Below are 46,618 nucleotides of genomic sequence, written 5' to 3'. Positions count from 1 at the left end.
CTCGTCGGGGCGATCGCGTCCCCGCTGGTCGGGATCGCGGGCGAGGCCACCGCCGTACCGATGGCCGTGGTCCAGCTAGTCTGCGCACTCGGCGCGATGGGGTGCTTCCTGGGCCTCTGCCGACCCTGGCGCACCAGGCAGGCGGCAGCCGGCTCGGCGGCCTAGGCCGGATCCAGGCCACCGCCGTGGCGGTGGCCGAGTGTCTCGGCAAGCGCCCTCCGTGAGGTGAAGCCCACCTTGTTGTAGATGCGGTACAGGTGGTTGTCGACGGTGCGTGGTGACAGATGCAGTTGGAGTGCGATGTCCTTGGTGGCCAGACCGCTCGCCGCCATGGTCGCGATCTCCATCTCCCGGCCGGTGAGCGGGTCGTGGAGCTGAAGCGCGCTGAGTCCGGGCGTGATCGCGCCTTGGCAGGACCTGGCCAGTCTCTCGGCGAGACCTGCGGCCTTCGTTGCCTGGCGTGACAGTCCTTCCCCACGCAGGCACTGCGCCGCGGTCGCCGCGGCTTCGGCTGCGATGAGCAGCGCGCCGGCTTCCTCCAGGCGCCGTGATGCCTCCAGCAGGTCATCGGCGTTCCCTGCCGCCATCGCCCGGGCGAAACCGACGCGTGGAACAGCCAGGAGACTGTCACACACCTCGGCCAGCTCGGTGAGTCTGCCCACTACGCGTGCGGCGGCGCCCAGCCGGACCACTTCGGTGAGCAGCGTCATTTCACTGGACGCGGCACCTGCGTCCCGGGCCGCGCCGGCTCCCTCCAGAAGTGCCTGGATCGCCGCGGTCATACGTCCGTTGGCGGCATGTACCCATGCCTCGCCCACGGTGCTGTCGCCGGGGAGGAAGAAGAGGTCCGGATACTGCTTGAGGTCGGCGAGCGCGTGCTCGGCGCGTCCGATGTCGCCGAGGACGGCGGCGGATGCGGCCAGGCCTGCGGCCGCGGGGCGAAGAGCGATATGGACGTCGTCGTCCAGACTCACCGCCAGCGCTTCCGTGTACCAGCGACAGTGACCTCGTCACACCGGGCCCGCGGACGGCATGCCACGGCCCCCCGGCGTGTGCCGAGGGGCCGTCGTGCGCCGGGAGCGTCAGTCCTTGTCGATCGACGCCCAGAACTCGTCGAAGGTCAGCAGGCCGTCGCCGTTGCCGTCCTTCGACTTGATGACGGCCTCGGCGACGGTCTCCGTGACATGGAAGTCGCCCAGCTGCGCCATCACGCTCTTGTACTCGGCGGCCGAGATCAGCCCGTCGCCGTTCAGGTCATAACGATCGAAGGCCTTGCGCGCCGACTCGATATCCGCCACTGGTCCACCCCTTCTTGGTGCCTTACTGATGGATGCAGGGTATCCGCGAGGCCGTGGACCGTCGCCAGGGGGACGCCAAGGACCACCCGTGCGGGTTCTGGGAGGGAATATGGGGTTATGAGCGATGCGCTGACCTGGATCCTGGCGGCGGCGGAGCGGGGCGAGTTCCCGCCGCCGGACGGCATGACCACAGTGGTGCCGCAGCCCAGTGAGCGGGACGCGGGTGTGCTGGCCTTCACGGCACACTCGGTGGTGTTCACGGACGAGGACCCCGAGTGGGTGCGCGACACACTCGCGGCGACCTCGGGTGATCCGCTCGCGGCGAGCATGAATCCCGGCTTCCTGAGTGCTCTGATGGCGCGGACAGGGCGGTCCATGAACACCATCGACCTGCTCTCGGTCGCACCGTCACGGTCGGGGCCGCCCGAGCTGCCGCTGCGCGAGATCGAGGACCCGGATCATCCACGGGTGGCCAGGGCCCTCCAGCACCGCGACGACGTCCGGGTGTGGACCGCCGACGGAGGTGTACTGGTGCTGGGCCGCGGGGTGGCCGGGCGCTGGGAGGCGGCGGTCGAAGTGGATCTGGAGGCTCGCGGCGCCGGGCTCGGGCCACGCCTCGCGGACGCGGCGCGGCATCTGATTCCGGACGGCGGGCACGTCTGGGCCCAGAAGTCTCCGGGGAACGCCCGCAGCGTGCGGACGTTCCAGCTGGCGGGGTTCCGGCCGGTGGGCTCGGAGGCACTGCTGCTTCCGGCGGACAGAGATTTTCCACACCGGTCGCCACATCGTTGAATCACCCGGGATTACCCATAGTCATTCACCGTTTGCAAGGGAAGTGGTCTAGTTCACCTTAGATTCACTTTCTATTTGACGGAATTGTTCGATTTTGGCCGGGTGGGGACTTTTGGCAGTGAGGCCGCCCGTCTGTCATAGTCGGTCGCACGACCCCCATTGACCCGGGCCAGGTCGTCTCAGCGGTCGTGGATCACACCCCTCCTGTCCACGACCGCACGCATGAAGCCCCCGAGGCGCCACACGATGGCAGCAGGGGGCTTTCGTGCGTCCAGGGGCTCAGCGGTCGGACACCCGCATCTCGAACCAGGTCGTCTTGCCGCGCGGCAGCAGATCGACCCCCCAGCGAGCGGACAGCTTGTCGACGAGGAACAGCCCGCGGCCGCTGGTGTCCAGCTCACGCACCGGGAGCAGACACGGCAGCCCCCGCGAGGGATCACGCACCTCCACCTTGATCCTGCCGGGCCGGCGCAGCATGCGCAGTCCGAAGACACGGGCGCCGGTGTGCTGCACCGCGTTTCCGACGAGCTCGGAGACGAGCAGGATCGTGTCCTCGGCGGTCTGCGGGGACAGGGCCCACTGGCGCAGCAGCACATACTGGGTCAGCCGGCGCGCGATCGCGGCCGACTCGGGCAGCGACGGCAGTTCCACCTCGCCGTCAGCCGGACTGCCGAACGACTCGAGGGCCCTGAAGACCCGCTCGTCATCGGCCAACGGCCTCCAGCGCTCGGCGGTCGCACCGCCGCGCTGCCGTGGTTGCTCCATGCCCTCCAGCCCCGCCATGGCGTCCATGATGGCTGTTCGGACGCCGTTCCGCGGCCGTTCCGGAGTAATCCACACCCCGGGGCGGAGAGCCCCGGGGGCATGGATTCCGCATATGCCAGGGGCAGAAATGGCCCATGATGTCCCCTGACCAGCCCTGACGCACCGCATGCGGATGATCGCGAAGCGCTTCGGCCGCTGACGTCGGAAGACTCCCTTAAGGTTCCCTTAAGCCGGGAAACCCGGTTGCAACCCGCTGCAACCCCGCCGCTGACAGAGAAGCCGTAGAAGAACCCGGACGAACCCACGAGGAAGCAGTACAACTTCGCGGGACCAGGGGGATTCAGATGGACCGTGAGGGACTCAGACGAACTTCGCCTTGCCCGGCCCCTCTTCCACGAAGCTGCGCATCCCGCGCTCCCGGTCCTCGGTCGCGAACAGCCCCGCGAACCAGTTCCGTTCGATCGCGAGGCCCGTGTCGATGTCCGCCTCCAGGCCCGCGTCGACGCACTCCTTGGCCGCGCGCAGCGCCAGCGCCGGTCCCTGGGCGAGCTTCGCCGCCCAGGCGTGCGCCTGCTCGTAGACCTCGGCCGCGGGTACGACACGGTCCACCAGGCCGATCGTCAGCGCCTCGTCGGCCCTCACATGGCGGCCGGTGAAAATAAGGTCCTTCGCCTTGGAGGGCCCCACCAGCCGGGCCAGCCGCTGGGTGCCGCCCGCACCCGGGATCAGCCCGAGCAGGATCTCCGGCTGGCCGAGCTTGGCGTTGTCTGCGGCGATCCGGTAGTCAGCGCAGAGCGCCAGCTCACAGCCTCCACCCAGGGCGTAGCCGGTGACGGCAGCGACCACGGGCTTGGGAATGCGGGCGACGGCGGTGAAAGCGTCCTGGAGGCCCTTGGACCGCTTCACCATCGCGGTGTGGTCCATCCGCTGCATCTCCTTGATGTCCGCGCCGGCCGCGAACACCTTCTCGCCGCCGTACAGGATCACGGCCCGGACGTCGTCGCGGTCGCTCGCCTCGGCGGCGAGCTCGCGCAGCCGGTCCTGGGTGGCGATGTCCAGGGCGTTCATCGGGGGGCGGTCCAGACGGATGGTGCCAACGCCTTCGGAGACTTCGAGATTGACTGTCATACGGGGAGGTTAGCCCCCGTTAACGCGGCCGGACCCGGTGCCGTCCATCACAGCACCGGGTCCGTCCGCTCAGCCGTCGTCCCCTACCTGGTCACTTGGTCCACTCGGCCCAGGACATGTTCCAGCCGTTGAGCCCGTTGCTCGGGGCGATCTGCTTGTCCTTGGAGTTCTTCACGATCACCACGTCACCGATGATCGAGTTCTCGTACATCCAGGCCGCGGGGGCCTTCTTGTCCCAGCCGCCTCGCACATCGCGCAGTCCCACACAGCCGTGGCTGACGTTCGCCGAGCCGAAGGTGCCGGATGAGGCCCAGTAGTTGCCGTGCATGAAGGTGCCCGAGTCGGACAGGCGCATGGCGTGCGGCACGTCCTTGATGTCGTACTCGCCGCCGAAGCCGACGGTGGCACCGTTCATCCGGGTCACCTCGTACTTCTCGCTGATGACCATCTGCCCGTTGTACGTCGTCGTCGACGGCGCGCCCGCGGTGATCGGGACGCTCTTGAGGAGCTTGCCGTCCCGGACGACCTCCATGGTGTGCTCGCTCGCGTCCACGGTGGAGACCTGGCTGCGGCCGATGGTGAACGTCACGGTCTTGGACTGCTTGCCGTAGACCCCCGGACGGCCCTCGACGCCGTTCAGGTTGAGCTTGACCGTCACCTTGGTGCCCGGCGTCCAGTACTTCTCGGGGCGGAAGTCCAGCCGGTCGTTGCCGAACCAGTGGCCCTCGATCGGGACCGACGGCTCGGCGGTCACCTTGATGGCCTTCTCGACGGCCTCGGGGTCGGTGATGCCCCGGGTGAAATTGATCTTGACGGGCATCCCGACACCGACGGTGGAGCCGTCCTCGGGGGCGTACTGGCCGATGAAGGTGTTCTTGGGCACCAGCGTGGTGAAGCTGGTGTCCTTCGCGGACTCCCGGCCCTCGGAGTCCTTGGCGACCGCGTGCACCTTGTACTTGGTGGCCGCGGCGAGATGGGCGAGCGGCTCCCAGGCGGCGCCGTCCGCGCTGAGCTTGCCCTCGACGGCGTTGCCCCTGTCGTCGTTGACACTGACGGCGGTCAGCTTGCCCTGGTCGGCGGTCACCTTGAGAGCGCCGCTGGTGGCGACCGAGTCCTCGCCGTCCTTGGGCGCGATGGTCACCACCGCCTGCGAGGCGGTGGTGCCCGCCTTGCCGGCACCCTCCTTGTCGCCCTTGCCAGGACTGCTCTTGCCGGTTGCCCCGCCTCCGCATGCCGTCACCAACAGCAGCAACGCGCCGAGCACCAGGGCGAGCAAGCCCGTGCCCGTACGTGTCCGCCTGCCGTATGCCCCGGCCGATGCCCCCGATATCGGCTGCCCGTTCACGATCGGTCTTCTCCCCTCGCACGGCCTGGCCCCGCCACGGCCCGTGGAGCCCGGCCCCGAGCCGAACTACTACCCCCGCGCACGCTTCCTGCGCGCGTCTGGCGATAGATAATCACACCGCGAGCCGTGGCAACTCCCCACGGATGTCACCGTTCAGTCCCAAGATGTCCAGGACTGGTGCGGGCCATGCGAGTCGACGGAGATCTCCGGAGTCCGGCGGGGCAGCCGGGGTGGCAGCGGGAGGTCACCGCACCGCTGAACCAGCCCGCCATTCCGCCCAGCCCATGTTCCAGCCACTCAGCCCGTTCCAGGGATCGACCTCCCGGTCGGGAGAGTTGATCACCTCGATGATGTCCCCGATGAGCGTCCGGTCGAAGAACCAGCCCGCCGGGCTGCTCTGGCTGCCGCCCTTCTCGTCCCGCAGCCCCACGCAGCCGTGACTGGTGTTGGACGAGCCGAACACCGAGGGATGCGCCCAGTAGTTCCCGTGCAGGAACGTGCCCGACGTGGTGAGCCGCATCGCGTGCGGTACGTCCTTGATGTCGTATTCGCTCTTGCCGGTCTCGCTACGGAAGCCGACTGTCGCACCGTCCATGCGGGTGACATCGAACATCTCGCTGACGACCATCTTGCCGTTGTACGTCGTGTTCTCCCTGGCCCCTGCCGTCACCGGCAGGGTCGCCAGCAGCCGCTCACCTCGGCGTACCTCCATCGTGTGGTTTCGCACGTCGACGGTCGAGATCTGTGAACGGCCCACGGTGAAACTGGTGGTCTTGTGCTGGATCCCGTACACGTCCGGGGCCCCCTCGACATCGCGCAGCCGCAGATCGACGCGGACCTTGGTGCCCGGCCGCCAGTGGGCACGCGGCCGGAAGTCGAGGCGCTGCCCGTCGAACCAGTGGCCGACGACCTCCACCGGCGGATGCGCCGTGATGCGGATGGCACGCTGAACCGCCGCCCGCTCCTTGATCTTCCGGTTGAAGACGAACGAGACGATCATTCCGGTCCCCACGGTGGAGCGGTTCTCGGGGTTGAAGTAGCCGATGAAGCGGTGCTCGGGAACGAGGGTGGTGAAGGTGGCGTTCCGGGCGGCGCGCCGGCCGTGGGCATCGAGCGCCACCGCGTCGACCCGGTATTCGGCGGCGAGGGCGAGCCTGGTGCCGGCGCTGGGCCGCCAGCGCAGTCCGTCCTCGGAGATCGACCCGGGCACGTCGATGGGCTGGGCGTCCTCGATCCGGGTCACCGTGACCCGTTCCAGCCGTCCGCTGGACAGCTTCACTTCGAGTTTGCCGTCGGCCGCCACGCCCTTCGCGCCGTCATCGGGGGTGATCCTGATGATGTCGGCAGGGGGGCCGGGTTTGCTGCCGACGTCGGCCGGCGGCCTTGCGGTGCAGCCGGTCAGGGCGGCCAGCAGTGACGTCCAGACGACAGCGGCGGCCAGCGTGGCCCTCGCCCGCCTCACCGAGTTGCCCACCGTGTCGCCCATCGTGTTGCCCACAGGGTTCACCTCGCCGTTCAGCTGCTCGTTCACCTGCTCGTTCACTTGGTCGTCCACCTCGTCGGGTCGCAGAGACACAGCACGTCCCGCCCAACGACCGGCCACCGCGTGTGGGTACGTGAGCGCCCTGATGTTGGGAGGGGGCGAGGGCGGGCAGAACAGGTGGGAGGACCACGCGTGGGCCTGTCCGGCCGGTCCGGCACGGCGTGGCCCGATGAGCCGCGGGAGGCCGACAGGTGTCGAGCGCAGCCGGGCAGGAGGCAGTGCGGGAGGGTGGGGCGCCGTCCCCTGGAGTTCAGCGTGGCCCGGCGCTGAACGGGCGGCGCCACCGGCCCGGGATTCCAGGGGAGCCAGGGCAGTCCGGGAATTCAGGGGAATCGGGGGAATCAGGGGAAGGGGACGTCCGGAGTGCGGTGGCGGCGGTCTGGCCCGGCTCGCCGACCCCGCTCGGAGCGAGGTTCCGCACCGGTCCCGACGGTGTCGCGGGCACGAACTTCGCGCTGTGGGCGGGCGGCGCCGAGGCCGTGGAGCTGTGCCTGTTCGATGAGGCGGGCACCGAGACCCGGCTTCCGCTGACCGAGCTGACCCATGAGATCTGGCACGGCTTCGTGCCCGGGGTACTGCCCGGCCGTCGCTACGGCTTTCGCGTGCACGGCCGCTGGGACCCGTGGACCGGCGCCCGCTGGAACCCGGCGAAGCTGCTGCTCGACCCGTACGCCCGGGCCGTGGACGGCGACTTCGGGGTGTCGGGGCGCGCTCCGCAGATCTACGGTCATGTGCGCGACTGGCCCGAGCAGCATGTCGCCGACACCGTGCGCGATGACCGCGATTCGGCTCCGTACGTGCCCAAAGGGGTCGTCGTCCACGACGACGCGCCCGGCGACGAATGGGCCGACGACCGCCGCCCCAAGACCCCGTGGGCGGACTCGGTCATCTACGAGCTGCATGTCCGCGGCTTCACCAGGCTGCACCCCGACATCCCCGAAGAGCTGCGCGGCACCTACGCGGGCCTCGCGCACCCTGCCGCGATCGACCACCTCGTACGGCTCGGGGTGACGGCCGTGGAGCTGCTGCCGGTGCACCAGTTCGCGCACGAGGACCATCTGCTGCGGCGCGGGCTGCGGAACTACTGGGGCTACAACTCGATCGGCTACTTCGCCCCGCACGCCGCCTACAGCGCATCGGGGACCGCCGGGCAGCAGGTCGGCGAGTTCAAGCGGATGGTGCGGGCACTGCACGCGGCGGGCATCGAGGTCATTCTCGACGTGGTCTACAACCACACGGCGGAGGCGGGCGAGCTGGGTCCGACCCTCAGCCTCAAGGGCATCGACAACCGCGGCTACTACCGCCTCCAGCCCGATGCCCGCCGCTACGCCGACTACACCGGCTGCGGCAACACCCTGCATGTGGTCCAGCCCCAGGTGCTGCGGCTGATCACCGACTCACTGCGCTACTGGGTCACCGAGATGGGCGTCGACGGCTTCCGCTTCGACCTAGCTGCGGCGCTCGCCCGGTCAATGCACGATGTCGACATGCTCTCGCCGTTTCTCGCGGTGATCGCCCAGGACCCGGTGCTGCGCCGGGTGAAGCTGATCGCCGAACCCTGGGACGTGGGCAGCGGCGGCTACCAGGTGGGCGCTTTCCCTCCGCTGTGGACGGAGTGGAACGACCGCTACCGCGACGCGGTACGGGACTTCTGGCGCGGCGCGCTGCCCGATGTGCGGGACCTCGGCTACCGGCTCTCCGGATCCAGCGACCTGTACGCCTGGGGCGGGCGCCGCCCGTATGCCTCGGTGAACTTCCTCACCGCCCACGACGGCTTCACCCTGCGCGATCTGGTCAGCTACGAGCACAAGCACAACGGGGCCAACGGGGAGGGCAACCGGGACGGCACGCACGACAACCGCGCCTGGAACTGCGGGGCGGAGGGAGAGACGGACGATCCCGCGATCAACGCCCTGCGGCGCCGCCAGTTGCGGGGGCTGCTCAGCACGCTGCTGCTGTCCACCGGGGTGCCGATGCTGGTCGCGGGAGACGAGATGGGCCGTACGCAGGGCGGCAACAACAACGCGTACTGCCAGGACAACGAGGTCAGCTGGTTGGACTGGTCGCTGCGGGACGAGCCGGGTCCGGCCGGGCTGCTGGCCTTGGCCTCCCGGCTGCTGGCACTGCGCGCGGCACATCCGGTGCTGCGCCGCAAGGCGTTCTTCTCCGGCCGCTCGCAGACCCCGGACGGACTGCGGGACCTCGCCTGGTTCACGCCGCACGGCACCGAGATGACCGAAGGGGACTGGTATGCGCCCGCGTCGACCGTGGCCTTCTACCTCTCGGGCCGCGACATCCCGGGCCGCGACGCCCGCGGGGCGCCGGTGGCCGACGACAGCTTCCTGGTGGTCCTGCACGCCGGCGCCGGCCCGCTGGACTTCCGGCTGCCGGGCCCGCCGTGGGGCGGCGCGTACGAGGTGGTCGTGGACACTTCGCTGGAGGACCAGACCTCGGCGCCGGGGACGGTGTACCGGGGCGGAGGACGGGTGACGGTGCCGGAGCGGTCCGTACTGCTGCTGAAGGTGCTGGCAGCGGACGCGGACGCGGCGGACGGCGGGAAAAACTCGGTGGGCAGTGTCAGTGGTGAACCGTAGGCTCGCAGCTGATGTCCACCACACAAGCCACCCCCGATGACCGGTCCGTTGTGCGTTCCCTGCTGCGGCTGTGGCCCTACGTCCGGCCCGTGCGGGCCCGGCTGTTCAGCGCCGCCGTCGTCGCGATCGTCGCGTCGTGCCTCAGCCTGGTGATCCCGCTCGTCCTCAAGTGGCTGGTGGACGGTCCGGTCGCCGAGCGCGACGTGGGCGGGGTGTGGCTGGGGGCGCTGTACGTACTGCTGCTGGGTATCGCGGAAGCGGTGCTCTTCGGGTTCCGGCGCTGGCTTGTGGCGCGTCCGCTGGCGGGGGTGGAGGCGTCGATGCGGGCCGACCTCTTCCGGCATCTGCAGCGGCTGCCGGTGGCCTTCCATGACCGCTGGCCCTCGGGCCAGCTGCTGTCGCGCGGGACCACGGATCTGATGCTGCTGCGGATGTTCCTGGCGTTCCCGCTGACGTTCCTGCTGGTCAACGGAGTGACGATTCTGGCCGGTGCCGCGATCCTGCTGGTGCAGGACTGGACGCTGGGCCTGATCCTTCTGGTGCCCGCGGCACCGCTGGTGGTGCTCCTCTTCCTGTTCGAGAAGCGGTTCTCTGTCACGGCACGCGCGGCGCAGGATCAGGTCGGCGATCTGACGACGGTGGTCGAGGAGAGCGTGCTCGGCATCCGCATCGTCAAGGGCTTCGGGCGGCACCGCAGCCAGGCCGCCGCCTTCCGCGCCCTGGCAGCGCGGCTGCGGGGCACCGAGCTGGTCAAGGCCCGGATGCTGGCGGGCATCTGGGCCGTCATCATGGCGGCGCCCGAGCTGGCGATCGGTGCGGCTTTGGTGCTCGGCACCCTTCAGGTCTCCGAAGGCGAGCTCTCCGCGGGCACGCTGGTCGCCTTCCTCTCGACGGCGCTCGCGCTGCGCTGGCCGGTGGAGTCGATCGGCTTCCTGCTGGCGATGAGCCAGGAGGCGGCGACGGCGACTGACCGCTTCTTCGAGGTACTGGACGCACCGGAGGAGACGGGCGCGGAGCCGGCGAAGCCCTCCGCACGCGCCGGGATGCCCGCGCACACCGTCGAGGGACTGGTCTTCGACGCGGTCGAGTTCCGCTACCCGGACGCCGGCCCCGCGTCACCGCCGGTGCTGCAGCGGATCGACCTTCACGTACGCCCGGGCGAGACGATGGCACTGGTCGGCGCCACCGGGTCGGGCAAGACCACCCTCACGGCCCTGGTGCCGCGGCTGTACGAGGTGACCGGTGGACGCATCACGCTCGACGGGCGGGACATCGCCGCCATGCCGCGCGATGAGCTGCGCCGGCTGGTGTCCATGGCCTTCGAGGAGCCCACGCTGTTCTCGGCGAGTGTCGCCGAGAACGTGCTGATGGGCGCCGACGGCAAGGCCGGGGACGAGCAGTTGCGGCGCGCCCTGGACGTGGCGCAGGCCGGCTTCGTGGACGCGCTTCCTCAGGGCGTCCGCACCCAGGTCGGCGAGCAGGGGCTGAGTCTGTCCGGCGGTCAGCGACAGCGGCTCGCACTCGCCCGGGCGGTCGTGGGCGGGCCCCGGTTCCTGGTGCTCGACGACCCGCTGTCGGCGCTGGACGTGCACACGGAGGCCCTGGTGGAGGCCGCGCTCAGACGTGTGCTCCAGGACACGACCGCGCTCGTCGTGGCACACCGGCCTTCGACGGTGCTGCTCGCCGACCGGGTGGCACTGCTGTCGGACGGCCGGATCACGGCCGTGGGCACCCACCATGAACTCCTGCGGGACAACGCCGAGTACGCCTGGCTGATGTCGGGCAGCCATGCCGAGGAGCACGTCCGATGAGCTCATCGACGACCACGCCGTCCGCCCCCCGCTCGGGTACGGACCCGGTTGCGGACGGGACCGCCGAAGACCGCGGTGCCGAGACCCACGCGGACGCGGCCGATGCCGTACCCGCTGAGGCCGGCGGCGATCCGTTCGACCGCGATGCCCTTCCCGCACCCAGGGACGCCACCGGCTCCCTGCTGAGGTCGCTGCTGGCGCCGCGCCGCGCCGCGGTGGTTCTCGCGGCCCTGCTGTTGCTGCTGCAACAGGCCGCCGCTCAGGCCGGTCCCCTGCTCGTCGCCTACGCCATCGACAGCGCGGTGCCCGCCATCGGGCGCGGTGACCACGGGCCGCTGGTGGCCGTGGCCGTGGCGTACACGGTGTGCGCGGTCGCGTCCGGGCTGTTCCAGTACGGCTTCATCCGGGCGTCCGCCCGCGTCAACCAGGATGTGCTGCTCGACCTGCGCGGCAGGATCTTCCGCCACGCGCAGGCGCTCAGCGTGGACTTCCACGAGCGGTACACGTCGGGCCGGCTGATCTCCCGCTCCACGACCGATGTCGAATCCCTCAGGGAGTTGCTCAGCGAGGGCCTCCAGGAGCTGATCGGCGTCACCCTCGCCTTCGCCTACATCTCGGCCCTGCTGCTCTGGCTGGACATCGGTATCGGCTCGGTGGCCGTGCTGAGCTTCGTGCCCCTCTGTCTTCTGATCCGGATCTACCAGCGCCGCGCGGCCGCGGTGTACGCCGATCGGTCCACGGCGATCGCCGCCGTCATCGTGAAGTTCGCCGAGACGATGAACGGCATCAGGCCGGTGCGTGTGTTCCGCAGGGAACGCGCCAACGACGAACGCTTCCGGGTGCTGAACCAGCAGCACGCCCACAGCAACGGGGACGCGCTGCTGGAGATGGCCCGCTATGTGGTCGGCTCCCGACTGGTCGCCAACACGGCCGTGGCGGGCATGGTGCTGTGGGGCGCGTACCGGGTGACCGAAGGCACCCTGGCGCTGGGGGTGCTCGCCGCCGCGGTGCTGTACGTGCGCAGGCTGTACGACCCGATCGACCGGCTGGGCATGTTCCTCAACTCGTACCAGTCGGCGGCGGCCTCGCTGGCGAAGATCGCCGGTCTGCTGGCCCAGACCCCGAGCGTCCCGGAGCCCGAGCGCCCAGCCGCGCTGCCCACCCGCTCCGCCGGAGCCGGCGACCCAGGTGATCCCGGTGACGCCGGTCCCGGCCGGGAGGTGGTCTTCGACGACGTGCGCTTCACGTACCGCACCGGAGGCGAGGTGCTCCCCCACTTCGCTCTGACCATCCCGGCCGGGCAGACGGTGGCGGTCGTCGGCTCGACCGGCGCCGGCAAGTCCACGCTGGCCAAGCTGCTGGCCCGGTTCTACGACCCGACCGACGGACGCGTCCTGCTCGACGGGGTCGACCTGCGCGACCTGTCCCTTCCCGAACTGCGGCGCGGGGTGGTGATGGTGACCCAGGAGGCGTTCCTGTTCTCCGGCACGGTCGCGGAGAACATCGCGATCGGCCGCCCGGACGCGACCCGCGAGGAGATCGAGCGGGCGGCGAAGGCGATCGGCGCGCATGACTTCATCACCGCTCTGCCCGACGGCTACGACACGGACGTACGCAAGCGGGGCGGCCGGATCTCGGCCGGTCAGCGCCAGCTCGTCGCGTTCGCGCGTGCCCTGCTGGCCGATCCCGCCGTACTGATCCTGGACGAGGCGACCAGCTCGCTCGACATCCCCGGCGAGCGCGCGGTGCAGCGGGCCATGGACACGGTGCTGCGCGGCCGCACGGCCGTGGTGATCGCCCACCGGCTGTCGACGGTGGAGATCGCGGACCGGGTGCTGGTGATGGAGCACGGCCGGATCGTGGAGGACGGCAGCCCGGCCGAACTGATCGGTGAGGCGGGCCGGTTCGCCGATCTGCACCAGGCGTGGCAGGACAGCCTGGTCTGAGCAGGGGGCGCGCCGGCGGCGTACTCGCCGGCCCGCCCTGCCCCGACGGCGCCGGGCTCGACCGTGGTCAGCCCGGCTGCCGGCCGTCGTGCGAGCACGCACCATACCCGACCACAGTGTCATCACTGCCCCTCACACTTCTGAGGTCCGCGTCCGACAGCGACCCGCACGTCGCGGGACGAACAACACGGGTATGACGGCTCGGGCTCCCTGTCCCTGTCCGGCGTGTCCCGGGCACACAGCGGATCACGGCCGGATCGCGCCGGTACCCCATGGCGCGAAAGCACCGCCCCGGACCGCCGCGTCCTGCCACCGCGCCCGCCACGGCACTTCGGGGATCATCCCGCGGGCGCCCGCACCACGGTGTGGTGGAGTGTGCGCCATGACGACTGATGTGATCGTGGTGCCACCGCTGTACAGCGGCTATCCCGGGGTGGCCTTCGGCGGCTATGTCGCGGGGGTGCTGGCACAGCGCTCCGGAGCGAAGGCCGTGCGGGTGGACTTCCGGGGCCCGGTGCCCTTGGGGTCCGGGGTGCGGATCGCCGTGACGGGAGGCGGGGGCGCCGAGTTGGGGGAATCGGTGAAGCCGCTGGCGACGGCGGTTCCGGTCGACGGGGTCTCGCTCGATGTGCCGGAGGCGCCCTCCTGGGACGAGGCGCTCGCCGCGGCCGAGGCGTACCGCGCCGACCCGCCGCCGGGGAGCGTGGACTGCTTCGGCTGCGGCCCGGACCGTACGCCGGAACGTGGACTGCGCCAGCACTGCGCTCCGGTCCCCGGACGGGATCTGGTGGCGACCGCGTGGGTGCCGTCCCCGGCCCTCGCGGGGGATGACGGCACGCTTCCCGCCGAGCTTGTGTGGGGCGCCCTCGACTGCCCGGGGAATGCGGCGGGCCGGGCACTGGGTACACAACAGGCAGGCTCGGTCACGGCGGCGCTCACGGGCACACTTCTGCGGCCGGTGACGGCCGGCGAGCGGTACATCTCGTACGCCTGGCTGCTCTCGGAGTCGGGCCGCAAGCACACCATGGCCGTCGCCGTGAGCACGGCGAACGGGGAGCTGTGCGCGGTGTCCCAGGCGCTCTGGTTGGATCCCCGGGGCGCGGCCACCGGGGCCTGACGCCGCCCTCGCGCCGGCGTACCACCCGTCACCCGGCAGGAATTGAGCCACTCGAAGAGGCTCCTGTGCCGGGTGGCGCGTACCCTCTGCTCGCCATTCGGACCGGACCGTGCAACACACCGTGCCGTTGCGGGCCTTGGAGCCCGTCGACCTGCCTCGATGACCTGACGGTGATCACTGCTGAAACGTCCGCTTAACGAACATGACATTTCGGGGAACGGACGGTTTCCGGCCAATCTTTTGACGCGCTCCTGACAGGAGAGCCTGATACCTGCCACGCTTCCCCCGATCCACTCACCACATGCTCCGAACGCTCTGCACGCACCGCAGCTCCACAGCTTTCACAGCTTTTGTGCTCTTGCTGCTCTGCCCGAACGGCCTACCCAGCCGTCCGGTACCCCCCTCGCAGAAGGAGTCTCGCGTGAGACCCATGCCCAGACGCCGCCGCGCCACGGCCACCGGCGCGCTGCTCGCCACCGCAGCCCTGCTCACCGTCGGAGTCCAGGCCGGTTCCGCCACCGCCGCCGGCGACCAGGCCGCAGCCGCGAACCAGACCTCCCTGGCCCGTGACACCGGCGCGCTGCCGGCTCAGCTCACCCCCGCCCAGCGGGCCGAGCTGATCAGCAAGGCCACCGCGACCACCGCGGCCACCGCCAAGGAACTGGGCCTCAGCGCCCAGGAGAAGCTCGTCGTCCGCGATGTCGTCCAGGACCGCGACGGCACCACCCACACACGGTACGAGCGCACCTACGCCGGGCTGCCCGTGCTCGGTGGCGACCTCGTGGTCGCCGAGACGAAGGCCGGGAAGACCGAGTCGGTCATCAAGGCCTCCCCGTCGGCGCTCAAGAACGTCGGCACCACCGCCGCTGTCGCCCCGGCCACCGCCGCGAAGCAGGCCGTCTCCGCAGCCCGCGCCGAGGGCTCGAAGAACACCACCGCCGACCGCGCCCCGCGCAAGGTGGTCTGGATGGGCCAGGGCAAGCCGGTGCTCGCGTACGAGACGGTCGTCGGCGGGCTCCAGCACGACGGCACACCGAACGAGCTGCACGTCGTCACCGACGCCGCCACCGGCAAGAAGCTCTTCGAGTGGCAGGCGATCAACACCGGTACCGGCAACACCCAGTACAGCGGCCAGGTGACACTGGGCACCGCGCCCTCGTACACCCTGACCGACACCACCCGCGGCAACCACAAGACGTACAACCTCAACCGCGGTACGTCCGGCACCGGCACGCTGTTCTCCGGCGCCGACGACATCTGGGGCGACGGCACCGCGTCGAACATGGAGACCGCGGGTGCGGACGCCCATTACGGTGCGGCGCTCACCTGGGACTACTACAAGAACGTGCACGGTCGCAACGGCATCAAGGGCGACGGCGTCGGCGCGTACTCCCGGGTCCACTACGGCAGCAGCTACGTCAACGCCTTCTGGTCCGACAGCTGCTTCTGCATGACCTACGGCGACGGCTCCGGCAACGCCAAGCCGCTGACGTCGATCGACGTGGCCGCCCACGAGATGACGCACGGCGTCACCGCCAACACCGCGAAGCTGGTCTACAGCGGTGAGTCCGGCGGCCTCAACGAGGCGACGTCCGACATCTTCGCCGCCGCGGTCGAGTTCTACGCCAACAACGCCCAGGACAAGGGCGACTACCTCGTCGGCGAGAAGATCGACATCAACGGCGACGGCACCCCGCTGCGCTACATGGACAAGCCGAGCAAGGACGGCGCGTCCAAGGACGCCTGGTACTCGGGCCTCGGCGGCATCGACGTGCACTACTCCTCGGGCCCGGCGAACCACTGGTACTACCTGCTCTCCGAGGGCAGCGGCGCCAAGACCATCAACGGCGTGAACTACGACTCGCCGACCTCCGACGGCCTCCCGGTCACCGGTATCGGCCGTGACAAGGCGTCCCTGATCTGGTTCAAGGCGCTCACCACGAAGTTCAACTCGACGACCAACTACGCGGCCGCGCGCACCGGCACCATCGCCGTCGCCACCGAGCTGTACGGCGCCACAAGCGCCGAGACGCAGGCCGTGACCAACGCCTGGGCCGGCATCAACGTCGGCGCCCGCTACGGCGGCGGGGACCCGGGCACCGGCAAGACCTTCGAGAACTCCGCCAACGTGAACATTCCGGACCTGAGCACCGCCACGTCCCCGGTCACCGTCTCCGGTATCACCGGCAACGCGCCGTCGGCCCTCAAGGTCGACGTCGACATCGTCCACACCTGGCGCGGTGACCTGGTCATCGACCTGGTGGCCCCGGACGGCAGCACGTACCGGCTGAAGAACTCCAGCGGCAGCGACTCGGCGGACAACGTGGTCGCCACCTACACGGTGAACGCTTCCAGCGAGGTCGCGAATGGCACCTGGGGCCTGAAGGTCCAGGACGTCGCCCGCTACGACACCGGGTACATCAACAACTTCAAGCTGACCTTCCCGTAGGTCCGCAGGTCGGCTGACAGCACCTCAGCGACAACCATCCGGCGCACCGCCCGGGGCTTCCGCCCCGGGCGGTGCGTCGTGTTTTCCGGGCACGGCCGGAGTCCGGCCCACCCGTATCCCAGGGCTTGCGGGCCGGTCGGGGTTCTTGTCCCCTCCGCTGACTCCTAGTAGTTAAGCAACCACAGGACGGGGAAGGCTCCCCCGGTACGCACCGGCGCGCGCTTCCCCACACAGCGACCACGCAGCTATTCGAGTGAACGCGGACAGGAGCGGCCATGCCCGCAGCCCGCCAGTCGTCGACCGAGCGGTTACAAAGAACAGCACCCGCACGAACACCACCCGCGCAAAGAAGGCCCACCCGAAGACCTCCGCACCTCGTGCAGCGGACCCCACCCCCCGACCAGCCACGCCCGCTCAGCCCCCAGGTGATGCCGTGAACCCGCTGATTGGCCGCATTCCCGTCCTGGACGTACGCCCCCTCGTCGACCGAGGCAGAAGGCCCGCCAAGGCGGTGGCCGGGGAGTCCTTCCAGGTCTCCGCCACCGTCTTCCGGGAAGGCCACGACGCGGTGGCCGCCAACGTGGTCCTGGTCGACCCGCACGGGCGCCCAGGCCCCTGGACCCCCATGCGGGAGCTGGCCCCCGGCACCGACCGCTGGGGCGCCGACGTGACCCCCCGCTGCGAGGGCCGCTGGACGTACGGGGTCGAGGCGTGGAGCGACCCGCTGACCACCTGGCGCCGGCACGCGGGCATCAAGATCCCCGCCGGGATCGACACCGCGCTGGTCCTCTCCGAGGGCGCCGAGCTGCATGAACGTGCCGCCGCCGGCGTGCCGAAGACGGACGGACGGGAGGCGGTGCTCGCCGCCGCCGACACACTGAGGGACGACAGCAGGGCCCCCGGGGAGCGGCTGGCCGCCGCGCTCGCCCCGGAGGTCACCGAGGTGCTCGCACGCCATCCACTGCGCGAACTGGTCACCTCCAGCGACCCGTTGCCGCTCCAGGTCGAGCGCCACCGCGCACTGTTCGGCTCGTGGTACGAGTTCTTCCCGCGTTCCGAGGGCGCGCGGCTGGAGCAGGTAACCGGGGGAGAACAGGGGAGACGAGGGGAACGGGGAAAGCTGGTTTCCGGCACTTTCCGGACAGCGTCCCAGCGCCTTCCGGCCATTGCTGCGATGGGTTTCGACGTGGTCTATCTGCCACCCATCCACCCCATCGGCACCACCTTCCGCAAGGGCCCCAACAACTCCCTGGAGGCAGGATCCGGGGATGTCGGGGTGCCATGGGCGATCGGCTCCCCCGAAGGCGGCCATGACGCGGTCCACCCGGACCTCGGCACGATCGAGGACTTCGACGCCTTCGTACGCTGCGCCCGGGAGCTGCGGCTCGAGGTCGCCCTGGACTTCGCGCTCCAGTGCTCCCCCGACCATCCCTGGGTGGAGAAGCACCCCGAGTGGTTCCACCACCGCCCGGACGGCACCATCGCCTACGCCGAGAACCCGCCGAAGAAGTACCAGGACATCTATCCGATCGCCTTCGACCAGGACATGGAGGGCCTGGTCAGGGAGACCGTCCGGGTGCTCCGGCACTGGATGTCCCACGGTGTGCGGATCTTCCGTGTCGACAATCCGCACACCAAGCCGGTGGTCTTCTGGGAGTCGGTGATCGGGCAGATCAACCGAAGGGATCCCGATGTCGTGTTCCTGGCGGAGGCCTTCACTCGGCCGGCGATGATGCACACCCTGGCCGCGGTGGGCTTCCAGCAGTCGTACACGTACTTCACCTGGCGGAACACCAAGCACGAGCTCACCGAGTATCTGACGGAGCTCACCGGCGAGGCCGCCGCCTGCATGCGCCCCAACTTCTTCGTGAACACCCCGGACATCCTGCACGCCTACCTCCAGGAGGGCGGCCGCCCGGCCTTCGAGGCACGCGCGGTGCTCGCCGCGACCCTCTCCCCCACCTGGGGTGTCTACGCGGGGTACGAGCTGTGCGAGAACACCCCGCTGAAGCCGGGCAGCGAGGAGTACCTGGACTCGGAGAAGTACCAACTGCGGCCCAGGGACTGGGACTCGGCGGCACGCGACGGCCGCACCATCGCGCCCCTGATCACCGAGCTCAACCGGCTCAGGCGCCGCCACCCCGCGCTCCAGCAGCTGCGGAACCTGCACTTCCATCACGCCGACAACGACGCCGTGATCGCCTACAGCAAGCGATCCGGTTCGAACACCGTTCTGGTGGTCGTCAATCTCGACCCCCACCACACCCAGGAGGCAACGGTCTCGTTTGACATGCCGGAGCTCGGCCTCGACTGGCACGAGACCGTACCGGTGCGCGACGAGCTCACCGGCGAGACCTATCACTGGGGCAGGGCCGCCTATGTGCGCCTCGAGCCGGGCGTCACGCCTGCGCACATCGTGGTCCTGCGACCGTCCCCGCCGACCGGAGGGTCACCCACATCATGATCGTCAACGAGCCCGTCCACGACCTCTTCGAGGACACCCCCGCCAAGGACCGGGACCCCGACTGGTTCAAACGCGCGGTGTTCTACGAGGTGCTCGTACGGTCCTTCCACGACAGCAACGGCGACGGCATCGGCGACCTCAGGGGCATCACATCCAAGCTGGACTACCTCCAGTGGCTCGGCGTGGACTGCCTTTGGCTGCCGCCGTTCTTCAAGTCCCCGCTCCGTGACGGAGGTTACGACGTCGCGGACTACACGTCCGTGCTCCCCGACTTCGGTGACCTCGCCGACTTCGTGGAGTTCGTCGACGCCGCGCACCAGCGCGGCATGCGGGTCATCATCGACTTCGTCATGAACCACACCAGCGACCAGCACCCGTGGTTCCTGGAGTCCCGCAAGCATCCGGAAGGGCCGTACGGCGACTACTACGTCTGGGCGGACAACGACAAGCAGTTCCAGGACGCCCGGATCATCTTCGTCGACACGGAGACCTCCAACTGGACCTTCGACCCGGTCCGCAAGCAGTACTACTGGCACCGCTTCTTCTCCCACCAGCCGGACCTCAACTACGAGAACCCGGTGGTCCAGGACGAGATCCTCGCGGCCCTGCGCTTCTGGCTCGACCTCGGCATCGACGGCTTCCGCCTCGACGCCGTGCCGTACCTCTACCAGGAGGAGGGCACGAACTGCGAAAACCTCCCGGCGACCCACGAGTTCCTGAAGCGGGTACGCAAGGAGATCGACGCCCACTACCCGGACACGGTGCTGCTGGCAGAGGCGAACCAGTGGCCCGAGGACGTGGTCGACTACTTCGGGGACTACTCGGCGGGCGGCGACGAGTGCCATATGGCGTTCCATTTCCCGGTGATGCCGCGGATCTTCATGGCGGTACGGCGGGAGTCGCGCTATCCGGTCTCCGAGATCCTGGCCAAGACCCCCCAGATCCCGGACAACTGCCAGTGGGGCATCTTCCTGCGCAACCACGACGAGCTGACCCTCGAAATGGTCACCGACGAAGAGCGCGACTACATGTACGCGGAGTACGCCAAGGACCCGCGGATGCGCGCCAACATCGGCATCAGGCGCCGCCTCGCCCCGCTGCTGGACAACGACCGCAACCAGATCGAGTTGTTCACGGCCCTGCTGCTGTCACTGCCCGGCTCTCCGATCCTCTACTACGGCGACGAGATCGGGATGGGCGACAACATCTGGCTCGGCGACCGGGACGCGGTGCGCACACCGATGCAGTGGACCCCGGACCGCAACGCCGGATTCTCATCCTGCGACCCCGGGCGTCTCTACCTGCCGACCATCATGGACCCGGTCTACGGCTACCAGGTGGCCAACGTCGAGGCGTCGATGGCCTCGCCGTCGTCGCTGCTGCACTGGACACGGCGCATGATCGAGATCCGCAAGCAGAACCCGGCCTTCGGGCTCGGCTCCTACACCGAGCTCCCTTCGTCGAACCCCGCGGTGCTGGCCTTCCTGCGGGAGATGCCGGCCACCGACGGGGGCGGCGACGACCTGGTGCTGTGCGTCAACAACTTCTCGCGGTTCGCCCAGCCCACGGAACTCGATCTGCGCCGCTACAACGGCCGCCATCCGGTTGAGCTGATCGGCGGTGTGCGCTTCCCCGCCATCGGCGAGTGGCCGTATCTGCTGACCCTGGCAGGGCACGGCTTCTACTGGTTCCGGCTGCGCAAGGAGCCGGCGAAGGACACGGCGACGCAGGTCAAGGACCGTGAGGCGCCGGCCGAGGGGACCATGCCGAAGCAGGTGTGACCGAGGCACATGCCATCTCGGGTGCGGGGCGGTTGCATCGCCCCGCACGGGGCACGCTCCCCTTCATATCCAGGTCCGTACCGACGCACCGAGTCCGTACGGACCATCCTCGCTCGACATTCCCCCCTCCCTTCGGCGGGGGGACCCCCACGCACAGCCCGGACAGCCTATATTTACCGCAATCCGGGACACTCTTCGCATCCTGTGGTGTGCCCGGGGAAAGGACGCGATGCCATGTCGGAGGCTGCATCCACCCGGACCCCCGTGGCTCTGCTTCCCTCACTCACCCCCCTGCTCCACCGGTGGCTGCCCCGGCAGCGCTGGTTCGCGGGCAAGGGGCGCCCGGTCGCCGGCTTCTCCCTGGTGTCGGCCGCCGAACTGCTGCCGGTCGACTCGACCAGCCCCGGACTGCTTCATCTGCTGATCCGCGTCCAGCATCCGGGACCCGCCGGCGGCAAGGCGGCCGGCCGTGAGAGCGCCGACTGCTACCAGCTGCTGCTCGGGGTGCGTACGACCCTGCCGCCCCATCTCGCCTCCGCCCTGATCGGCCAGATGGCCGAAGGCCCGCTGGCCGGCCGCACCGTCTATGAAGGGCTGCACGACCCGCGACTCGCCGGGCTACTGCTGGAGCGGCTGCGCACCCCGGGCCGGTTCGGCACGCTGCGCTTCGACCAGACGGTGCCCGTGACCGGTGGCCTGCCCGCCCGGATCCTGGACGCGGAACAGTCCAACTCCTCATTGGTGTACGGGGATTCGTACATCCTCAAGATCTTCCGCCGGGTCTATCCGGGCATCAACCCGGATCTGGAGCTGCCGCTGGCCCTCGCTCGCGCCGGCTGCGAACGGGTGCCCGCGCCCGTCGCCTGGTACGAGTCGGCGACCCCGGAGCCCGCGACGCTCGGGGTGCTCCAGCCCTATCTGCGCGGCTCCCAGGACGGCTGGCAGCTCGCCCTGAAGGCGCTCGCCGCCGATGACGACTTCACCGAGGAGGCACAGGCACTGGGCAGAGCCACCGCCGAGGTGCACACCGCTCTGGCCGCGGCGCTGCCCACCATGACCCTGAGCCGTGCGCAGACCTGGCACCTCGCGACGGCGATGAACGAACGGCTGGACGCCGCCGTCCGGGCGGTGCCCGATCTGCTGCCGTACGCACGGGGGCTGCGCGACGCCTTCGACGCGATCACCGGAGCCGAGCTGAACGGCGGCGGACACGCCCAGCGCATCCACGGCGATCTGCACCTCGGCCAGACCCTGCGCACCCCCGACGGACTCTGGTCGGTGATCGACTTCGAGGGCGAACCGGCCCGCCCGCCCGCCGAGCGCCGCCGGATGCAGCCACCGGTCCGCGACATCGCCGGGATGCTGCGCTCGTTCGACTACGCGGCCCGCTCCCACCGGCCCTGGAACCCGGCCTGGGCGGCCCGCTGCCGGGCGGCGTACTGCGAGGGCTACGCGGAGGCGTCGGGCACCGACCCCCGGGCGGAGCCCGAGCTGCTGCGGGCCTATGAGACGGACAAAGCGGTGTACGAGGTCGTGTACGAGGCCCGGCACCGGCCGGACTGGCTACCGGTCCCCATGGCGGCGATCGAGCGGCTGGCCGGACCCGGGACCTGACGCCCGCCCCTGCCCACCCCCAACGCGCCTAGGAGGCCGCCCCCGTGACCCCCCGCACACCAGCCGACCGCACCACATCAGCCGACCGACCGCCGGCGCCCGAACAGCCGCCCACCAGGCAGGTCGCCACGGGCAGCCACGGTGTGCGGCCCGCCAAGCCGCTCACCGGCGCCGACCGCGAGCGGCTGCTGAACGGCTCCCACCACGAACCGCATGCGCTGCTCGGGGCCCATCTGACCCGGAGCGGGGTGGTGATCCGCGTACTGCGCCCGTACGCCCTGTCGGTCACCGTGCTCGGCAAGGGGCTGCGAGCCGAGCTGCACGAGGAGGGGGACGGGTTCTTCTCGGGGGTGCTGCCGATGCGGCAGGTGCCCGAATACTCGCTCCAGATCCGGTACGAGGGGAACGAAGGCGACGAGGCCGGCACGGTCGAGTCCGGCGACCCGTACCGCTTCCTCCCGTCTCTGGGCGAGCTCGATCTGCATCTCATCGGCGAGGGGCGGCACGAGGAGCTGTGGGGGGCACTCGGCGCCCTGCCGATGAACCACCAGGGCGTGGCCGGCACCCGCTTCACGGTGTGGGCCCCGAACGCCCAGGGCGTGCGGCTCGTCGGGGACTTCAACCACTGGGACGGCACCGCCTTCCCGCTGCGCTCGCTCGGCTCGTCCGGCGTGTGGGAACTGTTCGTACCGGAGGTCGGCGAGGGGGCCCTGTACAAATTCGACATCACCCGGCCCGACGGCTCGCACACCGTGCGCTCCGACCCCATGGCGCGCCGCACCGAGGTGCCGCCCGCGAACGCCTCCGTCGTGACCGCGTCCCGCCATGTGTGGCGGGACGGGGAGTGGATGGCGCAGCGCGGTGAACGCCCGGTGCACGAGGCGCCCTTCTCGGTGTACGAGGTCCATCTGGCCTCCTGGCGGCCCGGCCTGAGCTACCGCCAGCTGGCGGAGCAGCTGCCCCGGTATGTGCAGGATCTGGGCTTCACCCATGTGGAGTTCATGCCGGTCGCCGAGCATCCGTTCGGGGGCTCCTGGGGCTACCAGGTCACCGGTTTCTACGCGCCCACGGCCCGGATGGGCAGCCCGGACGACTTCCGGTATCTGGTCGACGCCCTGCACCGGGCCGGCATCGGCGTGATCATGGACTGGGTGCCGGCGCACTTCCCCCGTGACGACTGGGCGCTGGCGGAGTTCGACGGGCGTCCGTTGTACGAGCACACGGACCCGGCGCGGGCGGCGCACCCGGACTGGGGCACCCTCGAGTTCGACTACGGCCGCAAGGAGGTGCGCAACTTCCTGGTCGCCAACGCCGTGTACTGGTGCGAGGAGTTCCACATCGACGGGCTGCGGGTGGACGCGGTCGCGTCCATGCTCTACCTGGACTACTCGCGCGAGCACGGCCAGTGGAGCCCGAACGAGCACGGAGGCCGGGAGAACCTGGACGCGGTGGCCTTCCTCCAGGAGATGAACGCCACTGTCTACCGGCGCTGCCCGGGTGTGGTCACCATCGCCGAGGAGTCCACGGCCTGGGACGGGGTCACCAGGGCCACCCATCATGTCGGCCCGGCCGGTTTCGGCGGTCTCGGGTTCGGGCTGAAGTGGAACATGGGCTGGATGCACGACTCCCTCGGCTACGTCGCGCACGAGCCGGTGCACCGCAAGTACCACCACAACGAGATGACCTTCTCGATGGTGTACGCGTACAGCGAGAACTACGTGCTGCCGATCTCGCATGACGAGGTGGTGCACGGCAAGCAGGCTCTGGTGTCGAAGATGCCCGGCGACTGGTGGCAGCGACGGGCCAACCACCGGGCCTACCTCGGCTTCATGTGGGCGCATCCGGGCAAGCAACTGCTGTTCATGGGACAGGAGTTCGCTCAGGGGGCCGAGTGGTCGCACGAGCACGGCCCCGAGTGGTGGCTGATGGACGAGACGTACCACTCGGCGGGCGACCACCGGGGGGTGCGGGACCTGGTGCGCGAGCTGAACGCTGTGTACGCGGCGACCCCGGCGCTGTGGCAGCGGGACACCGTGCCGGAGGGCTTCTCCTGGGTGGACGGCGGCGCGGCCGAGGACAACGTGTTCGCTTTTCTCCGCTTCGACGCGCACGGCGGACCACTGCTCGCGGTGTCCAACTTCTCGCCCGTGGTGCGGAAGGAGTACCGGCTCGGCGTGCCGCCCGCGGTCTCCGCCTGGGCGGAGGTGCTGAACACGGACGCAGCGCGCTTCGGCGGGGGTGATGTGCGCAACGCGGAGCCGCTGAAGCCCGAGTCCGTGGGCGCGCACGGGCACCGCACCAGCATCCCTCTCACCCTGCCGCCTCTGGCGACGGTGTGGCTGAAGCCGGTGTGATCCCGGCTGATCACCGTACGGGGCGAGCCGGCCGGCTCGCCCCGTACGCTCACCGCGCCAGCTGTCCCGCGAACCCTGCGGGCAGTTCGCCCGTGTGCACCAGCCCCAGCCGCTGGGTGGCACGGGTCAGCGCCACGTACAGGTCGCTCTCCCCGAAGCGTCCGGGCTCCACCACGATCACGGCGTCGAACTCCAGGCCCTTCGCCTGCCTCGGGTCCAGCAGCACCACCGAACGGGTCAGGTCCACGGTCGCCGCCTCACCGAGCGCCCGCAGCTCCCCGTGCAGCTCAGACGGCGCGATCACCGCCAGCCGCCCTTCGGCGGGCTTCTCCCGCTCCGCGGCCGCGAGCACGGCGGCGGCCAGCTCCCCCTCCGCGACCCGTTCGGCCCAGGGCCTGGTCCCGGTCGACCGTACGGACTCCGGCGGTTCGAAGCCCGGGTGGTTCGCCCGCCGCGCGGCCGCGGCAAGCTCCATGATCTCGGCGGGCGTGCGGTAGTTGACCCCGAGTCTGGTGTGTTGCCAGCGGTCCTGGACGTACGGTCCGAGGATGTCCCGCCACGATCCGCACCCCGCCGCATCGGCGGTCTGCGCCGGGTCGCCCACCAGGGTCATGGAGCGGCTGGGACTGCGCCGCATCAGCAGCCGCCACGCCATTGCGGACAGCTCCTGGGCCTCGTCCACGATGATGTGCCCGAAAGCCCAGGTGCGGTCGGCGGCGGCGCGCTCGGCGGCGCTGCGGTGGTCGCGCTCCGAGTGCCGCTCGGCCATGCGCTCGGCATCGATGACGTCATGGGCGGACAGCACCTCGGACGCGTCGGCGTCGACGTCCTCCTTGTCCTCGAACTCGTAGGTACGGGAGGCGTACGAGACGTCGAGTACCCCCTGCGCGTAGGCGATCTGGCGGGAGCGCTCGGCCTCGGCGGCGGCGCGGGCGGCGGAGTCGTCCTCTCCCAGCAGCTCCGCCACCTCGTCCAACAGGGGTACGTCGGCGGGTGTCCACTCGCCGTGGGCGCGGCGGATCAGTGCGGCCTCGTCGTCGTCCAGATGCGCCGGGTCCGCGAGGAAGCCGGCGAGGAACTCGCGCGGGGTGAGCGGCGGCCACAGCGAGGCGATCACGGAGTGCACGTCGGCGCTGGCGGCGATGCCCCTGCCCAGCTGGGCGATGTCGTCGGGGCCGAGGAAGTTGGGGCCGCCGTAGGGGTCGGCGCCGATGCGGTCCACGAGCTGGGTGGTGAGGTCGTCGATGAGGTGGAAGACGAAGTAGGGGCGGGCGAGATTGTGCGGCAGTCCCGTCTCGCGGGCCTTGTGCCGGGCCTCGACGGCCATGTCCCAGTCGAGGATCAGCTCGCCGTCGTCGTGCGGGATGACGATGGGCTCGTCCTTGTCGGGCACCCGCTGCCGGTCCCTGACCGCTTCGGCGAGTACGCGCGCCATACCGGCGTGGCCCTTCACGGCCGCGGCGGCGGGGCTTTCGGTGCCGGTGGCGTGCACTCCGGGGAACAGCTCGCCGATGGTCGCGAGGAGCACACCCGTCTCACCGAGCGAGGGCAGCACCTCGCCGATGTAGCCGAGGAACGCGGGGTTGGGGCCGACGATCAGCACCGCCCGCTTGGCGAGCTGCTCCCGGTGCGCGTACAGCAGATACGCGGCACGGTGCAGCGCGACGGCGGTCTTGCCGGTGCCGGGCCCGCCCTCGACCACGAGCACGCCGTGCTGCGGGGCGCGGATGATCTGGTCCTGCTCGGCCTGGATGGTGGCGACGATGTCCGCCATCCGACCGGTGCGGGCGCTGTTGAGGGAGGCCAGCAGCACCTCGTCGGCGTCGTGCGACTCGTACCCGGTGCGGGTGGTGTCGTTGAGGTCCATGATCTCGTCGTGCAGGGCGGTGACGGTGCGCCCCTCTGTGGTGATGTGCCGGCGTCGGCGCAGGCCCATGGGCGCGTATCCGGTCGCGAGATAGAACGGCCGCGCCACGGGAGCCCGCCAGTCGATCAGCAGCGGGGTGCGCTCGCGGTCGTCGCGGCGGATACCGGTGCGTCCGATGTGATGGGTCACACCGTCCCGGTGGTCGATCCGCCCGAAGCACAGCCCGGCGTCAGCGGCGTTGAGCGCGGCGAGCGTGGCGGAGTGCTCGATCACCGCGATGTCCCGTTCGACGCGCGCCTGACGCCCCGTCCCCGCCTGCTGGACGGCGGCGGACGCGGCGGTCTCGGCCTCCGCCCTGAGCTGGTCCAGCCGCTCATGGACGACGGAGACGAATTGTTGCTCCTGCCGCAATTCCTCAGTTGACAATTCAGCTCCCGACGCGTTAGAGTTCAGCTATTCGAGTTTCCCGCGTTTTTGGCGTGCCCGCACACGGAATCATCAAATATACGCGAAGAAATGCCCCGGCCGTCAATTCGGCCGGGGCATTTCTGTTCGCCCATGTCTCCTGCCGCTCGTGCCTCACGCTTCCAGGCAGCCGCATACTTTGGTCGGCCCAGCGGCGACCGAAGACGGATGGGACATGAGCAACGGCGTTCCTAGCGTGGCCTCATGACCGTCGAGACCCCTGCCCCGCCGTTGCTGAGGGGCGCCGTCCTGTCCCGGGAACGCGCCTTCGCACCCGATCTCGCGCGCGGGATCATGCTGCTGTTGATCGTGCTGTCCAATACGGCGTTCCACCTGTGGGCGGCCCCCCGCGGGGCCTCCGGCTGGCAGCCGGCGGACGGCTCCTGGCCCGACCGTGCCGTCCAGTTCGCCATGATGACCGCGCTGGACGGGCGGGCCTACCCGCTCTTCGCGTTTCTCTTCGGCTACGGCATGACGCAGGTCTTCCTGCGCCAGACCGCCGCGGGAACCTCCGAACGGGCCGCGGTGGGGGTGCTGCGCAGGCGCAGCCTCTGGCTGTTCGTCATCGGTGTCGCCCACGCCACCCTGCTGATGTCCGGCGACATCCTCGGCTACTACGGGCTGATCAGCCTGCTCCTCGGCTGGTTCCTCCTCCGGCGCAGCGACCGCGCCCTGAAGTGGTGGGCGGGCATCGCCGTCGCGCAGCAACTGCTGGTGGAGGTGGTGCCGTTCGTCGTCGCGGCGGTCCAGGGCGAGCTGACCACGACCGGCGACCCCGGTGCCGAGCCGGCGCACCTGGCCTATGCGAGCGGTGAGGACGACTGGCTCACCGCCGCCGGAACCCGTTTGTCCACCTCGCTGTTCATCACCCTGGCGGGCGTCCCGCTCACCTGGCTGGGCGGAGCGCACCTGATCTTCCTGCTCGGCTTCCTGGCTGCGCGCCGGGGCGTCCTGGAGCAGCCCGGGCGGTACATGCCGCTGCTGCGCTTCACCGCCGTCGCCGGAATCGCGGTCGGCTGGCTGGGCGGGCTGCCCGCCGCACTCGCCCATGTCGGGGCGATCGAGGCCACGGACGCCGCCCAGAGCCAGACGGGGGTGCTCAGCGGGCTCCAGCAGTTCACCGGCACGGCGGGCGGGCTCGGCTATGTCGCCGCCATCACCCTCTTCGCTCACTGGTGGACCCGTCGTCCGCGGCGCCGGGGAGCAACCGCCCTGCTGGCCGTGTCCGCGGTCGGCAAGCGCTCCCTTTCCTGCTACCTGGCCCATTCGCTGCTCTTCGCCCCGCTGCTGGCGGCCTGGGGCCTCGGCCTCGGGGCCCATCTGAGCAGTGCCGGCATGGCGCTGTTCGCCCTGGGGGTCTGGTTGGTGACGGTGGCCGGCGCCGCCGCCCTGGAGCGCCGCGGGCGCAGGGGGCCCGCGGAGGTGGTGTTGCGGCGGCTGATGTACGGGGCGAGGACCCCGGACGGCCGGAGCCGGTCAGCTCCGGTCGGCGGGCAGCAGGGGCCGGCGCTCCAGAGGCGAGGAGAGCACGATCGAGGTCGTCGTACGCCCAAGCGCTGAGGTCTGCTCCAGGACGTCCTCCAGATGCACGGTGTCCGTCGTGGCGACCTTGAGGATCCAGCAGTCCTCGCCGACGACGTGATGGACCTCCAGGACCTCGGGCCTGGCGAAGAGATCCTGGGAGCGCGGGTGGCTGAGGCCGTAACCCCCGTACGGACTGACCCGGATGAAGGCCCGGATCCCGTAGCCGAGCCGCGCCGGTGAGACATACGCGCCGTAGCCGGTGATCGCGCCGCTCGCCTCCAGCCGCCGCACCCGCTCCCCGACGGCGGCCGGGCTCAGGCTGACACGCCTGCCGAGCTCGCTCAGGGTGATCCGGCCGTCCGCCTGGATGATCTCCAGAATGTGCCGGTCGACCCGGTCGAAGGAGCTCCCCGGGGTTTCCTCGGCGGCTGCGCGCGAATGCCGTTGTTCTTTCGGCGCGGAAGCCTGAACTCCCATGTCTCCCCCTTCATGGAGCGGGCCGTCAACGTAACACTGGTGATCCCGGCGCGAAGCAGGCGACGGGAGTGACAGGGGGACGACATGGATGTCCGAGATGTGTGTGTCATCGGTGGCAACCGGTACTTCGGGAAACGGCTGATCCAGCGCCTGTTGGACGCGGGCGTACGCGTCACCGTCATCAACCGCGGCTCCTGCGCACCGCCGGAAGGCGCCGAGCACCTGGTCGCGGACCGGGACGACGAGTCGGCCCTGACTGCGGCGCTCGGCGACCGGAGCTTCGACGCCGTGGTCGACCAGGTCTGCTACACACCGCGGCAGGCGGAGATCGCGCGGCGGGTTTTCGCCGGGCGTACCGGCCGCTATGTGATGACCTCGACGGTCGAGGTGTACGAGCACCAGGACTCCGCGGGCCTGATCCGCGAGGAGACCGTCGATCCGCGCACGGTCGCGGTCGATCTCGCTCTGCCGTGGGACGACACGGACTTCCGGGAGGCGCACTACGGCGAGGGAAAGCGGCAGGCGGAGGCCGTGTTCGCGGCGGGGCCGGTGTTCCCGTACGTGGCCGTGCGGGTCGCCCATGTGCTGGGCGGCGCCGACGACTTCACCGGCCGCATCGACCACTACGCCGAGCGGATCCGGGCGGGCGAGCCGATCGCCGTACCGGCCGTGAACCGTACCGCCACCTATGTGTACGTCGAGGAGATCGCCGCGTTCCTGGACTGGGTGCTGCGCGCCGACTTCACCGGCCCGGTGAACGCGGCGGCGCACGGGCGGCTCGGCACGGACGACATCTGCGCCGCGCTGACCGGGTCCATCGGCGGGACGGCCCGCTTCGAGGTGGTGGGCGGGGACGGGGAGCTGTCCCCGTTCTCGTTCACGCGCTCGTACGGAATGGACAACTCCCGGGCGGAGCAGCTCGGTTTCCGCTTCGGCGACAGCAGGGAGTGGCTGGCGCGTGCGATCGCCGAGACCGCCGGCGCACATGCTGCGGAGGTGCGGGGATGACGGTCGGGACCACTCGGCGTGCGATCGGCGGCCGGCAGGTCTGGCCCGTCGGCCTGGGGGCGATGCCGCTCTCCATCGAGGGCCATCCTGGCGAGGCGCGGGCGGTGGCCACGATCCACGCCGCGCTCGACGCCGGCGTGACGCTGATCGACACCGCCGACTCGTACCATCCACCGGGTGAACGCACGGGTCTGGGCGAGGAGTTGGTGGCACGCGCGCTCAGCTCGTACGGCGGCGGCACGGACGGCGTACTGATCACCACCAAGGGCGGCCGCGGCCGCACCCCCGACGGCGACTGGTCGGTCAACGGCGACCCCGGGCATCTCAAGCGCGCCGCACGGGAGTCGGCGAGCCGGCTGGGTGTCGAGGCGATCGGGCTCTACCAGCTGCACAAGCCCGATCCGGCCGTGCCGTACGAGGAATCCCTGGGCGCGATGAGCGAGTTGCTGGACGAGGGGACGATCGGACTGGCCGGAATCTCCAACGCGGACACGGCACAGATCCGCCAGGCCAGGGAGATCCTCGGCGACCGGCTGGTCTCGGTCCAGAACCGCTACTCGCCGGCCATCCGCGACAGCGAGCCGGAACTGCGCCTGTGCACCGAACTGGGCCTGGCCTTCCTGCCCTGGAGCCCCCTCGGCGGCATCTCCCGAAGCTCCCTCGACGGCGCCTCGCGCCAGGGACCGGACCCGGCGTTCGCCGCCTTCCACCGGGTGGCCCGGGAGCGCGGGGTGAGCCCGCAGCGGGTGGCACTAGCCTGGCTGCTTGCACGGTCGCCCGTGGTCATCCCCATCCCCGGAGCGAGCCGGCCGGAGTCGGTGCGGGATTCGGCCGCGGCTGCCGGGCTCGTGCTGGAGGAGGGCGAACGGGCGCTGCTGGGCCTGGACTGAGCCCGGCCGGAACGACCGGGCCCGCCCGCGATCAGGTGCCCGGTGCGCGGAAGTCGACCGTCTTCCGGACTGCCGCGTCCATGTCCTCCGGGCTCAGCAGCGGTACGGCCCGCGAGGTCACGGCGCCCGTCGCGCGTGCCGCCATGGAGGTGGCGACCAAGGAGGCCTCGTCGGGCATGTCGGCGACGACGTACAGATCGTCGCTTCCGATGGCGTAGTACATCCATTCGAGGGTGCCTCCGCACGAGCGGAGGACCCGCTCGACGGCCTCCTTGCGGCCCGTACCGCCCTCGGCCATCAGGCCCCGGGTGCCCTCGGCGGTGTAGCTCGACTGGATCAGGTACTTCGGCATCCGGTGCTCCCGTCGTCCGGCGCCCCGCGGGGCGGCGCGATCTCGGTCTCACCTTCGGGCACGGGGAGCTGACCGGCCACTCAGGCTCGGCCGCGCAGATGGGTGGCCGTGGTGCCCGCGCGGGTGCGCAGCAGCAGGCGGAGGGTGCCCGGGTTCTCGTGGCCCACGCGGCGGGCGATGACGGGGAGCGGGAGCGATGTGGTGCGCAGCAGGTGGGTCGCCTGCTCCACACGCAGGTCCTGGACGAAGCGGACCGGCGTGGTGCCCAGGGTGCGGGAGACGGCCCGCTGCAGGGTGCGCTCGCTGATGCCGAGGGCGCGGGCGGCCTCGGAGACCACAAGGGGTTCGTGGAGGTGCTCACGGGCCCAGCGTTCGAAGGCCGCGACGGTGGGATCGCTCTGGGCGCGCGCGGCGGGGATGGTGTACGCGGCCTGGGAGGGGCGGTCGTCGAGCACGAGGTAGCGGGAGACGAGGTCCGCGAGGGCGGGGCTGGCCGTGCGGACGATCGACAGGGCGAGATCGAGGTGGGAGAAGGCGGCGCCCGCCGTGGTGATGCCTCCGGACACCGTGACCATGGTCGTCTCGTCCAGGTCGACGGCCGGGTAGCGGGCCCGGAACACCGGTGACAGCCACCAGCTCGTCGTCGCCCGCTGCCCGTCGAACACACCGGACTCCGCCAGCAGGAAGGTGCAGGCGGAGGCGATCGGGGTGCCCGCCGACCGGACCTCGGCGAGCAGGCCCCGTGCCGCGCGGGCCCCGTTCCCGGACACGTACGAGACCAGGCTCGCGGGGCGGCGCTCGGTGACCGCGGGCACGATCAGCAGTTCGCTCTCGCGGACGGCTTCGACCGGCTCCGTCGGCACGGTGCGGCCCACCCCGGTGCTCACCCGGCGGCGGAATCCCACCGTGCGGATGTCCCACTCGGGCGGCGGCTGCGGAAGCTCACCGCGCATGGCGTTGGCGGAGTGCAGCACGTCGAGGATCGCGGACAGTCCGGAGCCGAATCCGCCACTGCGGGTCACGGGAACGGCGCTGCACGTGGGGCGTACGACGGCCACGGCGGAGCGCCGGGTCGTGGGGGTCGAGGACGGGAAGCTGTACGCGCACGGGACGACGACCTGCGCGCTGTTCTCGTTCCCGGTCTGAACACCCCGACGGGCCCCGGCGCGTCGGCGCCGGGGCCCTCAGCGGGTTCAGACCTTCGCGACCGGCGCCGTCGGCACCGGCTCCTCGCGCTGCTCCGGTACGTCACCCACCGACGCGGGCGCATGGTCGTCCATCAGGGTCCGCTCGTCGAACGGTGCCCGCCCGGCGAGCACCTCGGCCACGCGCTCCTTGTCGATCTCCTTGGTCCAGGTGCCGATGAGCACGGTCGCCACCGCGTTCCCCGCGAAGTTGGTCAGGGCACGGGCCTCGCTCATGAAGCGGTCGATGCCGACGATGAGACCGACCCCGTCGACCAGCGCGGGCTTGTGCGACTGGAGGCCGCCCGCCAGTGTCGCCAGTCCGGCTCCGGTGACGCCCGCCGCGCCCTTGGACGCGATGACCATGAAGACCAGCAGCGAGATCTGCTCGCCCACCGACAGCGGGGTGCCCATCGCCTCGGCGACGAACAGCGAGCCCATCGTCAGATAGATCGCTGTGCCGTCCAGGTTGAAGGAGTAGCCGGTCGGCACGGTGATGCCGACCACGGGCTTCGAGACACCCAGATGCTCCATCTTCGCGATCAGGCGCGGCAGCGCGGACTCCGACGACGAGGTGGAGAGGATCAGCAGGAACTCCCGGCCCAGGTACCTGAGGAGCGCGAACAGGTTCACCCCGGCGGCCAGCCGCAGCAGCGTGCCCAGGACCACCAGCACGAAGACCGCGCAGGTCAGATAGAAGCCGATCATGATGACGGCGAGCGACTTCAGGGCGTCGACACCGGTCTCGCCCACCACCGCGGCGATCGCGCCGAAGGCCCCCACCGGAGCGGCCCACATGATCATCGCGAGGACTCGGAAGACAAGGCGCTGGATGTTGCCGATGCCGCGCAGGACCGGCTCGCCGGCCGTGCCCATGGCCTGGAGGGCGAAGCCGGTCAGCAGGGCGACCAGCAGTGTCTGGAGGACCTCGCCCTCGGTGAAGGCGGACACCAGGGTCTTCGGGATGACCCCCAGCAGGAAGTCCACGGTGCCCTCGCCGGCGCCGGCCGCCTGCTTCTCGCCCGCGGCCCTCGCGGCCTCGGTGAGATGAAGGCCGGAACCGGGCTCCAGGATGTTGCCGACGACCAGGCCGATCCCGAGGGCGATGGTGGACATCACCAGGAAGTAGCCGAGGGCGAGCCCCCCGACCGCGCCGACCTTGGCGGCCTTGCGGACCGAACCCACGCCGAGCACGATCGTGCAGAAGATGATCGGGGAGATCATCATCTTGATCAGGTTCACAAAGCCGGTGCCCAACGGCTTGAGCTCGACGGCCACGCCGGGGGCCGCGAAGCCCACGATGATGCCGAGGGCGACGGCACCGATGACGGCGAGATACAGGTAGTGCGTACGGTCCCGCCGTGCGGTTGCTGGTGCGGTTGCCACGGGGATTCCTCCTCGGCCTGGTGAATGTCCACGTCCCGTTGGACTGCCGCGACTATCCACCACGCTGTGACGCCGGTCACCCTTGCGTACGTTTCGTTCACACGAAAGCGGCCGTGCAGACTTACGGCATGCACATAAGGCGCCCCCGACCGCGGAGCCTCGCCGGCCAGCTCTTCGCGATGCAGGTCGTCCTGGTCGCCGCGGTCGTGGCCGGGTGCGCCGTATTCGCGTATCTCACCGACCGGGACCAGGCGGAGGAGACCGCGCGGCGGCAGACGGTGGCGACCGCGACGGCGGTGGCCGACTCGCCGTCGGTCGTCGCGACGGCGCGGCAGGCCGTCACGCCGACGGCCGCCGCCGGCACGACCGGTCGCGGACGACCGGCGGACGGCGCGGCAGGCGGCGCGGACAGCGGCGTGGCGCGCCCCAGCGAAGCGCTCCAGCCCTACGCGGAGCGGGTCCGCAGGGACTCGGGCGTCGACTTCGTGGTGATCATGGCGCCGAACGGGACCCGATGGACGCATCCGGAGCCGCAGCAGATCGGCCGCACCTACATCGGGCACACCGACGAGGCACTGCGCGGCCGGACCTTCTCCGAGACCCACGAGGGTGTGCTTGGGCTGTCGGTGCGGACGGTGACCCCGGTGCGGGACGGCGGCCGGATCGTCGCACTCGTCAGCGCGGGCATCACCATCGACCGGATCAGCGCGCAGGTGCGTCAGCAGCTCACCGCGCTGCTGGGGATGGCGGGAGCCGCGCTGGTGCTGGGCGGTGCGGGCACGTATGTGGTCAACGCCCGGCTGCGGCGGCACACGCACGGGATGAACGCGGCCGAGCTCAGCCGGTTGCACGACTACCACGAGGCTACCCTGCACGCGCTGCGCGAAGGGCTGCTGATGCTGGACGGGCAGCGGCGGATCGCGCTGATCAACGACGGCGCACGGGAACTGCTGGGCCTCGGTCCGGGTGCCGTCGGACGCGGCCCGGCCGAACTCGGCCTGCCGCCGGGACTCACGGGCGCTCTGCTGGCCAGCGAGGCACGGGTGGACGAGCTGCATTTGACCGCGGACCGCGTGCTGGTGGTCTCCACCCAGCCGGTGGTCGGCGGGGAACGCAGGGGCACGGTGGTGACCCTGCGGGACCACACCGAGCTCCAGTCCCTCACGGGCGAGCTGGACTCGGAGCGGGGCTTCACCCAGGCACTGCGCGCCCAGGCCCATGAGGCCGCGAACCGCCTGCACACCGTGGTCTCGCTGATCGAACTGGACCGCGCGGACGAGGCGGTCCGGTTCGCGACCGCTGAACTGGAGCTGGCCCAGGCACTCACGGACCGCGTGGTGAGCGCGGTCGGAGAACCGGTGCTCGCCGCCCTTCTGCTGGGCAAGGCCGCCCAGGCCAACGAGAGCGGTGTGGAGCTGGTCCTCACCGAGGACAGCCGTATCGACGACGGGGTGCTGCCACCGTGGCTGCCGCCGCGCGATCTGGTGACCATCCTGGGCAATCTCATCGACAACGCGGTGGAGGCGGCATCGATGGCACCGGACCCACCGGCCGGTGAGGAGGAGCCCGGTGCGCGTACGGGCGCGTCCCCGTCGACGCGGGCGCGTGTCACCGTCTCCGCCCGCGCCGACGTGGGCGAACTCGTCCTGTGCGTCGGCGACAGCGGTCCGGGGGTGCGATCGGCGGACGTGGACGCCGTGTTCGAGCGCGGGTGGTCGACCCGGGGGCCGGGCAGGGGCCTGGGCCTCGCCCTCGTACGTCAGGCCGCGCACCGGGGCCGCGGCACCGTGGAGATCGCCCGGGGCCCGGACGGCGGCGCCCGGTTCACCGTACGGCTGCCCTTGCACGCCGGAGAGCCGACGGGGTCAGGAGGGTGAGCGTATGAGCGCCCAGAACGTCCGCGTGCTCGTCGTCGAGGACGACCCCGTCGCGGCCGACGCGCACGCGCTCTACGTCGGACGCGTGGCCGGATTCGGCGTCGCCGGGGTGGCCCACTCGCGAGCCGGGGCGCACCGGCTGCTCGAGCGGACCCCCGTCGATCTGATCCTGCTGGATCTGTACCTCCCTGACGGGCACGGGCTCCAGCTGCTGCGTTCGCTCCGGGCGGCGGGCCACGCGGCGGATGTCATCGCCGTCACCTCTGCCCGTGACCTCGCCGTCGTCCGCGAGGGTGTGTCGCTCGGGGTGGTCCAGTACGTCCTGAAACCGTTCACCTTCGCGACCCTGCGCGACCGCCTCGTCCGGTACGCCGAGTTCCGCGCCACCGCGGGCGAGGCCGCCGGCCAGGACGATGTGGACCGGGCTCTCGCGACCCTGCGCACGCCGCAGCCCGCCGCGCTCCCCAAGGGTCTGAGCGGCCCCACGCTGGAGGCCGTCACCCGTACGCTGCGGGACTCCCCCGGTGGTCTCACCGCCGCCGAGGCCGGGAGCGCCGTGGGGATCTCCCGGATCACCGCACGCCGCTATCTGGAACACCTGGTGTCGTCGGGCCGGGCGGACCGCAGTCCGCAGTACGGGCAGATCGGCCGTCCCGAGCTCCAGTACCGCTGGCTCCCGTCCGGCCGGTGACCACACGGCCCGCCCCGGGCCCGTACCGGCATGCGGACGCGGGGGAGTGATCGGCGCAACCCGATCAAGTCCCGGCTGGATGCCGGGGCCCGTGCGGGCCCTGTAGACCGACTCAGAAGACCGACTCCGCCTCGTGGACCCGGTCCTGCGGCACCGTCTTCAGCCGGGTGACGGCCTCCGCCAGCGGCACCAGCACCACCTGCGTGCCGCGCAGCGCGGTCATCTTGCCGAAGTCGCCCTGGTGCGCCGCCTCCACGGCGTGCCAGCCGAAGCGGGTCGCGAGCACCCTGTCGTACGCGGTGGGCACCCCGCCGCGCTGGACATGCCCCAGGATCACGGGCTTGGCCTCCTTGCCGAGTCTGCGTTCCAGCTCGACGGCGAGGCGTCCGCCGATGCCCAGGAAGCGCTCGTGGCCGTACTGGTCGATCTCACCCCTGCGGTAGTCCATGGAGCCCTGAACGGGGTGCGCGCCCTCGGCGACGCAGATGACCGCGAACTTCTTGCCGCGGGCGAAGCGTTCCTCGACCATCTTCACCAGGTCGTCGACCTCGAAGGGGCGTTCGGGCAGACAGATCCCGTGAGCGCCGCCCGCCATTCCCGACTCCAGCGCGATCCAGCCCGCGTGCCGTCCCATCACCTCGACCACCATGACCCGCTGGTGTGACTCGGCTGTGGTCTTGAGGCGGTCTATCGCCTCGGTGGCAACCATCACCGCGGTGTCGAAACCGAAGGTGCGGTCGGTCGCCGAGATGTCGTTGTCGATGGTCTTCGGCACTCCGACGACGGGCATCCCGGCCTCGGACAGCATCCGGGCGGCGCTGAGGGTGCCCTCGCCGCCGATCGGGATCAGCACGTCGATGCCGTACCGAAGAGCCAACTCGGCGCAGTTCTCGGCGGCTTCCCGGAGCCGGGCGCGTTCGAGGCGTGCGGAGCCGAGGATGGTGCCGCCGCGAGCCAGGATGCCGCTGACGGCGTCGAGGTCGAGGGAGCGGCAGTGACCGTCGAGGAGGCCCTTGAACCCGTCCTCGAAACCGATGACTTCATCGTCGTAGCCGGTCATGGCGCGGTGCACGACCGACCGGATCACTGCGTTCAGGCCCGGGCAGTCGCCGCCGGCGGTGAGGACTCCGATACGCATCGTGCCGTCTCTCCCGATCTTCCGATCGCCGGTGCATGCAGCATCACTCGTGCATAGAGCGCCACTGTCGATTCTTCCACGCCGGGCCGCCGGCGCACTCCAGTGGCACGCGGCGGGCGCTCTACCCACGCCCGGGGGTACTGTCAAGAGGGCGATGCCACCCTATCGGGGGTGTTCCCGCACGTCAGATTGCCGGTGGCACACGCCCAGGACGACACACCGCACTCGAGGCAGGAACAGGAGATCACGCGTGGCGCGCAGCGTGTACGTGACCGGGATCGACCGCGGCGACGGCCGGCAGGTGGTGGAGCTGGGGGTGATGGAGCTCCTGACCCGGCAGGTGGACCGCGTGGGCGTGTTCCGGCCCCTGATGCACGACGGGCCCGACCGGCTGTTCGATCTCCTGCGCGTCCGCTACCGGCTCTCCCAGGATCCGGCTTCCGTGTACGGCATGACCTACGACGATGCCGCCGCTCTCCAGGCCGAGAAGGGCACTGACGAGCTGGTGTCCCAGCTCGTGGAGCGGTTCCTCTCGGTGGCACGGGACCACGAAGTGGTGCTCGTGCTCGGCACGGACTTCCACGAGACCCAACTCCCCGACGAACTCGCGCTGAACGCCAGGCTGGCCAACGAATTCGGCGCGTCCGTGATCGCCGTGGTGGGCGGCAAGGGCCAGACGGCGGAGTCGGTACGCGCGGAGACCCGCAACGCCCACCGCGCCTACGAGGTCCTGGGCTGCGACATCCTCGCGATGGTCGCGAACCGGGTGGCGCCGCAGGACCGCGAGGCGATCGCCGAGCGGCTGGCCGCCCGCGTACCCGTCCCGTGCTACGTGATACCCGACGAACCGGCACTGGCCGCGCCCACGGTCGCCCAGGTCACCCAGGCCCTGGGGGCGAAGGTGCTGCTCGGGGACGACTCGGGGCTCGCCCGGGACGCACTCGGCTTCGTCTTCGGTGGTGCGATGCTGCCGAACCTACTCAAGGCCCTGACACCCGGCTGCATGGTCGTCACGCCGGGTGACCGCGCGGACCTCGTGGTCGGGGCGCTCGCCGCGCACTCCGCGGGCACCCCGCCCATCGCGGGTCTGCTGCTCACCCTCGACGAGCGGCCCGCCGACTCGATCCTCACCCTGGCCTCCCGGCTCGCACCCGGCACCCCGGTGATCTCGGTGCCCGGCGGTTCCTTCCCCACCGCTGTCGAACTCTTCGCGATGGAAGGCAGGTTGAGCGCGGCCACACCCCGCAAGGCGGAGACCGCGATCGGGCTCTTCGAGCGCCATGTCGACACGGCCGGCCTGCTCGCCCGGGTCGAGGTCGCGCGCACCGGCCGGCTCACCCCGATGATGTTCGAGCACGACCTGCTGGAGCAGGCCCGCGCCATCCGGCGCCGGGTCGTGCTGCCCGAAGGCACCGAGGAGCGCGTGCTGCGCGCGGCCGATGTCCTGCAGCGCCGCAACGTCTGCGATCTGACCCTGCTCGGTGACGCCGAGGCGATCCGCAAGAAGGCCGCCGACCTCGGTATCGACCTCGGCGACGTGCAGATCATCGATCCGGTGCGCTCCGAGCTGCGGGAGCGTTTCGCCGAGCGCTACGCGCAGCTGCGCGCCCACCGCGGTGTGTCCGTGGAGCTGGCGCACGACGTCGTGGCGGACGTCAACTACTTCGGCACCCTGATGGTCCAGGAGGGCCTGGCCGACGGCATGGTGTCCGGTTCGGTGCACTCCACGGCGGCGACGATCCGCCCCGCCTTCGAGATCATCAAGACCAGGCCGGGCGCCGGGATCGTGTCCTCGGTGTTCTTCATGTGCCTCGCCGACAAGGTGCTGGTGTACGGCGACTGCGCGGTCAACCCGGACCCGGACGCCGAGCAACTCGCCGACATCGCCGTGCAGTCGGCGGCCACCGCGGCGCGTTTCGGCGTGGAGCCGCGGATCGCGATGCTGTCGTACTCCACCGGCAGCTCGGGCTCGGGCGCCGACGTGGACAAGGTGCGCGAGGCGACGAAGCTGGTGCGGGAGCGCCACCCCGAGCTGAAGATCGAGGGTCCCATCCAGTACGACGCCGCGGTGGCGCCGTCCGTCGCAGCGACGAAGCTGCCCGGGTCCGAAGTGGCGGGCCAGGCGACGGTGCTGGTCTTCCCCGACCTCAACACCGGCAACAACACGTACAAGGCGGTGCAGCGTTCGGCCGGGGCCGTGGCCGTCGGACCGGTGCTCCAGGGACTGCGCAAGCCGGTCAACGACCTCTCGCGGGGCGCTCTGGTCAGCGACATCGTCAACACGGTCGCGATCACCGCGATCCAGTCCCAGGCCCAGGAGCTGCCCGCATGACCGCCACCACTGCCTCCACCGCCTCCACGACGCCTGCCGCGACCCGCGTCCTGGTCCTGAACTCCGGCTCCTCCTCGGTCAAGTACCAGCTGCTCGACATGCGCGACGGCTCCCGGCTCGCCGTCGGCCTGGTCGAACGCATCGGCGAGCAGACCTCCCGGCTGGTCCACACCGCACCCGCGGGCCCGAACGCCGGGACGCGCGAGCGTACCGATCCCGTCCCCGACCACGGCGCTGCGCTGAAGGCCATGGGCGAGGAGCTGGCACAGGACGGCCTCGGCCTGGACTCCCCCGAACTCGCCGCCATCGGCCACCGGGTGGTGCACGGCGGGCAGCGGTTCACCGCGCCCACCGTGGTGGACGACGAGGTGCTGGCGGAGATCGAGCGCCTCGTCCCCGTGGCGCCGCTGCACAACCCGGCGAACATCACCGGTATCCGCACCGCCCGGGCGCTGCGCCCGGATCTGCCGCAGGTCGCGGTGTTCGACACCGCCTTCCACACGACGATGCCGGAGCACGCGGCGCGGTACGCGATCGACACCGCAACCGCGGACGCCCACCAGATCCGGCGCTACGGCTTCCACGGCACCTCGCACGCCTTTGTCTCGCGCCGGGCCGCCGAGCTGCTCGGCAGGTCACCCGAAGACGTCAACGTCATCGTGCTGCACCTGGGCAACGGCGCCTCGGCCTCGGCGGTCGCGGGCGGGCGCTGCGTGGACACCTCGATGGGGCTGACCCCGCTGGAGGGGCTGGTCATGGGCACCCGCTCGGGTGATCTCGACCCGGCCGTGATCTTCCACCTGGGCCGCGTGGCCGGGATGTCCCTGGACGAGATCGACACCCTGCTCAACAAGCAGAGCGGTCTGATCGGGCTGTGCGGCGACAACGACATGCGGGAGATCCGCCGCCGGATCGGTGAGGGCGACCGCGCCGCGGTGCTCGCCTTCGAGATCTACGTCCACCGGCTGCGGAAATACATCGGCGCCTATTACGCGGTACTCGGCCGGGTGGACGCGGTGGTGTTCACGGCGGGGGTCGGTGAGAACGCGGCCGAGGTGCGGGAGGCTGCCATCGCCGGTCTGGAGGAGCTGGGGCTTGTGCTGGACGCGGAGCTCAACGCCGTACGGTCGGGTGAGCCGCGGCTCGTCTCGCCGGCCCACGCACGGGTCGCGGTCGCAGTGGTGCCGACGGACGAGGAGCTGGAAATCGCCCGGCAGACCTTCGCACTGATCGGGCACACGACCATCGGGAACACACCTACTGGAGAGTTTCGCGCCTGAGCGGCAGAGCGCCCATTTGTACTTTTCACCAGACGGAATATTCCGGCTAGAAACAAACCGATAGGATCGCCTTATGCGCCGTTCCAAAATCGTCTGCACACTGGGCCCCGCCGTCGACTCTTACGAGCAGCTGAAAGCGCTCATCGAGGCCGGCATGAACGTGGCCCGTTTCAACATGAGCCACGGGACCCAGGCAGAGCACCAGGAGCGGTACGACCGCCTCCGCAGGGCGGCGGCCGAAACCGGCCGCCCCGTCGGTGTGCTCGCCGACCTCCAGGGCCCCAAGATCCGCCTCGAGACCTTCGCCGAAGGACCGGTCGAGCTGGTCCGCGGTGACGAGTTCACCATCACCACCGAGGACGTCCCCGGTGACAAGTCCATCTGCGGCACCACGTACAAGGGCCTGCCCGGAGACGTCTCCAAGGGCGACCAGGTCCTGATCAACGACGGGAACGTCGAGCTGCGGGTGGTCGAGGTCGAGGGCCCCCGGGTGAAGACGATCGTGGTCGAGGGCGGTGTCATCTCCGACCACAAGGGCATCAACCTTCCCGGTGCCGCGGTCAACGTCCCGGCCCTGTCCGAGAAAGACGTCGAGGACCTCCGCTTCGCCCTGCGGATGGGCTGCGACCTGGTGGCGTTGTCCTTCGTACGGGACGCCAGCGACGTCAAGGACGTCCACAAGGTGATGGACGACGAGGGCCGCCGGGTCCCGGTCATCGCCAAGGTGGAGAAGCCGCAGGCCGTCGAGAACATGGACGCCGTCGTCATGGCCTTCGACGGCGTGATGGTGGCCCGCGGCGACCTGGCCGTCGAGTACCCGCTCGAAAGGGTCCCGATGGTGCAGAAGCGGCTCATCGAGCTGTGCCGCCGCAACGCCAAGCCGGTGATCGTGGCGACCCAGATGATGGAGTCGATGATCACCAACTCCCGTCCGACCCGCGCCGAGGCGTCCGACGTCGCCAACGCGATCCTGGACGGCACGGACGCCGTGATGCTCTCCGCCGAGTCCAGCGTGGGCGCGTACCCGATCGAGACGGTCAAGACGATGTCCAAGATCGTCGCCGCAGCCGAGGAGGAGCTCCTCTCCAAGGGCCTCCAGCCCCTGGTCCCCGGCAAGAAGCCCCGCACCCAGGGCGGTTCGGTGGCCCGCGCCGCCTGCGAGATCGCCGACTTCCTCGGCGGCCGCGCACTTGTCGCCTTCACCCAGTCCGGCGACACCGCCCGCCGCCTGTCCCGCTACCGCGCGGAGCAGGCGATCCTCGCCTTCACGACGGATGAGAACACCCGCAACCAGCTCACCCTGAGCTGGGGCGTGGAACCCTTCATCGCCCCGTTCGTCGAGACCACCGACGCGATGGTCGACCTGGTGGACGCGGCCCTGCTGAAGCTGAAGCGCTTCAACCAGGGCGACACCATGATCATCACCGCCGGCTCCCCTCCCGGCATCCCCGGCACCACCAACATGGTGCGGGTCCACCACCTGGGCGGCGAGAAGCACCACTGACGCCTGCCATCGCGAAGGGGCGGTGACCTGGTCCGCGCACATGGACCGGGGCACCGCCCCTTCGCCGTTACGGAGGTACTGGCCGACCCACCGCACCCCAGCGGGACGCCCGACCCGGGCCAACCCGGACCTCCAGAGGGGACCACGCGCCACTCGCACCGCGTCCGCGTCGGCGGAGGCTCGAGGGGTGCTGTCAGCTGCATGGGCTGCGTCTGGTTCGGCGCTGGGCATGCGACCGCGCGGTCCTTGCGACGGCTCCGGGCACTCCGGTTCAAGTGACTGCCGCGCTCGGCGAACACAGGCGACGTGCTGCGGCAGCACCTGGTGACAGATATGCATTTTCCGGTCAGACCCATGGCGGGAAGACTTCGTTACCTACACGTCACCTTCACATGCCTCACACAGGTAACTCCGGGTGTGAGCTTGGCATTTACACATGGTGCGCGACGTGAACGGCGCAACCGTTCCCGAATACCCTTTGCCGTGCCCCGTTGACCCGCGGTTATGGTGAACGCCGCGCGCGGGATGGGGCCTTGACCACCCCACCATGACGCGCACACGTCATTCGGCGGCCGGGGGGACTGTGCCGCCACGGGGAGGGATGCATCGCCATGTCGCGAGACCGGCTCACTGCGAACGCGGCTTCGATCGCCGCCGCCTGCTGCCCGTGCCCCTGCGCCGGAACAGCTGACTGACCCGCGTCTGTCGTCACCTTTCTCTTCTGGCGGTCGCCCCCGCCTGCTCACGTTCGTTGTGAAGGATGCCCCTTTTGCGATTCAGACCGGGGTTGTTCAGCCCCAGATCACGCTCATCCACCGCCCTCACCACCGCCATCACGTCCGTGGCCGCGCTGGCCGTTCTCGGTGGCGTGGCCGTCCAGCCTGGCGCGGTCAGCCCGAACGCCGGGGACCGCATGGCCCCAGTCGACGACAGCTGGGACTGGTACGAGGACACTCCCGCGGAACAGCTGCGGCAGGACCAGTGTCTGATGTCCGACGTACTGCGCCTGGGCGGGGCTTCGATGTCCGCGACCGCGCAGGACGGCCTGAACCAGTCGCAGGCCAAGTTGCACGAGCTGGCCAACCGCGAGCACTGGGAGGACACCCCGCTCGCCAAGGCGTACGAGAAGGACCGGCAAAGCGCGTCCAAGGAGATGGACGCACTCAACTCACTCTGGAGTAGCTGGAAGAAGCCGCTTGAGGGGCTGGAAGAACCCCCCATAGCGGAGTTCGACGAGCCCCCGGGTGGAACGGGGGACGACAAAGGCACCTTCTATGAGCAGACGGGTCTGACGAGTTGGGTCGCCGACCGGTTCTGGAAGAGCGAACACGACTTCTACGAGGACCCCACACCCAGGGCCGACAAGACAACGGTCAAGGCCGTCAAGGACCTTGGCGCGCCGCTGTACGGCAAGGACCCCGATCCGACCCTGCCCGAGTGGGAGCGTCAGCGCGCCGAGCACGGTGCTTACGAGCATCTGTCCGACTGGTCTCTTGAGCCCACGGGGGCGGACAACGCCCGTCTCTTCCTCTCCTCCGGCGGCTTCCCGCGCGCGGCGCCGCAGCCGGGCACGGCTGAGCATCGCATTGCGGTGGAGGACCTGAAGACGCGTTTCGCGTCCTGCGCATGGCGTGACCCGATGGACCCGAACGAGGTCCTGGGGGTCCTGACCACCACGGCCACGCAGGAGTGGCAGAAGGAGGTCGCCTCCCAGGCGATCCAGCGCAACCAGATCCTGACTACCGGCAAGGACGCCACCAAGTCCCTGGCCGCAGGTGCGAAGACGCTGGGTGACCTGCTGGGCCACTCCTGGATCGCCGACCGTCTGGCCCGCTGGCAGGACTACTGGTCCGCGGGCGGCGTGGGCTGGATCGGCGACAGCTATGTGGCGATCGAGGTACCCGGTGCCAAGGGGAACTGCCTGGACGTCGAGGGTGACAGCAACGCCAGCGGCACGGCAGTTCAGATCTACACCTGCAACGGCAGCTTCGATCAGGATTGGCAACTCGAAGGCACCGGTGACGACCTCCACATCCGCAACGGGCGCTCGATGAAGTGCCTGGATGTAGCCGGGGGCAAGTCCGCGAACGGCACGAAGATCCAGATCTCGGACTGTTACAAGTCCAAGAGCCAGTCATGGCAGGGCGACATACGCGCCACTACGACACTGAAGAACGTCTCCACGGGCAAGTGCCTGGATTTCAGCACCCTGGACAAGGCCACGGACGCGCGGCTGTGGGACTGCAAGAGCACCAGTGCGCAGAAGTTCCTGATCAAGCCGACGGGTCACAAGGGCACAGACAGTCTGTCCTATCCGGACAAAGCGCAGTTCGACAAGGCGAAGAAGGGTGTCACCGACACGCAGGCGGCGGCGAAGAAGCAGCTGGCCGCGCTGAAGGTGCAGCTGGAGAGCGCCAAGAAGTCGGGCACCGCGTCGGACGCGGCCGAGCAGGCGGCGTACGGGATCGCGGATGCGGCGGGTGCGCCGCGGGGTCGTGGTCTGCTGGTGGGTCAGCAGAAGGCACAGGTCACCAAGGGTATCGTGGCCGCGTTGACGGCGATGGTGAAGGCGGGTGAGACCGCTGAGGCGGCCACCCGTGCTTCCGCGAGTGACAGCGACACGATCGCGCAGCGGGCTTTGGCGCAGGCCGCGCAGGTCAACGCGGAGTTCCGTAAGGAGGCCGCGCACAAGGCCGAGTTGCAGGCGAAGGCGGCGGCGGATGCGGCGAAGCTGCACCGGGACAACGCGAAGAAGGACAAGGAGACGGCGGAGGCGAAGCTTGTCGTCGCGCTGAAGGCGGAGGCGGACGCGAAGGCGGCGGCTGCTGACGCGCACGCCAAGCGGCTTGCGGCCGAGGCCGAGGAGAAGACGGCCAAGGCGGAGAAGGAGACCGCCGCTGCCAAGCAGGCCGAAGCCAACCAGCACAAGAAGACCGCGCAGGCCGAGGCGGCGAACGCGCAGGACGCCAAGGAGAAGGCGGAGGCCGCCGAGTCGACCGCCCTCGCGCGGAAGAACGACGCGGTCAAGGCCCGTGACAACGCCAAGGCCAAGCGGGACGACGCCTGGGACGCCGAGCAGAGGGCCGACGCCACACGCGCCAAAGCTGATGCCAAGGGTGCCTACGCTGACTCCCTGGAAGCGGGCGACGCGGCGGACGCGGCTCGCGCGGCTGCTAACGAAGCAGACCAGCACGCGGACGACGCCGAAGCGGCAGCCGGCCGGGCCCGGACAGCGGCGGATGCTGCAACGCAAGCTGCGGCCGAGGCGGACGCCGCGGCCACCCGCGCCGAAGCGGCGGCCAAGCGGGCACGTTCGAACGCGGACGCCGCCCAGGCCGCCAAGCTGCGCGCCGACGCCGCCGTCAGGACCGCGACCGGCGCCGCCGCCGACGCCATCAACGCATCCCAGCACGCATCCACCGAAGCAAACTACGCGGTCAAGGCAGCCGACCAAGCAGAGCAAGAAGCCAAGACCGCCAAATCCGAGGCGGACAACGCGAACAAGGAGGCCGTCAAGGCCCTCGCGGCCTCGGCGAAGGCCGCCGGTTTCGCCCATGTCACCGCGCAGGCCGCGGTCGACGCGGGCAACGCCGCCGCCCAGGTCGCCAAGCCCGCCAACGACGCGATCCAGCGCGGGTCCCC

General features: G+C 70.3%; 31 protein-coding genes and 1 pseudogene. 20 read left to right on the top strand and 12 right to left on the bottom strand.

The genetic code is table 11. The features are described 5' to 3' along the window. Positions 1 to 165 (top strand): annotated as a pseudogene (locus tag ABZ532_RS29005) (Bcr/CflA family drug resistance efflux transporter); the annotation flags it as partial. Here ABZ532_RS29005 and ABZ532_RS29000 read toward each other — a convergent pair. Continuing rightward, positions 162 to 974, bottom strand: coding sequence for a helix-turn-helix transcriptional regulator (locus tag ABZ532_RS29000; RefSeq protein ID WP_361290127.1), 813 nt, complete (start codon positions 972 to 974; stop codon positions 162 to 164). The pseudogene ABZ532_RS29005 and the gene ABZ532_RS29000 overlap by 4 nt on opposite strands. Positions 975 to 1,082: 108 nt before the next feature. After that, on the bottom strand, positions 1,083 to 1,298 hold the full coding sequence (locus ABZ532_RS28995) for an EF-hand domain-containing protein (RefSeq protein ID WP_361290124.1): 216 nt from the start codon (positions 1,296 to 1,298) through the stop codon (positions 1,083 to 1,085). A 117-nt stretch (positions 1,299 to 1,415) separates the two neighbouring features. Here ABZ532_RS28995 and ABZ532_RS28990 point away from each other — a divergent pair, with 117 nt between their 5' ends. Continuing rightward, a complete protein-coding gene (locus ABZ532_RS28990) occupies positions 1,416 to 2,090 on the top strand; it encodes a GNAT family N-acetyltransferase (RefSeq protein WP_361290121.1) in 675 nt (224 codons plus the stop codon). A gap of 279 nt (positions 2,091 to 2,369) precedes the next feature. Here the strand turns inward: ABZ532_RS28990 and ABZ532_RS28985 are convergent, their stop codons facing one another. The 4 genes from ABZ532_RS28985 to ABZ532_RS28970 form a co-directional block, all read right to left on the bottom strand. After that, positions 2,370 to 2,873, bottom strand: coding sequence for an ATP-binding protein (locus ABZ532_RS28985; RefSeq protein ID WP_361290118.1), 504 nt, complete (start codon positions 2,871 to 2,873; stop codon positions 2,370 to 2,372). A gap of 342 nt (positions 2,874 to 3,215) precedes the next feature. Continuing rightward, positions 3,216 to 3,983 carry an enoyl-CoA hydratase-related protein gene (locus ABZ532_RS28980; protein WP_361290115.1) on the bottom strand — a complete coding sequence of 256 codons (768 nt, stop codon included), beginning with the start codon at positions 3,981 to 3,983 and terminating at the stop codon, positions 3,216 to 3,218. Positions 3,984 to 4,074: 91 nt separating this feature from the next. Further along, positions 4,075 to 5,328, bottom strand: a complete 1,254-nt coding sequence (locus ABZ532_RS28975; RefSeq protein WP_361290112.1) for an Ig-like domain-containing protein — start codon at positions 5,326 to 5,328, stop codon at positions 4,075 to 4,077. 244 nt (positions 5,329 to 5,572) lie between these two features. Next, positions 5,573 to 6,802: an Ig-like domain-containing protein gene (locus ABZ532_RS28970; RefSeq protein ID WP_361290140.1), complete on the bottom strand. Its 1,230-nt coding sequence runs from the start codon at positions 6,800 to 6,802 to the stop codon at positions 5,573 to 5,575. A gap of 437 nt (positions 6,803 to 7,239) precedes the next feature. On the opposite strand from ABZ532_RS28970, the gene glgX reads away from it, so the two are divergent. The 9 genes from glgX (at position 7,240) to glgB (ending at position 25,001) form a co-directional block, all read left to right on the top strand. Continuing rightward, positions 7,240 to 9,465: a glycogen debranching protein GlgX gene (glgX, locus tag ABZ532_RS28965; protein ID WP_361290109.1), complete on the top strand. Its 2,226-nt coding sequence runs from the start codon at positions 7,240 to 7,242 to the stop codon at positions 9,463 to 9,465. A gap of 11 nt (positions 9,466 to 9,476) precedes the next feature. After that, a complete protein-coding gene (locus tag ABZ532_RS28960; RefSeq protein ID WP_361290107.1) occupies positions 9,477 to 11,276 on the top strand; it encodes an ABC transporter ATP-binding protein in 1,800 nt (599 codons plus the stop codon). Continuing rightward, positions 11,273 to 13,222, top strand: a complete 1,950-nt coding sequence (locus tag ABZ532_RS28955) for an ABC transporter ATP-binding protein (RefSeq protein ID WP_361290104.1) — start codon at positions 11,273 to 11,275, stop codon at positions 13,220 to 13,222. Before ABZ532_RS28960 ends, ABZ532_RS28955 begins: the two co-directional genes overlap by 4 nt. A 382-nt stretch (positions 13,223 to 13,604) precedes the next feature. Continuing rightward, positions 13,605 to 14,339, top strand: coding sequence for a hotdog fold domain-containing protein (locus ABZ532_RS28950; protein ID WP_361290101.1), 735 nt, complete (start codon positions 13,605 to 13,607; stop codon positions 14,337 to 14,339). 430 nt (positions 14,340 to 14,769) lie between these two features. Further along, a complete protein-coding gene (locus tag ABZ532_RS28945; protein WP_361290137.1) occupies positions 14,770 to 16,788 on the top strand; it encodes a M4 family metallopeptidase in 2,019 nt (672 codons plus the stop codon). Between the two features lie 442 nt (positions 16,789 to 17,230). Then, positions 17,231 to 19,252: an alpha-1,4-glucan--maltose-1-phosphate maltosyltransferase gene (locus ABZ532_RS28940; protein ID WP_361290133.1), complete on the top strand. Its 2,022-nt coding sequence runs from the start codon at positions 17,231 to 17,233 to the stop codon at positions 19,250 to 19,252. Continuing rightward, positions 19,249 to 21,033, top strand: coding sequence for a maltose alpha-D-glucosyltransferase (gene treS, locus ABZ532_RS28935; protein WP_361290098.1), 1,785 nt, complete (start codon positions 19,249 to 19,251; stop codon positions 21,031 to 21,033). The genes ABZ532_RS28940 and treS overlap by 4 nt, the downstream gene beginning before the upstream one ends. Positions 21,034 to 21,267: 234 nt before the next feature. Then, a complete protein-coding gene (locus ABZ532_RS28930; protein ID WP_361290095.1) occupies positions 21,268 to 22,647 on the top strand; it encodes a maltokinase in 1,380 nt (459 codons plus the stop codon). A gap of 143 nt (positions 22,648 to 22,790) precedes the next feature. Then, positions 22,791 to 25,001: a 1,4-alpha-glucan branching enzyme gene (gene glgB, locus ABZ532_RS28925; protein WP_361290130.1), complete on the top strand. Its 2,211-nt coding sequence runs from the start codon at positions 22,791 to 22,793 to the stop codon at positions 24,999 to 25,001. Positions 25,002 to 25,050: 49 nt separating this feature from the next. On the opposite strand, the gene ABZ532_RS28920 is transcribed toward glgB, so the two are convergent. Further along, the gene (locus ABZ532_RS28920) at positions 25,051 to 27,294 is read right to left on the bottom strand and encodes a UvrD-helicase domain-containing protein (protein WP_361290092.1); all 2,244 of its coding nucleotides are present in this window, start codon (positions 27,292 to 27,294) and stop codon (positions 25,051 to 25,053) included. 243 nt (positions 27,295 to 27,537) lie between these two features. On the opposite strand from ABZ532_RS28920, the gene ABZ532_RS28915 reads away from it, so the two are divergent. Next, complete coding sequence (locus tag ABZ532_RS28915; RefSeq protein WP_361290089.1) at positions 27,538 to 28,893, top strand: DUF418 domain-containing protein; 1,356 nt, start codon at positions 27,538 to 27,540, stop codon at positions 28,891 to 28,893. On the opposite strand, the gene ABZ532_RS28910 is transcribed toward ABZ532_RS28915, so the two are convergent. After that, the gene (locus tag ABZ532_RS28910; RefSeq protein ID WP_361290086.1) at positions 28,810 to 29,334 is read right to left on the bottom strand and encodes an Lrp/AsnC family transcriptional regulator; all 525 of its coding nucleotides are present in this window, start codon (positions 29,332 to 29,334) and stop codon (positions 28,810 to 28,812) included. The genes ABZ532_RS28915 and ABZ532_RS28910 overlap by 84 nt on opposite strands. Positions 29,335 to 29,418: 84 nt before the next feature. Between ABZ532_RS28910 and ABZ532_RS28905 the strand changes: the two genes are divergently transcribed. Together ABZ532_RS28905 and ABZ532_RS28900 are read left to right on the top strand one after the other, a co-directional pair. Then, positions 29,419 to 30,342, top strand: coding sequence for an NAD-dependent epimerase/dehydratase family protein (locus ABZ532_RS28905; RefSeq protein WP_361290083.1), 924 nt, complete (start codon positions 29,419 to 29,421; stop codon positions 30,340 to 30,342). Continuing rightward, positions 30,339 to 31,232, top strand: a complete 894-nt coding sequence (locus ABZ532_RS28900; protein ID WP_361290080.1) for an aldo/keto reductase — start codon at positions 30,339 to 30,341, stop codon at positions 31,230 to 31,232. The genes ABZ532_RS28905 and ABZ532_RS28900 overlap by 4 nt, the downstream gene beginning before the upstream one ends. 31 nt (positions 31,233 to 31,263) lie before the next feature. On the opposite strand, the gene ABZ532_RS28895 is transcribed toward ABZ532_RS28900, so the two are convergent. The 3 genes from ABZ532_RS28895 to ABZ532_RS28885 all read right to left on the bottom strand — a co-directional run bounded on the left by ABZ532_RS28895 (position 31,264) and on the right by ABZ532_RS28885 (position 34,154). After that, positions 31,264 to 31,584: a GYD domain-containing protein gene (locus tag ABZ532_RS28895; protein ID WP_361290077.1), complete on the bottom strand. Its 321-nt coding sequence runs from the start codon at positions 31,582 to 31,584 to the stop codon at positions 31,264 to 31,266. A gap of 80 nt (positions 31,585 to 31,664) precedes the next feature. Continuing rightward, on the bottom strand, positions 31,665 to 32,606 hold the full coding sequence (locus ABZ532_RS28890) for a helix-turn-helix domain-containing protein (protein WP_361290074.1): 942 nt from the start codon (positions 32,604 to 32,606) through the stop codon (positions 31,665 to 31,667). Between the two features lie 171 nt (positions 32,607 to 32,777). Further along, positions 32,778 to 34,154, bottom strand: coding sequence for a cation:dicarboxylase symporter family transporter (locus ABZ532_RS28885; protein WP_361290071.1), 1,377 nt, complete (start codon positions 34,152 to 34,154; stop codon positions 32,778 to 32,780). Positions 34,155 to 34,282: 128 nt separating this feature from the next. On the opposite strand from ABZ532_RS28885, the gene ABZ532_RS28880 reads away from it, so the two are divergent. After that, positions 34,283 to 36,031 (top strand): ATP-binding protein, encoded by a 1,749-nt coding sequence (locus tag ABZ532_RS28880; RefSeq protein WP_361290068.1) that lies wholly within the window; start codon positions 34,283 to 34,285, stop codon positions 36,029 to 36,031. A gap of 4 nt (positions 36,032 to 36,035) precedes the next feature. Continuing rightward, positions 36,036 to 36,722, top strand: coding sequence for a response regulator (locus ABZ532_RS28875; protein ID WP_361290065.1), 687 nt, complete (start codon positions 36,036 to 36,038; stop codon positions 36,720 to 36,722). 112 nt (positions 36,723 to 36,834) lie between these two features. Here ABZ532_RS28875 and ABZ532_RS28870 read toward each other — a convergent pair whose 3' ends face one another. Next, complete coding sequence (locus ABZ532_RS28870; RefSeq protein WP_361290062.1) at positions 36,835 to 37,860, bottom strand: ATP-dependent 6-phosphofructokinase; 1,026 nt, start codon at positions 37,858 to 37,860, stop codon at positions 36,835 to 36,837. 250 nt (positions 37,861 to 38,110) lie between these two features. Here ABZ532_RS28870 and pta point away from each other — a divergent pair, with 250 nt between their 5' ends. The 4 genes from pta to ABZ532_RS28850 all read left to right on the top strand — a co-directional run. Continuing rightward, positions 38,111 to 40,192 (top strand): phosphate acetyltransferase, encoded by a 2,082-nt coding sequence (pta, locus tag ABZ532_RS28865; protein ID WP_361290059.1) that lies wholly within the window; start codon positions 38,111 to 38,113, stop codon positions 40,190 to 40,192. After that, entirely contained in the window at positions 40,189 to 41,472 is a 1,284-nt protein-coding gene (locus tag ABZ532_RS28860) for an acetate kinase (protein WP_361290056.1), read from the top strand. The genes pta and ABZ532_RS28860 overlap by 4 nt, the downstream gene beginning before the upstream one ends. A gap of 73 nt (positions 41,473 to 41,545) precedes the next feature. Continuing rightward, on the top strand, positions 41,546 to 42,976 hold the full coding sequence (gene pyk / locus ABZ532_RS28855; protein ID WP_361290053.1) for a pyruvate kinase: 1,431 nt from the start codon (positions 41,546 to 41,548) through the stop codon (positions 42,974 to 42,976). Positions 42,977 to 43,736: 760 nt separating this feature from the next. Beyond that, positions 43,737 to 46,618 (top strand): RICIN domain-containing protein (locus tag ABZ532_RS28850; RefSeq protein WP_361290051.1); only part of this gene is annotated, 2,882 nt, incomplete at its 3' end.

The sequence above is a fragment of the Streptomyces sp. NPDC019396 genome (assembly GCF_040632375.1).
Taxonomy (GTDB): domain Bacteria; phylum Actinomycetota; class Actinomycetes; order Streptomycetales; family Streptomycetaceae; genus Streptomyces.
The sequence above is the reverse complement of the archived record's forward strand: the minus strand, read 5'-3'. Positions and strand labels throughout refer to the sequence as shown.

Coding starts and splice junctions, on each gene's coding strand:
- treS (WP_361290098.1), top strand. CDS start 19,249: ATGATCGTCAACGAGCCCGTCCACGACCTCTTCGAGGACACCCCCGCC.
- ABZ532_RS28895 (WP_361290077.1), bottom strand. CDS start 31,584: ATGCCGAAGTACCTGATCCAGTCGAGCTACACCGCCGAGGGCACCCGG.
- ABZ532_RS28960 (WP_361290107.1), top strand. CDS start 9,477: ATGTCCACCACACAAGCCACCCCCGATGACCGGTCCGTTGTGCGTTCC.
- pyk (WP_361290053.1), top strand. CDS start 41,546: ATGCGCCGTTCCAAAATCGTCTGCACACTGGGCCCCGCCGTCGACTCT.
- ABZ532_RS28900 (WP_361290080.1), top strand. CDS start 30,339: ATGACGGTCGGGACCACTCGGCGTGCGATCGGCGGCCGGCAGGTCTGG.
- ABZ532_RS28915 (WP_361290089.1), top strand. CDS start 27,538: ATGACCGTCGAGACCCCTGCCCCGCCGTTGCTGAGGGGCGCCGTCCTG.
- ABZ532_RS28875 (WP_361290065.1), top strand. CDS start 36,036: ATGAGCGCCCAGAACGTCCGCGTGCTCGTCGTCGAGGACGACCCCGTC.
- ABZ532_RS28880 (WP_361290068.1), top strand. CDS start 34,283: ATGCACATAAGGCGCCCCCGACCGCGGAGCCTCGCCGGCCAGCTCTTC.
- ABZ532_RS28990 (WP_361290121.1), top strand. CDS start 1,416: ATGAGCGATGCGCTGACCTGGATCCTGGCGGCGGCGGAGCGGGGCGAG.
- ABZ532_RS28980 (WP_361290115.1), bottom strand. CDS start 3,983: ATGACAGTCAATCTCGAAGTCTCCGAAGGCGTTGGCACCATCCGTCTG.
- ABZ532_RS28950 (WP_361290101.1), top strand. CDS start 13,605: ATGACGACTGATGTGATCGTGGTGCCACCGCTGTACAGCGGCTATCCC.
- ABZ532_RS28945 (WP_361290137.1), top strand. CDS start 14,770: ATGCCCAGACGCCGCCGCGCCACGGCCACCGGCGCGCTGCTCGCCACC.
- ABZ532_RS28860 (WP_361290056.1), top strand. CDS start 40,189: ATGACCGCCACCACTGCCTCCACCGCCTCCACGACGCCTGCCGCGACC.
- ABZ532_RS28930 (WP_361290095.1), top strand. CDS start 21,268: ATGTCGGAGGCTGCATCCACCCGGACCCCCGTGGCTCTGCTTCCCTCA.
- ABZ532_RS28955 (WP_361290104.1), top strand. CDS start 11,273: ATGAGCTCATCGACGACCACGCCGTCCGCCCCCCGCTCGGGTACGGAC.
- ABZ532_RS28985 (WP_361290118.1), bottom strand. CDS start 2,873: ATGGCGGGGCTGGAGGGCATGGAGCAACCACGGCAGCGCGGCGGTGCG.
- ABZ532_RS28905 (WP_361290083.1), top strand. CDS start 29,419: ATGGATGTCCGAGATGTGTGTGTCATCGGTGGCAACCGGTACTTCGGG.
- ABZ532_RS28910 (WP_361290086.1), bottom strand. CDS start 29,334: ATGGGAGTTCAGGCTTCCGCGCCGAAAGAACAACGGCATTCGCGCGCA.
- ABZ532_RS28870 (WP_361290062.1), bottom strand. CDS start 37,860: ATGCGTATCGGAGTCCTCACCGCCGGCGGCGACTGCCCGGGCCTGAAC.